Below are 57671 nucleotides of genomic sequence, written 5' to 3'. Positions count from 1 at the left end.
GCGATCGACTGGAGGAACTGCACCTCCCACTTGAATTCGCCGCCGTCCGCGCCCTTGGGGATGAGCCATGCCTGTGTGTCGCTCATGCCGCACCGCCCCGGGGTCGCCACGAGATGTGCAGCACCGGCTCCCTGGCGGTGGCGGCCGAGGCGAGGCGCACGGTGTGCTCGGCGGCCGGGTCCAGCCAGACGTCGAGTCCGGGTGGCAGGAGGTCCAGGAGGTCGGCGCCCGTCGTCGAGAACCAGGCGCCGCCGTCTGTGAAGAGCTGGAACTGTTCCAGTGAGGTGAACACCGGTACCAGTCGGGCCGGGGTGGGGGTGGCCGGGTCGGCGGTGGGGGTCGCCAGGTCGAGGATGCGGGAGCGTGGCGGTGCGTCCCCGGCCGGAGGTTCCGGCGCGGTGATCGTCAAAAAGCCTGGTTTTTGCGGACGTTCGCAGTAGACGCGGGCTCGGACGAAGGCGTCGAAGACGTTCTGCGGGGACGCCTCGTCGCACTTGGCTCGTCGTACGGTCTCGGCCAAGTCGGCTGTGTCGGCTTGCTGTTGTTCGGCTGTGCCGGCGTTGTTGGTCGTGGTGATGTCGGCGCCGCCCCCGTTCGTACGCATGTGCTCAAAGATCACACACGTTCTCCGCGGGGCGCAACGCGCCTTTGCCGGCCGGGACGTGGCGGAGCGCACATGCGAAGAGGAGGCGGGCCGGGTTTGGTCGGCCGCCTCCTCTTTGTTTGGCGCGGTGGCGTACGGAGTCAGCCCATCAGCATGCGGAACCGTGCCGCGTTGCCGTGGTCGGTGTCCTTGTAGCCGATGACGGACTCGTCCAGGAGCTGGGCGATGCGGGCCAGTTTCTGGCACATCTGGTCCATCTCCGAGCTGCTGCTGCGCTGGATCTCGGTGTAGGCGGTCTTCGCCTCGCCCTCCCAGGTCTCGGCGACGGCCTTGACCTTGCGCATGAGGATGTCGAGCTGTTCGCTCAGCTCCTTGGCCGTCTTGCGCACGTCCTGCGCGGCCTGGGTGACGGTGTCGAAGTTGACGGCGGTGCGGTCGTAGTTGACGCTCACTGTGTTCTCTCCCGGGTGGCGGCGGTGTCGGTCAGGCGAGGTCGGTGATGCGGCTGGTGACCTGGTAGGAGTTGTCCACCTTCCGGATCTCCGAGACGCGCTCCTGCTCGTGGGCGCTGAAGCCCTTGACGCTCATCCGCATGACGTCCTCCAGGTCCACGAGGTCGTCCTGGATCTTCTTCAGGTGCTGGTTGACCCCGCGCTGGACGGTGTCGAACTCCTTGCCCGCGGCGCCCTGCCAGCCTGCCTGGATCATGTCCACGACGGCGTTGAGGGACGTCACCCTGCTGCTGACGTCCTGGTGGAAGTCACGGATCTTGTTGGCGAGATCGGTCAGGTCGGAGTCGCTGTAGTCGACGCTCATGGCCTCTTGCCCTCCTCATGAAGTGCTGGACGGGTGTCCAGGGTGTCCTGGCGGGCAAGAACCGCTGCCTCCCTGCGCGACGCCTGGTCGCAGCGCCGCACCGCCCCCGTGCGGTACCACACTTGTGGCACCTGCAGCCACTTTAGTCACTTGGTGTGGGTGTTCCAACTGCAAAGCGGTCACAGGGCAGTTCGGGGCGGGTACTGTCCGCCGGAAAGCATCTGATCCGGTCACCGGACCGACACTCCCCGCAGGGGGCCCCAGTACTGTGACCGTGGATCGTTCGTACGTCACGAAAGGACACCGTTCCGCCATGGCTGATCTGCCGGACCGGGAGCGCGAGACGCCCGAGGAAATCAAGGCGCGCAAGGAGCGCGAGCGGGACGAGTTGTATGCGCTGGACATCTCCGGCGTCGAGTGGCACTGCGCTCCGGGCACGGAGGAGCACGAGGAGCGGGTGGAGATCGCCTATCTGCCCGCCGGTGCGGTGGCGATGCGGTCGTCGCTGGACCCGGAGACGGTGCTGCGCTATACGGAGGCGGAATGGCGTGCGTTCGTCCTGGGGGCGCGGGACGGGGAGTTCGACCTGGAGCCGGCGCCGGGGGACGCGGCCGCCGCCGAGTGAGCCGGCCGCTGCCTCAGGCGGCTCAGGCGGGTCTCACGCCCCGCGGTCCCGTCGGCGGCGGCTCAGGTCGCGCAGCGCCACGGCCGTACCGGCGATGACCGTGACCAGGACCGCGGTGATGCCCAGCACATAGACCGCATGGCGTTCGTCGCGTTCCGCCGCGGTCTCCGCCAGGGAGAACGGCGCCACGTCGGGGGCCTGGGCCCTGGTCACCCCCGGGTCGGGGGTGGGGGACGACGGGGGGTCGGCCACGTCGGACTCCTGGACGGCGCGGACCGGGTCCACCACGCCCCAGCCGACGAAGTCGTCGTGCCCGTTGACCGAGCGTTCCGCGGTCTGCTCGATCCGGGTGACGATCTGGGCCGTGGTCCAGTCCGGGTGCTTCTCCTTGAGCAGGGCGGCCACCCCCGCGACGAAGGGGGCCGAGAAGCTGGTGCCGCTGTCCGTGCACTGGCCGCCGCCGGGGACCGTGGAGACGATGTCGACTCCGGGGGCGGCCACTCCCACGAAGTCACCGGCCTGGGAGAAGGCGGCGCGTTCGTTGTTCCGGTCGGAGGAAGCCACGGCCAGTACGCCGTCGAAGGCCGCCGGGTAGGTGTTCTTCACCTTGCCGTCCAGGCCGTCGTTGCCCGCGGAGGCGACCACGACGACGTTCCGGGCGATGGCCTTGCGGACCGCTTCGGCGAGGGCGGAGGTGGCGGACAGGGGCTTGGTGGTGTCCTGGGAGATATTGATGACGTCGGCGCCCCGGGCCACGGCGTGGTCGATGGCCCGGGCCATGGTGTCGGAGTCGCCGCTGCTGTCGGCGTCGTTCTGGCGGATGGGGATGATGGTGGCGTTCGGGGCCAGGCCCACGAACCCGGTTCCTTCGCGGGACCGGGCCGCGATGATGCCGGCGACCTTGGTGCCGTGGCCCACCTCGTCGTTGGTGGGGTCGCCGCCCTTGCCCTTGGTGAGCAGATCCAGTCCGGCCGTCTTGTCGACGGCGGCGGTGAGCTGGGGGTTCTTGTCGTCGACGCCCGTGTCGATGACGGCCACGCGGACGCCCTTGCCCTTGTCCGTGCCCTGCCAGAGTTCGTCGAGCAGGACGCGCTGCAGCGACCAGGGGCGGGCCTTGAACTGCCGTGTGCTGGGGTAGGTGCACTCGCCGCTGCCGTCCAGGCGCAGGTTCTCCTGTGGGCGTTGCGGAGTGTCCTGCGCGGGTGCGGGCGGGTGGCCGCCGAGTGCGGTCAGGAGTACGGCGGTCGCCAGCAGGGCGGCCTTGGTCGGCGACACCGGTGCGGTCCCTTTCTTGTCCGTCGTCCGTGGTTGGGGGGTGCGGGGCCGCCGGGTCACGAACCCTGGGGCTGGCGTGCGCTGTTGGTGTCGAGACGCGGTCCCTTGGCCAGGAACTCGGACCAGGCCAGCGGGATCCTCGTCGGCCGGACGTTCTGGTAGCCGAGCTTGACCTGGGCCTCGCTGGGCTCGGGGGCGCTGTCCTCCTCCTCGCCGGTGTCGTCGGCACCGATGTCCGAGGTCTCGCTGTCGCTGTCCCCGTTGGCCTGGACGGCGTACCGCAGTCCGGTGTCCGTAACCAGGAAGAGGGAACCTGCGTCGGACGCGGTGCCCTGGATCTGGGTGTAGAGCTGGCCCGTTCCGGGGGTGACGTAGGTGCTCGTGCCGTCGGCCGTGATCTCGACGGGGTAGCCGCTGCCGGCCCAGGTACTGAGGACGGTCGAGTTGTCCTTGCCGACGTCGCGCAGGACGCTGCACACCGTGTCCAGTCCGCCGTCGGCGGAGTTGACCTGGCGGGCCCGCCGGTCCGGCCAGTCGGCGGGCTGGCCGGCGAACGGCTCGGGGGCGGCGGTGAAGTCCTGCAGGCCCACGGTGCGGGCCTTGCCGTTCATGTTGAGTACGGCCGTCTGCGGCGAGGAGATCAGAAGCCAGGCGGTGAACTCGGTGACCGGCCGCACCTCGCCCGGGAGGACGACGTAGTACTGGGTTCCCTCGCCGGTCTCCGTCCTGAGCACCGTGCCGACCCTGTTCTCGTCCGCCGACAGCTGTCCCGGGACGCCCGCCGGGTCGCCGACGCCCGACGGGAGCCGCGGGAAGCGGATCGGGGCGCCCTCGTGGAGGGTGGCAAGCCATTCCTTGGTGACCGGCTGGGGTCGGCGGGAGCCCACGAGCGCGACGGTCAGCGGGTCGTTCTCGGCCCCGGTGACCGGGTACGCGGTGCCGCGGGCGTCGACCAGGTGGCGCTCACCGGTGCGGGTCTTCACGTACAGCACGTCGCCGCCGGAGAGCCGGCCGGCGCCCTCGGTCTTCTTCCGGTCACCGCCGGCGAGCACGAAGGTGGCTTCCTGCACGGTGCCGTTGCCGTCCTTGCCGCCTGGCTGGGCGCAGACCGCCCAGCGTTTGGCCCGGCCGGCCTCGTCCGCGGACGGCAGCCGGTCGGGGGCGTAGGGGATGCCGAGGATCGGTCCACGCGACAGCTTGCCGGAGTCGAGGATCTTGTCGTCGACCTGGACGACCTTGTAGCCGGCGTCCTTCATCAGCAGCCGCGCGGAGGCGAGGTTGAGCACCGGATGCAGCCGGGTGGCGCCGTCCGTCTTCAGGACGACGTAGCGGGTCGTGGACTGTTTGCCGACGATCACCCGTGTTCCCGGTTCGTCCCAGCCGGGCGGGGCGGTGGGTTTGAACATGCCCCAGGCCCCGAAGACGCCCAGCACCAGCACGCCGACGATCAGGCTCGGCAGGACCGCCCGCAGGGGGCGGGGGGCTCCCTCCTCCGATCCCGACGGCGAGGGCTGGAGGAAAGCGGCCAGCATGCGCCGCTTCGCGAACGTGTAGGCGTTGAGTTCGTCGCGCCGTGATGCCATGAGTGACCGCAGCTCCCCCTTACCGCCCCGGGGTTGACCATCCCGGGCCGTCCGTTGTCGGACCGGCCCCCTACTATGCCTGGTGATCGTCGGCGCGCGTGGAGCAGGTAGGGTACGGGCTCTTTGCGAGCCACAGCAGTGCAGTTGCTCGGGCTGTTGTGACCAGAGCGGGGGATGGAGTGAGGGCTTCGGGGACGCGGGTGCGTGGCCCGGCGGGGGCGCGAGGGGCGTCGGCGGGCGAGCCTGAAGGCGCTGGACGGCCGCCGGCGGGCGGGCAGCCCGCTCAGCGACCGCTGCACCTCAGAGCACGTCCGGGGCAGGGTGGTTCGTTCCGGTTGCAACGACTTGTGCTGCTGGAGATCGCCGCGGCGGCCCTGCTCGTCGGGTGGGCGACAGGTCCGGTGGCGCTGGTGCCGGCCGCGGTCGTCGCCGTCGTGCTGCTGGCGCTCGCCCTCGTACGTCGCCGGGGGCGCTCCCTGCCCGAATGGCTGGCCACGGCACGGGCGTTGCGGGCGCGGCGGAAGCGGGCGGCGGCTCTCGAGGTGCCGCCGGGGACCGAGCCGGGGCTGGTTCCGGTGCTCGAGTGCGCCCCCGCCCTGCGGACCTACTCGCACGGTGTGCGGGACCGGCGTCCGGTGGGGATCGTCGGGGACGGCACCTTCGTCACCGCCGTCGTGCATGTGGAGGCCGACTTCACCGCACTGCGCGCGGAGCGGAGCCGGCAGCCGCTGCCGCTGGGTCTGGTGCGGGACGCCCTGGAGGTGGACGGGATCCGGCTGGAGTCGGCGCAGATCGTGCTGCACACCCAGCCCGCTCCCGCGCTGCATCTGCCCCGGCAGTCGGTGGCCGTCGCCAACTACGCGCCGCTGCAGGAGCAGATCGAGGCGCCGGCGGTGCGCATCACGTGGATCGCGCTGAAGCTCGACCCGGAGCTGCGCCCCGAGGCCGTGGCCGCACGGGGTGGCGGGCTGACCGGGGCGCAGAAGTGCGTCGCCCGCGCGGCCCGTCATCTCGCCAGCCGGCTGACGGGTGCGGGCTTCCGGGCGACCGTGCTGGACGAGGAGGAGCTGATCGCCGCCCTCGCCACGTCGGCGTGCGCCAATCCGCTGGTGACGGCGGAGGCGGGGCGGACCGAGGCGAGGGAGCGGCGGACCGAGGAGTCCGGCCGCAGCTGGCGCTGCGACAACCGCAGACACACGACGTACTGGATACGCCGGTGGCCTGGAGCCGGTGGCGGCAACGGCCCCTCGCTCCCCCAGTTCGTCGCGCGGGTCACCGCCGTCCCGGCGCTGGCCACCACCTTCAGTCTCACGCTGGCGCGCGGGGAGGGACAGGAGGTGTCCCTGTGCGGGCATCTGCGGGTGACCGGACGCAGTGACGATGAACTGGTGGCGGCGCGCCGTGCGCTGGAGGACTCCGCGCGGCAGGCCGGGGCGGAGCTGGCGCGCCTGGACCGGGAGCAACTCCCCGCCGTGCTGGCCACGCTGCCCCTGGGAGGTGCTCGGTGACGACGTCCATCACGGGAGCGGCCGACGGCGCGTCCGCGCACGGCTCCGCCGACGGGGACACGCCGTCCGGGAACCGGCGGACACCGGGCAGCCGGCTGCTCAGCGGCTTCGGCCTGATCGGGCCGCGGCACGGGCGGCATACGCTGCCGGTGGACCAGGTGGACGCGCTCGCGCTGCCGATCGGCGACGACGGCGTCATCGCCGGTGTGGACGCCGACGGCCGGCCCGCGGTGCTCGGCCTCAACCGGCCGACGCCGTACGACGTGGTCCTGATCGGCGGGCTCTGGACGGCGCAGGTGCTCGCGCTGCGGGCGGCCGCGACGGGAGCGCGGGTGGCGGTGGAGACGGGACGCCCGCAGGCCTGGCTGCAGATGGTCCACGCCATGGGGGGCGGGCAGAACGGACTGGCGGTGTACGACGTGGGACGCGTGCCCCCGCAGGGCGCGTCCTCGGGGACGCCCGTGCTGGTGGTGCGGGACTGCGGCATGCGGCCACCCCGGGGGCGGGTCGTCTCGGGGCCCTGGCAGTCGCTGCTGACGCTGCTGCCGTACTTGAGTCCCGTCGCTCCCGGGCTGCTCAGGCGGGCCCGGCTGGCGGGCATCCAGCGGGTCTCCCCGGACGAGGCGGCGGAACTGGGCCGCACCATGGGCCTGTCACGGGACGAGATGGACTCACTGCCCACCCTCGCCGACGGGGTGACGCTCTGGTGCGCCGACGGCGACCGGCAGTACGTGACGACCCTGCCCACCGACGCGGAGACCGGGCTGCTGGGCATGCCCCGAAGGATGGACTGAGCGGGAGGGAAGGCGACGCACGCTGTTTCCTCACGCCGGGTTCACTTCGCGGTCACATGACGGTCGTTCTTGCCCGGTTTGCGGGCGGATATCGCGCGACTGACGGTCCGTTGTCTTCCGTTGTACGGCCGGGAGGGCCGAGGGTGGTGGGCGGACGGGCCTGCCGATGTGGGGCGGGTGGTGATTAGGCTGGGTGTGGGCGTGACGTCGGAACCCATGAACCGGGCGGCGGCGTCCCGGGGGAGAGCGGGGGAAACCGGTGCAACCGGAGAGATCCCGCGCGACCTTGAGCGGCTTCGGACCACTGCGAAGCACTTAGGACGACAAACACGGTCGCCCCAGCGTGACATGAGGGTGCATGACCAACCAGGAGGAACTGTGAGCAGCGATCGGGACGGGACGCGCGGGGGCTGGGCGACACCCGGCGATGACCAGCCCGACGCGGAGTCCGCCATCGAGACGACGGGCGAGTTCACTATCGACTACGCGCCTCCGGCCTGGTACACGCAGAACGCCTCGGGGAGTTCGGACTCGGGCACGTCGTCCTCTTCCTCCGGTCCTTCCGCTTCGTCGTCTTCCGGAGTCACGCCTCCGTCGCCCTCCTCGCCTCCCGCGGCTCCTTCCGCCGGGGGGCCGGTCCCGCCGCTGCCCGGGCTGACGCCGCCGCCGCACGCGGTGGGGGCCTCGGGTGCGTCGCCTGCTCCGTTCATGCCGCCGACGCCGCCTTCCGGGCCACCGGTGGCCGTGCCCCGGCTTCCGGTGGGCAGCGGGTTCGAGCCGCAGCGCCCGGAGGTGGAGGCGGACGAGGAGCGCTCGGACGCCGGCGCGGCTTCGGCCGCGGACGTGCCGAACGGTCCGGTCGGGGGCTTTTCGTCGCCGTGGTCCGCGCCCGAGTCGTCGGAACCGGCCGACAACGGTGATCTGGAGAGCGGGGCCACGATGCGGTTCTCCGCCGTCGCGTTGAAGCGGGAGATCGCGGAGCGCGAGGCGGAGTCGGAGGCGGCCGGGGCCGACGTCACAGCTGATGGCGAAGCATCCGCTGACACCGAGGGTGCGGCCGACCTCGAGGCGCGGGCAGCGGCAGAGTCCGCCGAGGACGAGGCTGCTGCCGAGGCCGGCGAGACCGCTGCCGATCCCTCCGCAGATGGCACGGAACCGTCGGACGCGGCCGACGCCGAGGACGCGTCGGGCCTGTCCGGCGAGGGCGAACCGGACCGAGTTTCCGGCTCCGACGACACCGCCATCGGAGAGGACGACCCGGCCGCGGACGAGGACCCCGAGGAGGCCGGGCCCCCGGCGGCCGACGCGGAGGCCGACGCCGCGTCGGCGGAGCCCGAGGCCGAGCCCGAGGACGCGGTGCCCGCCGAGGACGTCACGGCGGTGGCCGAGCCCGAGGACGCCAAGCCGGTGAACGACGCCGTGCCCGCCGACGAACCTCCCGCCGAGCCGGAGGACGACACACCCCGCGACGCAGTCCCTGCCCCGCCCGCCTGGACTCCCCCGGCACCGCAGGCACCCCCGGCTCCGGCGGCGTACCCCGCAGCCCCGGCGCCCGCGAGCGAGTGGCCGGCACACCCGCCGCAGGCGCCCGCGCAGCAGCCGGCGGCGGCCCAGGACCATCAGGCGCCCGCCCCTGCCCAGCAGCCACAGTTCCAGCCGCAGGCGCCCCAGCCCGCGCCCGCCGCCTGGAACCCGCCGCCCGTGCCCGGCCCGCACGCCGGATACGGCTTCCCGCAGCCGGGCGCGCCGGCCCCTGCCGCCCAGCAGCAGCCTGCACCGTCCGCCCCGCCGGCGGGATACGGCTTCCCGCCGGCCGGTCCCGCCGACCAGCAGACCCCTGCACCACAGCAGCAGCCGCAGCAGCCCGGGACTCCGCCCGTGCCCGGCCCGCACGCCGGATACGGCTTCCCGCAGCCGGGCGCGCCGGCCCCTGCCGCCCAGCAGCAGCCTGCACCGTCCGCTCCGCCGGCGGGGTACGGCTTCCCGCCGGCCGGTCCGGCCGACCAGCAGACCCCTGCACCGCAGCAGCAGCCGCAGCAGCCCGGGACTCCGCCCGTGCCCGGCCCGCAGGCCGGCTACGGCTTCCCGCAGCAACCCCCTCGGCCCCACCAGCCGCCCGCGCCCGGCCCGCAGGGCGGTCACGGTCTCCCGCAGCCCGGCCCGGCCACCACGGCCCAGCCGCCCGCCGAGACACCGGCCGCCCCGCCCGCCGCATACGGCTTCCCGGCCTCCCCGACTCCCCCCGCCCAGCAACCACAGCACCCTGGTGTGCCGCCGCAGGCGCAGCCCCCGCACGCCGGGCCGGTGCCTCAGCAGCCCGTCGATCCGCGCGCCGGGGCCGCCTGGCCGCAGCCCGTTCAGCACGACCAGCGGCAGCCGACCAACCCCGGTGCCGCCCCCCTCGGTTACACCGCGGCCGTGGAACTGTCGTCCGACCGGCTACTCAACAGCAAGAAGCAGAAGGCGAAGAGCAGCCGCCCCGCGTCCGGCGGTTCGCGTTTCAAGCTGGGCGGCAAGAAGGAGGAGGCCGAGCGCCAGCGGAAGCTGGAGCTGATCCGTACGCCGGTGCTGTCCTGCTACCGCATCGCCGTCATCAGCCTCAAGGGCGGTGTCGGCAAGACGACCACCACCACCGCCCTCGGCTCCACCCTCGCCACCGAACGGCAGGACAAGATCCTCGCGATCGACGCCAACCCGGATGCCGGTACGCTCGGCCGCCGTGTGCGGCGCGAGACCGGGGCCACCATCCGTGACCTGGTCCAGGCGATCCCGTACCTCAACTCCTACATGGACATTCGGCGGTTCACCTCGCAGGCGTCGTCCGGTCTGGAGATCATCGCGAACGACGTGGACCCGGCCGTGTCCACCACGTTCAACGACGAGGACTACCGGCGCGCGATCGACGTACTCGGCAAGCAGTACCCGATCATCCTGACGGACTCGGGTACGGGCCTGCTCTACAGCGCCATGCGCGGTGTGCTGGACCTCGCCGACCAGCTGATCATCATCTCCACGCCGTCCGTGGACGGTGCGAGCAGTGCCAGTACGACGCTGGACTGGCTGTCCGCGCACGGGTACGCGGACCTGGTCTCGCGCTCCCTCACCGTCATCTCGGGAGTGCGCGAGACCGGCAAGATGATCAAGGTCGACGACATCGTGGCGCACTTCCGGACCCGGTGCCGGGGCGTGCTCGTCGTACCGTTCGACGAGCATCTGGCCGCCGGTGCGGAGGTCGACCTCGACATGATGCGGCCCAAGGTGCGGGAGGCGTACTTCAACCTCGCGGCGCTGGTCGCGGAGGACTTCGTCCGGCACCAGCAGTCGCACGGTCTGTGGACGTCCGACGGCAACCCGCCGCCGGTCGCCGCGCCGCCGCTGCCCGGGCAGCACGTCCCCGGTCAGCCGCCAATCCCCGGTCAGCCAGGGCCGTATCCCCAGCAGCCCCAGCCCCAGCCCGGACAGCCGTACGGCCAGCCGGGCCAGCCGCCCATGCAGCCCGGGCAGACGGCTTACCCGCAGCCCCCCAGCGGGCCCTACCCTCCCCAGCCCGGTCACCCCGGCCAGTAAGGTCCCCACCCCGTCCGCCGGAGCGGCCCCTTCCGAGGGGCCGCTTCCGCATGTGGGCGCACCCGCCGTCAGGCCCTGGCCAGGAGGGCGTCAGTGGTGTCGACCAATGGGCGGGAAACCCCGCATCAAACCCCACATCAATTCGATGTTTGCGCAGGCCACATGGGGTGCATGCGCCGTTGACGCTCGCTGTGGTCGCTGATAGACACACTCATCACTCATCTGATCAACCCCTCCTTCCCGTGCGAGCGATGACACGAGGTCAGCGACCATGGAAACGAACGATCAGCACGGCGGCCGCATCCGGGGCCGCGCCCGGCTCGTCCTGGCGGCCGGCGCGGCCGCGCTCACCCTCTGCGCGGGACTCGCCACGCCCCTCAACCCGGCGCCGCAGGAGGCCCGGGCGGCCGACGACGACAGCAAGGTGCTGACCGTCGCCGTGGCGCAGAGCGTCGACTCGCTCAGCCCGTTCCTGGCGGTGCGGCTACTCAGTACGAGCATCCACCGGCTCACCTACGAGTATCTGACGAACTACGACCCCAAGGACAACCATGTCGTCCCGGGCCTCGCCACCGCGTGGAAGTCGTCGCCGGACAAGCTGACCTGGCCGTACACCATCCGTTCCGACTCCCAGTGGTCGGACGGTGAGCAGGCCACCGCCGAAGACGCGGCCTGGACGTTCAACACGATGATGTCCGACCCGGGCGCCGCCACCGCGAACGGCAGCTTCGTCGCCAACTTCGAGAAGGTGACCGCGCCGAGCCCCACCGAGCTGGTCATCGAGCTGAAGAAGCCGCAGGCCACGATGACGGCACTGGACGTGCCGATCGTGCCGCGTCATGTGTGGGAGAAGGTCGACGACTACGCGAAGTTCAACAACGACAAGGACTTCCCGATCGTCGGCAACGGGCCGTTCGTCCTCACCGACTACAAGGCGGACAGCCATGTGCGACTGAAGGCGAACAAGGACTTCTGGCGCGGCGCGCCGAAGTTCGACGAGCTCGTCTTCCGCTACTACAAGGACCAGGACGCGGCGGTGTCGGCGCTGCGCAAGGGCGAGGTGTCGTTCGTGGCCGGGTCGCCGTCCCTGACGCCCGCTCAGGCGGAGTCGCTGAAGGGCGCCGAGAACATCCGCGTCAACGACGCCCCGGGCCGCCGCTTCTACGCTCTGGCCACCAACCCGGGGGCGAAGGCGAAGAACGGCGAGAAGATGGGTGACGGGCACCCCTCGCTGCTCGACCAGCGGGTGCGCAACGCGCTGTTCATGGCGGTGGACCGGAAGACCATCATCGACAAGGTGTTCCAGGGGCACGCCGTGGAGGGGGCGGGCTATATCCCGCCGCGTTACTCGCAGTACTTCTGGGAGCCGTCCGCCGACCAGGAGCTGGCGTACGACCCGGCGGAGGCGGCCCGGCTGCTCGACGAGGCCGGTTACCCGAAGAACGGGGACGGCAAGCGGGTCGGCAAGGACGGCAAGGCGATCGACTACCGCGTGCTGTGCCATGCCACCGACCCGAACGACAAGGCGATCGGCCAGTATCTGGAGGAGTGGTGGGGCGACCTCGGTATCGGGGTCACGCTCAACTGCCTGGACAACGTGACCGATCCCTGGCTCGCCGGCGAGTACGACCTCGCCTTCGACGGCTGGTCGGTCAACCCGGACCCCGACTTCGTCCTGTCCATCCACACCTGCGCCGCGCTCCCGGCGACACCGGAGGAGACCGGCGCGACCGACAACTTCATCTGCGACAAGAAGTACGACCAGCTCTACGCCCGGCAGCTCGCCGAGTACGACGCCGAGAAGCGGGCGGACCTCGTCAAGCAGATGGAGTCGCGGCTGTACGACCTCGGGTACATGAACGTCATGGCGTACCCGAACGCGGTCGAGGCGTACCGCACGGACCACATCGAGTCGATCACCACCATGCCCGCGAAGGCGGGCAACATCTACGGACAGGACGGCTACTGGAGCTGGTGGTCGGCGGTGCCGGCGGACTCCGGTGATACGGGCGGCGGTTCGTCGTCGACGGGTGTGGTCGTCGGGATCGTCGCCGGTGCCGTCGTCCTCGCGGGGCTGGGGGCGTTCGTCGCGATGCGGCGACGGGCCACGGCCGAGGACCGCGAGTAGGCGGCGGACGGGGACCCATGACCTCCGACGCGACACCGGCATCCGCCGGCGGGACCACGGGGGCCGCCGCCGGCCCGGTGAAGGACGGGCCGGCGGCCGGCCGCGCGCCCCGCGGTCGCCGTACGGCCACCGCCTATCCGCGGTATGTGGCGGGCAAGGTGGCGGGCGCGGCCGTGTCCCTGCTCGCCGTCCTCGTCACCAGCTTCTTCCTGTTCCGGCTGATCCCCGGCGACCCGGTGAAGTTCATGACGGGGGGCCGTCAGGTGTCGGCCGAGCAACTCGCGGTGTACCGGGAACAGTTCGGGCTGGATCTGCCGCTGTGGCAGCAGTTCACCGACTACTGCGGCAAGGCGCTCACCGGTGATCTGGGGACGTCGTACCAGTTCAACGCGCCCGTGGTCGACAAGATCATGGAGGCGTTGCCGAACACGCTGCTGCTCACCGGCACCGCCTTCGCGCTGTACACGGTGCTCGGCATCGTCCTCGGCACCCGGTCGGCATGGCGGAACGGGCGGTTCGGGGACCGGTTCCACACGGGGCTGGCGCTCACGCTGTACTCCCTGCCGTCCTTCTGGCTGGGGCTGCTGCTCATCGTCACCCTGTCGGTCGGTATCGGCCCGCTGCCGGGGCTGTTCCCGACCGGCGGCATGGAGTCGGGCGGCGGTGAGGAAGGCTTCGCGTACGCCGTGGACGTGGCGCATCACCTCGTGCTGCCGGTGGCGACGCTGGTGGCCGTGGAGTACGGGCAGACGCTGCTGGTGACGCGGTCGGCGCTGCTGGACGAGATGGGCAGCGACTATCTGACGACGGCGCGGGCCAAGGGGCTGCGCGACGACCTCGTACGACGCCGGCACGCCGTTCCCAACGCGCTGCTGCCGACCGTGACGCTGATCTTCATCAACCTCGGACGGACGGCGGCGGGAGTCATCCTGGTGGAGACGGTCTTCTCCTGGCCGGGGCTGGGCGGGCTGTTCTACCAGGGGCTGAGCGTGCCCGATCTGCCGCTGGTGCAGGGGCTGTTCCTGGTGTTCGCCGCCGCGGTGATCGTGATGAACACGCTCGCCGATCTGATCTATCCGCTGTTCGATCCCCGGGTGGGCCGATGACGACCGAGAAGATCACGACCGCGCGTCCTCGCGGCCTGGCGTGGCAGCGGCGCCGGGCCTCGGCCGCGCGTTTCTGGCGTCAGTACCGCGCGCACCGGGCCGGTGTCCTCGGTCTGGCGACGCTGGTGCTGTTCGTGCTGCTCGCCGTGGCCGCTCCGCTGCTCGTCGGCTCGGACGTGGACGACGTGACGGGCGCCCCGGGCAGTCCCCTGGAGCGGCCGAGCGCCGACCTTCCTTTCGGCGCCGACCGGTTCGGGCGCGATCTGCTCGGCCTGGTGATCTGGGGTGCCCGGGTGTCGCTGCTGGTGGGGCTGTTCGCGGCCGTGCTGTCGGTGGCGATCGGCATGCTGATCGGGGTGACGGCCGGTCACTTCCGCGGGTGGTACGCGACGGTGATGATGCGGATCACCGACTGGTTCCTGGTGATGCCGACGCTGGTGCTCGCTATCGCGCTGGCCACGGTGATGTCCCGCTCGCTGCTCACCATCGTCGTGGCGATCGGGGTGACGACGTGGCCGACGACGGCCCGGCTGGTGCGGGCGCAGACGCTGGCGGTGGAGACCCGCCCGTACATCGAGCGGGCGCGGGCGCTCGGCGGCGGGCACTGGCACATCATGTCCCGGCATGTGCTGCCCAATGTGATGCCGCTGGTGCTGGCGCAGACGACGCTGATCATCTCCTCGGCGATCCTGGCGGAGGCGACGCTGGCCTTCCTGGGGCTCGGTGACCCGACGGTGGTGTCGTGGGGCGGGCTGCTGCAGGACGCCCGGGAGGCGGGTGCGGTCAGTGCCGGGCACTGGTGGTACCTGGTGCCCCCGGGCATCGCCATCGCCCTGGTGGCGCTGGCGTTCACGCTGTGCGGGCGGGCCGTGGAGTCCGTTCTCAACCCCAGGCTGGGGGTGGCGCGTTGAGTCTGCTGGACGTCAGGGGGCTGACGGTCACGTACGCGGGCGGGGCGGACGCCGTGCGCGGGGTGGATCTACGGCTGGACGCGGGGCGGAAACTGGGCATCGCGGGCGAGTCGGGCTGTGGCAAGTCCACGCTGGCGCTGGCCCTGCTGCGGCTGTTGCCCGCGGGGACCCGGGTGGGCGGCGAGGTCCTGCTGGACGGCGAGGACGTGCTGTCCATGAAGTGGGGCCGGGTACGGGCGGTCCGCTGGGCCGGGGCCTCCATCGTGTTCCAGGGGGCGATGCACTCCCTCAACCCCGTGCGGCGCGTCGGTGACCAGATCGCCGAGCCGGTGCTGCTGCACCGGAAGGCCACCCCGGCGGGGGCGCGGAGGAAGACCGGGGAGCTGCTGGAGCACGTCGGTCTTCCGGCCGCGCGTGCGGCGGCGTACCCGCACGAGCTGTCCGGCGGTCAGCGGCAGCGCGTCATGATCGCCATGGCGCTGGCCTGCGATCCGCGGCTCATCATCGCCGACGAGCCGACGACCGCCCTGGATGTGATGATCCAGGCGCAGATCCTGCGGCTGATCGAACAGCTGGTGGCTGACCAGGACGTCGGCCTGATCATGATCAGCCACGATCTGGCGGTGCTCGCCGGCACCTGTGACCGGCTCGCGGTGATGTACGCGGGGCGGGTGGTCGAGGAGGGCCCGGCGGGACGGGTGTACGAGGCCGCCCGTCATCCGTACGCCCGGGCGCTGTCGGCGGCGTTCCCCCGCATCGGCGACCCGGCTTCCCGCTTCGCGCCGCGCGGTCTGCCGGGTGATCCGCCGGACCCGACGGCGCTGCCGGCGGGCTGCACGTTCCATCCACGGTGCCCGGTCGCGCTGAATTCCTGCGCGACGGAGGACCAGCCGCTACGCGACGCGAGCCCGGAACACCGGGCGGCGTGCGTACGGGTGGCCACGGAGCCCACGGCGGGCGGCCTTCCGGACTCCCGGCCCGGGCAGCCTGGGCCGCCGCCGGACGCGGTAGTCGGGCAACCGGAGGCCCCGCCGGACGCAGTGGGCCGACTACCGGAGGCCCCGCCGGACGCGGTGGGCGGGCAGCTTGGGCCGCCGGACCCGGTGGACGGGCAGCCAGAGGCCCGCCCGGACGCGGGAGGCGGGCAGCCTGGGCCGCCCGACCCGGTGGACGGGCAGCCAGACGCCCCGCCCGACGCAGTGGGCCGACAACCGGGGCCGCCGGACCCGGTGGTCAGGCAGCCAGAGGCCCCGCCGGACGCGGTGGGCGGGCAGCCAGGCGCCCTGCCGGACGCGGTGGACCGGCAGCCAGAGGCCCCGCCGGACGCGGTGGGCGGGCAGCCAGGCGCCCTGCCGGACGCAGTGGGCCGACTGCCGGGGCCGCCGCGCCCGGTGGACGGGCAGCCAGACGCCCCGCCGGACGCAGTGGGCCGACAGCCGGGGCCGCCGGACCCGGTGGACGGGCAGCCAGACGCCCCGCCGGACGCAGTGGACCGACTGCCTGCGGCCCCGCCGGACGCGGCAGGCGGGCAGCCTGGGCCGCCGGACGCAGTGGACGGGCAGCCAGACACCCAGCCGAACGCAGTGGGCCGACTGCCGGAGGCCCCGCCGGACCCGGTGGACGGGCAGCCAGACGTCCTGCTGGCCGCAGTTGGCCGACTGCCGGAGGCCCCGCCGGACGCGGTGGTCCGGCAACCGGGGCCGCCGCCGGGCCCGGTGGGCCGACAACCGGAGCCGCCGCCGGACGCCGTAGGCAGGCAGCCGGGGCTGCCGCCGGGCGCGGCGGTGGGTGGGTCGGGTGCGTTGGGGGAAGCGAGGGGGAGCGGCTCATGAGTACGTCTGCGCTTCTGACCGTGCAGGGGGTCCACGTCACCTTCCCGGGGCGGCACGGTGCGACGGAGGCCCGTGCCGTCGACGGTGTCGACCTGGACATCGGGGCGGGCGAGATCGTCGCCCTGGTCGGTGAGTCGGGCTGCGGCAAGACGACGCTGGCCCGCGCCCTGCTGGGCCTGGTCGAGCCGACCGCGGGCCGGGTGGAGTTCGACGGGCGGCCCCTGGCGTACTCGGGGCGCTCGCTGAAGGCGCACCGCAGACGTGTGCAACTGGTGCTGCAGGACCCGAGCGGCTCGCTCAACCCGCGGCACACGGTGTACGACGCGGTGGCCGAGGGGCTGCGGATCCACGGGTACGGCGGTGACGAGCGGGCCGCTGTCGCGGGAGCGCTGGCCCGTGCCGGGCTGCGGCCGCCGGAGCGCTTCTTCCTGCGGTATCCGCACGAGCTGTCCGGTGGCCAGCGGCAGCGGGTGGTGATCGCGGGCGCGCTGGTGCTGGAGCCCGAGCTCCTCGTCGCCGACGAACCGGTCGCCTCGCTGGACGCGTCCGTGCGCGGGGAGATCCTGGCCCTGCTCCTGCGGCTGCGCGCCGAACTGGGCCTGTCCGCGCTGGTGGTGACGCACGACCTCGGGCTGGCGTGGAACATCGCCGACCGGGTGGCGGTGATGTATCTCGGCAGGATCGTGGAGACCGGGGCGGTGGAGCAGGTCCTGACGGCGCCCCGGCACCCGTACACCCGGTCCCTGCTGTCGGTCCTGCCCGAGGCGCCGGGCGAACCGGTGATCCTCACCGGCGAGACGCCGGACCCGTCCCGCATCCCCTCCGGCTGCCGTTTCCACGCCCGCTGTCCGGTCCTTGCGAGCGGCGAGGCGGAGCGGGCGGGGGTGGCTCAGGCGTGTCGGGGCAGGGACCCCGGGATCCTCGGGGGGAGCGGCGCGGCCCAGGTGGCGTGCCACTGGGCGCATGCCGTGACGGCAGGGCGGGCGGGGACGCCGGGCTGATCAGGCCTTCTCGGCCGCCGCCACCAGCTCCCTGCACCGCTCGACGTCCGCTGCCATCTGCTCCAGCAGCGCGTCCAGGGTGTCGTACTTCGCCTGGCCGCGCACGAAGGCCAGGAAGTCGACGGCGACATGGAGGCCGTACAGCTCGAGCCCGACGCGGTCGATGGCGTACGCCTCGACCGTGCGCTCGGTGCCGTCGAACTGCGGGTTGGTGCCGACGGAGATCGCGGCCGGCATGGCCTCGCCCTGGGCGTGCAGCCAGCCGGCGTAGACGCCGTCGGCGGGGATCGCGGTGTGCGGGAGGGTCTCGACGTTGGCCGTGGGGAAGCCCAGGTCGCGGCCGCGCTGGGCGCCCCGGACGACGACGCCCTCCACCCGGTGCGGCCGGCCGAGGATCTCGGCGGCGCCCTCCACGTCGCCCTCGGCGACGAGGCGGCGGGTGAGCGTCGAGGAGAACGGCTCGCCGCCGCCCGCCTCACCGGTCACGTACAGGTCGACGACCTCGACGTCGAAGTCGTAGATCCGGCCCTGCTCGGCGAGGAACTCCACGGTGCCCGCGGCCTTGTGGCCGAAGCGGAAGTTGGGGCCCTCGACGACCGCCTTGGCGTGCAGCTTGTCGACCAAGACCTTCACCACGAAGTCCGCGGCGGACAGCTTCGAGAACTCGGTGGTGAAGGGCAGGATCAGGACGGCATCCACGCCCAGGTCGGCCATGAGTTCGGCGCGCCGGTGGTGCGGGGCGAGCAGCGGGGGGTGGCTGCCGGGGCGGACGACCTCGCTGGGGTGCGGGTCGAAGGTGACGACCACCGCCGGGACGCCCAGGGCGCGGGCGCGGTCCACGGCATGCCGGATGATCAGCTGGTGCCCGCGGTGCACTCCGTCGTAGGAGCCGATGGTGACGACGCTGCGCCCCCAGTCCTGGGGGATGTCCTCCAAGCCACGCCAGCGCTGCACTGTGCCTGCTCCTTGTCGAAACCTTGCCGGACGGACCCGGGTCCGCGGACTTCTCTGCGCAGCTCCAAGGGTGCCATGCCCCATGCCGGGTGCCCGCATCGGCCTGGTCGCTCTGCGACGGGGGCACGCCCCGGCCGGGGTCAGACGGGTACGCCGAGGCCCGCGTGGTCCTCGATCGTCCGGCGGGTGCCGGCTCCCACCAGCGCGGCCCATTCGCGCGGGGCCTCGGCCGGCCAGCCGGCGACGGCGGCGGCGGCGAAGCCCGGGACGTGGCGGCTCCCGCCGGGGTGCGGACCAGGTGCAGCCCGGTGCGGCGGACGAGCACCCGCAGCTCGGGGCCGCGGTTGCGGGCGGCGGAGCGCAGGACCGCATCCAGGACGGCGGGGTCGCACTCGCGGGCGAGCAGGCAGTCCAGCAGTTCGCGGCGCAGCGAGCGGGAGACGGACGTCCCGGGGGCGGCACGGCGGCCCCGCCCCGCTCGAACGCGGCGAACTCCGCGAGCACGGCGAGCCGTTCGACGGGTCGCGCCGACGTCGCCACCCCGGCCCGCCCCACCCACGCCGCCATGACCACGAACCCCTCCGGGGCACCCGCGCACCCCGCCGAGCGTCCCCCGCAGCCCGCAGCGCCGACGGCGACCCGGGGCAGGGAGGGCGCATGCGCCCACGAAGGGAACATGGGCCCCGCCGTGGCACCGCCGCCCGGGCGCAGCGCGTCCCGGCCGACGGTGCCGACCGCCAGTTCCAATCGCGTGGCCGATGCGGTGCGCGCGGTCGGTGGCCGTGTAGGTCACGGGAGCCGTCCCCAGCACCCGCGCCTCGCGCCCCCGGCGGGGATCCGCACATGGGTGCCTCGTTCGACGCCCTCCCGCGCGGAGACAGGCAGGGGCGCCACGCCCAGCCCCTCGCTGCGCACAAGGGCCAGGTGAGCTCCGGCAGCAGGGTCACGGCGGCGGCGGTCACCACACAGTGGCGGTGGCCGACCGCGTACACCAGCCGGGGCAGCCCGTCGACGGCCTCGTGACTCGTGACTCGTGATGACAGTGCCGTAGGTGGTCGGCGACGAAGCCCGCACCACGCGGGCGGCCCGCGAGATCGTGCAGGCGGACCAGGCCGTCATCCACGGGGAGATGGGGACGGGGGTGGGGTCCGGGCGCCCTGACGGCTCCGCGCGCCCCGGGGCCTCCCCGCAGCGGGCGCCGAGTGGCGCCCAGGGAAGCCCCGCTCGGGGCGTGGCCCGTTGTGTGGCGGCATTCTTGAGCCTCCCGCCGTACATCCGTGCCTTCGCAGGGGCGGGATGATCAGCGGGACAGCTCGGGCGGTGAACGCGCCCCCTTCCGCTCCCCCGGTTCACTCCGAGCGCCCGCACTTACGGGTGAACAGGCAGGCGTGGGTGGATACACCCTAGGGGTGGGGGAACCGAGGGGGACCGTGGAGCGGCGGCATGTCCATCCCCGTGACGCCGCTCCACGGGCGGACCGGTCCGTCCGTCAGCCGAAGACGGCGAGGCTCTTGGCCTTGCCCCGGTGTTCCTCGACGAGCGCCAGGAACCGGCTCCCGGGGCCGAACACGGCCACGGCGCCCGAGCCCGCGTACTCCTCGGGCATGTCCAGCCGTACGCCGTTGGTGATTAGCCTGGCCCGCCGTTCGTCGACGTCCCAGCGGGGGAACGCGGCGGCGGCCGCCTCGGCGATGGGCATCACGGTCAGCTCCTGCTGAAGCTGGTCCAGGGTCCTCGCGGAGTCCAGCTTGTACGGGCCGACGCGGGTGCGGCGCAGCGCGGTGAGGTGGCCGCCCACGCCCAGGGCGGCGCCCAGGTCGCGGGCGAGGGCGCGGATGTAGGTGCCGGAGGAGCAGACGACCGACACCACCAGGTCGAGCACGGGGGTGCCGTCCTCGGCGACGGCCTCGCGTACGTCGTACACGGAGAAGGACGAGACGGTGACCGGCCGGGCGGGGAGGTCGAACTCCTCGCCCTCCCGTACGCGCTTGTAGGAGCGCACCCCGTCGATCTTGATGGCGCTGACCCTGGACGGCACCTGCATGATGTCGCCGGTCAGCTCGGCGATCGCGGCGTCGACGGCCTCGCGGGAGATCCCGGAGGCGTCGGCGGAGGAGGTGATCTCCCCCTCGGCGTCGTCGGTGAGCGTGTTCTGCCCGAGCCGGACGGTGCCGAGATATTCCTTCTCGGTCAGCGCGAGGTGGCCGAGGAGCTTGGTCGCCTTCTCGACGCCGAGGACGAGGACGCCCGTCGCCATCGGGTCGAGGGTGCCGGCGTGGCCGACGCGCCGGGTGCGCGCGATGCCGCGCATCTTGGCGACCACGTCGTGCGAAGTGAAGCCCGACGGCTTGTCGACGATGACAAGGCCGTCGGGCGTGGTGGGCTTGTGCGTCATTCGGCGGTGTCGTCCGTCTCGTCGTCTTCCGGCTTGCGGTACGGGTCGGCGTCACCGGCGTACGTGGCGCCCGCGGACGCCTCGCGCACCTTCGCGTCGGACTGGCGCGCCTTGTCGAGGAGGTCCTCGATGGTGCGCGCGGTGTCCGGCAGGGCGTCCATGACGAAGGTCAGGGTCGGGGTGAACTTCACCCCCGCCGCCCGGCCGACCTCGGAGCGCAGGATGCCCTTGGCGCTCTCCAGTCCCGCCGCGGCGGCCTTCCGTTCCTCGTCGTCCCCGTACACGGTGTAGAAGACGGTCGCCTCCCTGAGGTCACCCGTGACCCGGGTGTCCGTGATGGTGACGTGCGAGCCGAGCCGCGGGTCCTTGATCCCGCGCTGCAGCTTCTGGGCCACCACCTCTCGGATGAGGTCCGCCAGCCTTTTCGCCCGCGCGTTGTCGGCCACTGGTCCGTCTCCCGTTCTTCCTTGCTGTCTGCGTTCTACTGCGGCTGTGGTCGTCAGTCGTCTTCACCGTGGAAGCGCCGCCTGACGGACAGCAGTTCCACTTCGGGGCGCCCGGCGACCAGCCGCTCGCACCGGTCCAGTACGTCACTGAGGTGCCCCGCGTCGCCGGACACCATGGCCAGGCCGATGACGGACCTGCGATGGAGGTCCATGTGTTCCACCTCGGCCGCGCTCACGGCGTACTTGCGCTGGAGATCGGCGACGATCGGGCGGACGATGGAGCGCTTCTCCTTCAGCGACCGTACGTCGCCGAGGAGCAGGTCGAAGGACAGCGTCCCCACATACATGTATGTAACCGGTTCACCCGCCGGTCCGGGATCGATGGCCCCGCCATCGGAACGGGCAGGGACATCAGAACCGTACAACGAAGGGGGCGCGGCGATCGACGGATATTCGCTCGCCGGGAGCCCGCCGAGGACCCGCCGGGCTCCCGGGAGCGGGCCGCCGGCCCCGCACACACGAGCCGGCCGGCGGGACCACGGTCCCGCCGGCCGGTACGCACCGTGGGGTGTTACGCCCGCGGCTTCTCGCGCATCTCGTACGTCGCGATGACGTCGTCGACCTTGATGTCGTTGAAGTTTCCGAGGTTGATACCGCCCTCGAAGCCTTCGCGGATCTCGGTGACGTCGTCCTTGAAGCGACGCAGACCCTCGATGTTGAGGTTCTCCGCGACCACCTTGCCGTCGCGGATGAGGCGGGCCTTGGTGTTCCGCCTGACCTCGCCGGAGCGGATGAGCACACCCGCGATGTTGCCCAGCTTGGACGACTTGAAGACCTCGCGGATCTCCGCCGTGCCGAGCTCGACCTCTTCGTACTCCGGCTTGAGCATGCCCTTGAGGGCCGCCTCGATCTCCTCGATCGCCTGGTAGATGACCGAGTAGTACCGGACGTCCACACCCTCGCGCTCGGCCATCTGCTGCGCACGCCCGGCGGCGCGCACATTGAAGCCGATCACGATGGCGTCCGAGCCCATCGCCAGGTCGATGTCGGACTCCGTGACCGCACCGACGCCGCGGTGCAGGACGCGGATGTCGACCTCTTCGCCGACGTCCAGCTGGAGCAGGGAGGACTCGAGGGCCTCCACCGATCCGGACGCGTCACCCTTGATGATCAGGTTCAGCTGCTGGACCTCGCCGGCCTTGAGCACCTTGTCCAGGTCCTCCAGCGACACGCGGCGCGTGCGCTTGGCGAACGCGGCGTTGCGCTCACGGGCGGCGCGCTTCTCGGCGATCTGACGGGCCGTACGGTCCTCGTCCACGACGATGAAGTTGTCGCCCGCACCCGGGACGTTGGTCAGGCCCAGGACCTGCACCGGCGTCGACGGGCCGGCCTCGGCGACGTTGTTGCCGGTGTCGTCGAGCATGGCGCGCACGCGGCCGTAGGCGTCGCCCACCACCATCGTGTCGCCGACCCGCAGCGTGCCTCGCTGGACGAGGACGGTCGCCACGGCACCGCGGCCGCGGTCGAGCCGGGACTCGATCGAGATGCCCTGCGCGTCCTGCGTGGGGTTGGCCCGCAGGTCGAGCGAGGCGTCCGCGGTGAGGACGACGGCCTCGAGGAGGCTGTCGATGTGCAGACCCTGCTTGGCGGAGATGTCGACGAACATGGTGTCGCCGCCGTACTCCTCGGCCACCAGACCGTACTCGGTCAGCTGACCGCGCACCTTGGTCGGGTCGGCACCCTCGACGTCGATCTTGTTGACCGCGACGACGATCGGGACCTCGGCCGCCTTGGCGTGGTTGAGCGCCTCGACCGTCTGCGGCATGACGCCGTCGTTGGCCGCGACGACCAGGATCGCGATGTCGGTCGACTTGGCACCGCGGGCACGCATGGCGGTGAACGCCTCGTGACCCGGGGTGTCGATGAAGGTAATCTTGCGATCCTCGTCGTTGACCTCGGTCGTGACCTGGTAGGCACCGATGTGCTGGGTGATGCCGCCGGCCTCGCCCGCGATGACGTTCGTCTTGCGGATGGCGTCGAGGAGGCGGGTCTTGCCGTGGTCGACATGACCCATGACGGTGACGACCGGCGGGCGGACCACCAGGTCCTCCTCGTCGCCCTCGTCCTCGCCGAACTCCAGGTCGAAGGACTCGAGCAGCTCGCGGTCCTCCTCCTCCGGGCTGACGATCTGAACCGTGTAGTTCATCTCGTCCGCGAGGAGCTGGAGCGTCTCGTCGGAGACGGACTGGGTCGCGGTGACCATCTCGCCGAGGTTCATCATGACCGCGACGAGCGACGCCGGGTTGGCGTTGATCTTCTCCGCGAAGTCGGTGAGCGACGCACCGCGCGACAGGCGAATGGTCTCGCCGTTGCCGCGAGGCAGCATCACGCCGCCGACCGACGGGGCCTGCATGGCCTCGTACTCCTGGCGCCTCTGCCGCTTCGACTTGCGGCCACGACGCGCGGGACCGCCGGGACGGCCGAAGGCGCCCTGCGTGCCACCGCGGCCACCGGGACCGCCGGGACGGCCACCGAAGCCGGGACGGCCACCGCCGCCGCCGAAGCCGCCACCACCGGGACGACCTGCGAAACCGCCGCCGCCACCGGGACGACCGGCACCGCCACCGCCACCGGGACGACCGGCGAAGCCGCCGCCGGGACGACCGCCGCCGCCGGGACGACCCGCACCGCCCGGACCGCGGCCGCCGGGGCCGGGACGCGGGCCGGCAGCGGGACGCTGCGGCATCATGCCGGGGTTCGGACGCGGGCCGCCGGGGCCGCCGCCGGGACGGGGACCGCCCTGCGGACGCGGCATCGAGCCCGGGGTCGGGCGCTGCCCGCCCGGAGCCTGCGGACGCGGACCGCCACCCTGGCCGGGGGCCTGGGGACGCGGACCGGCACCGGGGGCACCGGGACCGCCGGGACGCTGGCCCTGCGGGCGCGGGGCCTGCGGACGGGCCATGCCGGTGGAGCCACCGGATGTGAACGGGTTGTTACCGGGACGGGGACCGGCCGGGCGTGCACCCGGACGTGCGCCGCCACCGGGGCGCTGACCCTGACCCGCCGGACGGCCCTGGCCGCCCTGTCCCTGCCCGGGACCGGCGGGACGACCGCCGGGCTTGGGGGCACCGGGACGCGCGCCGCCGGGCTTCGGACCGGACGGAGCCGGGGCCGCCGCGGGCGGGGCCTGGAACTCCGGGGCGGCCGGAGCCGGACGCGGCGCGGGGCGCGGGCCGGGCGTCGGACGCGGGCCGGGCGTCGCCGGCGAGGGCGTCGACGGGGCTGCGGGCTGCTGGGCCGCGGACGGCTTGGGTGCGGCCGGCGGCTTCGGGGCAGCCGGACGGGCCGACTGCGCCGGGGACGGCGCGGCCGGCCTGGGGGCCGCCTTCCGGGGCGCACCGGGCTTCGCGGCGGGCTTGCCGTTGCCCCCGCCCTGCTGGAAGGCATCTGTCAGTTTGCGTACTACGGGCGCTTCGATGGTCGAAGACGCCGAACGGACGAATTCACCGAGTTCCTGGAGCTTGGCCATGACGACCTTGCTCTCCACACCGAACTCCTTGGCGAGTTCGTAGACCCGGACCTTAGCCACTTCGCTCCTCTGAGGTCCGGGTTGCGTCCGGACCGTCGCTAGTTCATGGGCGTACTCATCGCGTACTCATCGAGTGCTCATCGCAATCTCGACCTGCTTTCGACTCGCGAGGTACCAGACCGCACGGGGGTTTCCGTACGGCATGTTTCTTACCGTGTCGCCTCTCCGGCGGGCTTGTCAGCCGCCGCTCGGCAACCTTGCGCCTGCTCGACGTAGTGGCGCAACGCCTTTACGTCGAGCGGTCCCGGGACGCGCAGCGCCCTCGGAAACGCCCTTCGGCGCACCGCCTGGTCGAGACAGACCGGGACGGGATGCACATAAGCACCCCGGCCGGGCAGCGTACCGCGAGGATCAGGGACGCACGCGTCCTCGGTCATCACGACCCGCAGCAGCTCGCTCTTGACCGCTCGCTCCCGGCACCCCACGCAAGTGCGCTCAGGGCATACGCCAGTACGTGTCCGGCCAGACACTTCTCAGTCTACCTCCCCGGACCGACCTCACCCCTACGGGGCAAGAATCGAACACCGCCGCGGGCAAAGCTGTCGTGATCTCAGCGAACCGCGGCTTGGATCTATTCCCCGGCCCGTTCCCCGGCCCGTTCCGCGGGCTGCTCCGTGTCCGGCCGGATGTCGATCCGCCAGCCGGTCAGACGCGCGGCGAGACGGGCGTTCTGCCCCTCCTTGCCGATCGCCAGGGACAGCTGGTAGTCCGGCACGGTGACCCGGGCGGACCGGGCCGCCATGTCGACGACCTCCACCTTGGAGACCCGGGCGGGCGACAGCGCGTTCGCCACCATCTCGGCCGGGTCGTCGGACCAGTCGACGATGTCGATCTTCTCACCGTTCAGCTCGCCCATGACATTGCGCACCCGGCCGCCCATCGGGCCGATGCAGGCGCCCTTGGCGTTCAGACCGGAACGGGTGGACCGGACGGCGATCTTCGTACGGTGACCTGCCTCACGGGCGATCGCGGCGATCTCCACGGAGCCGTCGGCGATCTCGGGCACCTCCAGGGCGAACAGCTTCTTCACCAGGTTGGGGTGCGTGCGCGAGAGGGTCACGGAGGGGCCCCGGACGCCCTTGGCCACCCGGACGACGTACGAGCGCAGCCGCGTGCCGTGCGGGTAGGTCTCGCCGGGGACCTGCTCCTGCACCGGCAGGATGGCCTCCAGCTTGCCGATGTCGACCAGCACGTTCTTGGGGTCGCGGCCCTGCTGGACCACGCCCGTGACGATGTCGCCCTCGCGGCCGGCGTACTCGCCGAGCGTCGCGTCGTCCTCGGCGTCGCGCAGGCGCTGCAGGATGACCTGTTTGGCCGTGGTGGCGGCGATACGGCCGAAGCCGGACGGGGTGTCGTCGAACTCGCGGGGCTCCTGGCCCTCCTCGAGGTCCTCGGGGTCCTCCTTCGCCCACACGGTCACATGTCCGGTCTCCCGGTTGAGCTCCACTCGCGCGTGCCGGCGGCTTCCCTCGGTGCGGTGGTAGGCGATGAGGAGGGCCGACTCGATCGCCTCGACCAGCAGGTCGAAGGAGATCTCCTTCTCCCGTACCAAGCCCCGCAGGGCGCTCATGTCGATGTCCACGGCTACGCCTCCTCTTCCTTCGTGTCGTCGTTGTCGTCCTTCTTGTCGGACGCGTCGTCCTTGCGGTTGAACTCGACCTGGACGCGCGCCCTGGCGATGTCGTCGAAGGCGAGTCTGCGCGCGGTGGCCTTGCGGCCCTTCACTCCGGGCACTTCGAGATCGAGTCCCTCGTCGTCGGCCCTGAGGATCCTGGCGACCAGTTCGCCGCCCTCGGCGAGCTGGAACCGCACCAGGCGGCCGGTGGCGCGCACGTAATGGCGGTGCTCGGTGAGGAGGCGCTCCGCGCCCGGGGTGCCGACCTCGAGGGTGTACTCGGCGCTCCCCATCGCGTCCGTCTCGTCGAGCTTCGCCGAGAGCGCGCGGCTCACATCGGCGATCCGGTCGAGGTCCGCACCGGTGTCGGAGTCGACGACGACGCGCAGCACACGCCTGCGGCCGACCGAGTCCACAGCGATCTCTTCGAGATCCAGGCCCTGAGAGCTGACGAGCGGTTCCAGAAGTTCTCGAAGCCTCTCGCTCTGGGTGGTGCTCATCCGGGTGACTCCTCGGCCGCGTGTGCTGTTGTGGGACGGTGCGCGTGTCTGCACAAAGGGTATCCGGTCGCGGGGGGTGGTGCCGTACACCCCGGCTCACACGGAGGGTGCCGCTGATCGCCGCGGGGGCGGCTCCCGGGTACCGTGATCGCGGGCCAGCGGCCCGCTTCGCTTCGTCGCCCCGTTCGTACGAGCCCCCGAGGACGTCTGCCGTGCCGTTCCCCTCGTCTCCGCGCGCCCGTTCGGGGCCGCACAGAAGGAGCCTACTCGCCGTCGCCCCGGCGGCCCTGCTGGTGGCGGGCTGTTCCGCCGGCTCGGACCAGTCCGGCACGGCCGACGGCGGCCGTCCCTCCGCCGCCGACCGGGCACGCGCGCGTGCGGCCCGGGACAGTGCGGCGCTGGCCGCGCGGTACGAGGCGGTCGCCGCCGCGCATCCGAAGCTGGCGGAGCGGCTGCGTCCGCTGCGTGCGGAGGTGCTGCGGCACGCGGAGGCGTTCGGAAATACGGCGTCTTCGTCTTCACCTTCGCCGTCCGGTTCCGGCGCGGCGGCCGCGGCTCCCCCTCCCCCGGTACCCGCGAAGCAGAAGGACGCCCTGGCGGAACTGGCCGCCGCCGAGCGGGAGCTCGCCGGCCGGCGGGCGGAGGCGCTGCTGGACGCGCCGGGTGAGCTGGCCCGGCTGCTGGCCTCGGTGGCGGCGGCGGGAGCGGCCCATGTGTATCTGCTGACGGAGGCGAAACGGTGAACCAGGCGCGCGAGGCGGAGGACAAGGAGCTTCTGCGGGCTCTCCAGGCGGCGCTGGCCGCGGAGCACGCGGCGGTGTACGGCTATGGGGTGGTCGGCGGGCGGATCGGCAAGAAGCGGCGCACCGAGGCACGCACGGCGTACGACGCGCACCGGTCGCGCAGGGACGCACTGGTGCGCGCGGTGAAGGACGCGGGCGGCGCGCCCGTCGCCGCCGCGGCGGGATACGCGCTGCCGTTCCCGGTGCCGGACGCGGCCGCGGCGGTCCGGCTGGCGGCCGAGCTGGAGGACCGGGTGGCCGGGGTGTACGCCGACCTGGTGCGCGCGAGCACCGGTGAGCGGCGCCGGGGGGCCGCCGAGGCGATGCGGGAGGCGGCGGTGCGGTCGGTGCGCTGGAGTGGGGAGAGCGTAGCCTTCCCTGGGCTCGCCGAGCGGGGCGCCACGGCTTCACGGACCCCGGCGCCGACCGCGTGACGTGACACGGGCACGGCGTGGGGGCGGCAGGCACCGCGTACAGCAGGAAGGGAACAACTCGCGCATGGTTTTCGAACCGCCGCAGCGTCTGGTGAGGGCGCTCGGTGAGACGGCGCCCGAGGGTGACGACTGGCTGGAGAAGCTGCCGGAGACGGCGCACGAGGCCGTCGCACAGCGCGAGTTGACGGTGGAGCGGGTGCAGGTGCCGGGCGGGCGCAGCAGCCTGGTCGTGCTGGTGCGGACGGCCGACGGCACACCCGCCGTGCTGAAGCTGGCGCCGCGCCGGGCCCGCCCGGAGCGCGAACGAGCCGCGCTGGCGCACTGGGGTGGGCGGGGGGCGGTCCGGCTGCTGGAGCCGACGTCGGCCGCGGCCGAGGGGGTGCTGCTGCTGGAGCGGCTCCATCCGGACGTGTCGGTGCGGTCGCTGCCGGAGGCGAAGGCGCTGCTGGAGGCGGCGGGGACGCTGCGCCGGCTGTGGGTGGACCCGCCGGAGGGGCACGGCTTCGAGACGGTGGCCGAGCGCACGGAGCGGCAGGCGCGGGCGATGCGGGCGAGCGCGGCGGCCGACCCGGAGGTGGCTCCGCTGGTGGAGGCGGCACTGGCGGTGCGTGAGGAACTGCTGGCGGCTCCGCCGGAGCACCGGCTGCTGCACGGGACGTTCCGGCAGAGCAAGGTACTGTCCGGGGAGCGCAGTCCGTGGCTGGCGGTGGGACCGGACCCGGTGGTCGGCGAGCACGCGTTCGACCTGGCCCGGCTGGTCCGCGACCGGGTGGAGGACCTCATCGCCCAGGCGTCCGGCGCCGCGACGACGCGCCGCCGGGTGAAGCGCCTGGCGGAGTCCCTGGAGGTTGACCGCGAACGCCTGCGCGGCTGGACCCTGTTCCGCGCGGTGGAATCGGGAGTACGGGCCCGCCGCGTGGGCCGCGAACAGGACGCGGAACTCCTGCTGGAGTTCGCAAGCTGGCTATAAGGCTCCGCCTCAGCCGGGGGGTGGCGGCAGCCTTGCCTCTGGGTGTACCCCACGCCCCCTTCCGCTGCAGCCGCACCGTGGGACACCCCGCAAGCCCCCGCGCTGCAACCGCGAGCAGTCGTGCCAAGGCACGGCACGGCACTTGCAAACCGACTGCGGGCAGTCGTGCCGCAGGGCGGCACGGGTGGGCGCGGCGGCAACCGGCGAATGCCGGGCTGTGCAACCCGTCCCGGCCCAGACCCACGCGTCGGTGTCAGATCTGCGCCTGGGTCCCTGCGGGGCCTGGTTCTGCCGACGTCGGCTCGTGAGCAGCAGGGCGTTTGGCGCGGGCCGGGGGGTGGCACAGCCCGGCGCTTGCGGGGTGCCGCCTGCGCCCACCCGTGCCGCCCCAGCGGCACGACTGCCCGCAGCTACGGCGGTGCGGCTGCGGCTGCGGCTGCGGCTGCGGCTGCGGCTGCGGCTGCGGCTGCGGCTGCGGCTGCGGGCAGGTTGGCTGAGGAGGGCCTCAGGCCGTGAGGCGGGTGACGGCCTCGTCGATGGTGAGTTCCTCGCGTTCGCCGGTGCGGCGGTCCTTGAGTTCGACGATGCCCTCGCCGGCGCGGCGGCCCGCGACCAGGATCCGGGGGACCCCGATCAGCTCCGAGTCGGTGAACTTCACGCCCGGCGAGACGCCCGCGCGGTCGTCGACCAGGACGCGGACGCCGGCGGCGGACAGCTTCTCGGAGACGTCGAGGGCGACCTCCGTCTGCAGGGCCTTGCCCGCGGCGACCACGTGGACGTCGGCCGGGGCGACCTCCGCGGGCCAGCACAGGCCCTTGTCGTCGGCGGTCTGCTCGGCAAGGGCGGCCACCGCACGGGAGACGCCGATGCCGTACGAGCCCATGGTCACGCGGACCGGCTTGCCGTTCTGGCCGAGGACGTCGAGCTTGAGGGCGTCGGCGTACTTGCGGCCCAGCTGAAAGATGTGGCCGATCTCGATGGCGCGGTCCAGGCGCAGGCCGGTGCCGCACTTGGGGCAGGGGTCGCCCTCCTGCACCACCACGACGTCCACGTACGCGTCGACCTCGAAGTCGCGCCCGGCGACGACGTTCTTCGCGTGCGTGTCGGTCTTGTTGGCGCCCGTGATCCAGGCGGTGCCGGGCGCGACACGCGGGTCGGCCAGGTACGTCACCTTGCCGAGGCCCTGCGGTCCGACGTAGCCGCGCACCAGGTCGGGGCGGGCGATGAAGTCGGCCTCGGTGACCAGCTCCACCGCAGCCGGGGCGAAGTGCGCCTCGACCTTGTCCATGTCGACCTCGCGGTCACCGGGCACGCCCACGGCGACGATCTCGCCGTCGACCTTGATCAGCAGGTTCTTCAGCGTCGCCGAGGCGGGAACGCCCAGCGAGGCGGCGAGCGTCTCGATGGTCGGGGTGTCGGGGGTGGGGATGTCCTCCGCGGCCGGGACACCGGTGGCGTCGACCGGCTTCGGCTCGTAGGTGATCGCCTCGGTGTTGGCGGCGAAGTCGCAGTTCGGGCAGTCCGCGAAGGTGTCCTCGCCGGCCTCGGCCGGGGCGAGGAACTCCTCCGACTTGGAGCCGCCCATGGCGCCCGCGGTGGCCGCGCAGATCCGGTAGTCGAGGCCGAGGCGCTCGAAGATCCTCTGGTACGCCTGGCGGTGCAGGGCGTAGGACTGCGCGAGGCCCTCGTCGTCCAGGTCGAAGGAGTAGGAGTCCTTCATCAGGAACTCGCGGCCGCGCAGGATGCCGGCCCGCGGGCGGGCCTCGTCCCGGAACTTGGACTGGATCTGGTAGAGGATCACCGGCAGGTCCTTGTAGGAGGACGCCTGGTCCTTCACCATCAGGGTGAAGATCTCCTCGTGGGTGGGGCCGAGGAGGTAGTCGCCGCCCTTGCGGTCCTGGAGGCGGAACAGCTCGGGGCCGTACTCGTCCCAGCGGCCGGTGGCGTCGTAGGGCTCACGGGGCAGCAGTGCGGGGAGCAGCACCTCCTGGGCGCCGATGGCGTCCATCTCCTCGCGGACGATCCGCTCGACGTTGGCGAGGACCTTCTTGCCGAGGGGCAGCCACGTCCAGATGCCGGCGGCGGTACGGCGCACATAGGCGGCGCGGACCAGCAGCTTGTGGCTGAGGACCTCGGCGTCCGCCGGGTCGTCGCGCAGCGTCTTCGCCATCAACTGGGACATGCGCTGGACCGGTGCGTTCGCCATGGTTCTCGTACTCCTGCTGCGTCTGGGTGATGCAAGGAGGTTAGCCGGGCGGGCGGGGGCGGCGGAAATCGATTGTCCCTATCGGCGCAGGAGGGGCAACGGGGCGCCCATCACGGCGTACGGCATGGGAGCGCTGGGGAAGTGGACCTGGCGGGCGAGATCCCGGTAGCCGAGCGAGCGGTACAGATGGCGGGCGGGGCTGTCGGTGTCGATCGCGGAGAGGATCGAGCGGGGCTGTTCGGCGCCGTCGGTGATCGTGGTGATCAGGGCGCGGCCGATGCCGTGCTTCTGGTGCCGGGGGTGGACGTGCAGTTCGGTGATGACGAAGGAGTCGTCGAGCCAGTCGTCGTGGCGCTGGGCGCGCAGATAGGGCTCGACGACGGTGGACCACCAGTGGGTGCGGTCGTTGGGCATGCCGTAGACGAAGCCGACCAGGCGGCCCCGGATGGTGGCGCCGAAGGCCCGGGCGCCGGGGAAGGTCATGTGGCGGAGCACGATCTGCCGGCGCACCGCCACCTCGTCGGGTCCGAGGCCGAACGCCACCGCCTGTACCGCCAGCGCCTCGTCGACGTGGCGGGGGAGGTCGAGGGGGCCGATCACGATGTCGTCGGGCTGGGAACGGCCGTGACCGGGAAAGCGCAGCATGCCGGGGAGACTACAGGGCGGTGCCGGTCAGAACAGCACGCTCATGAAGGCCCCGACTTCGTGGAAGCCGACCCTCTCGTACGTCCTGCGGGCGGGGAGGTTGAAGTCGTTGACGTAGAGGCTGACCACGGGGGCGATGTCCGCCAGGGCGTAGCGCAGGACGGCCGCCATGCCGGGGGCGGCGATGCCCTTGCCCCGGTGTTCGGGGGCGACCCAGACGCCCTGGATCTGGCAGGCACGGTCGGTCGCGGCGCCGATCTCGGCCTTGAAGACGACCTTGCCGTCGTCGTCGAAGCGGGCGAACGAGCGTCCGGCGCCCACGAGTTCGGCGACCCGGGCCTGGTAGAGCAGTCCTCCGTCGCCGGCCAGCGGGGAGACGCCGACCTCCTCGGTGAACATCGCCACACAGGCCGGCATGATCGTCTCGAGTTCGTCCTTGCGGACGCGGCGCACATACGGGTCCGGGGCGACGGTGTCGGGCAGGCGGTCGGTGACCATGAGCGGCTGGTGGGCGCGGACCTCGCGGGCCGGGCCCCACTGGGGTTCGAGCAGCCGCCACAGGCCGGAGGTGGGGCCGGCCGGGCCGACTATGGAGGAGCAGCGGCGGCCGGCCCGCCGGGCGCGGTCGGCGAAGGCACGCACGGCCCGGGGGGTGGCGCAGACGGGCACCAGGTTGGCTCCCGCGTAGCACAGGGACGTCAGGACGCCGCCCTCGTACCAGCCCCACATCTCGCCGCCCAGCCGCCAGGGGTCGAGGCCGGCGATCCGGACCCGTGCCGTCACAAAGGCGTTCGCGACCGGCTCGCGGTCGAGTACGGCGAGCGCGGCATCCAGGTCGCTCGGTTCGAGGACCCGGGAAGTCGTCTGCGTCAACAAATGCGGGGGCCTCACACAAAGGGGTCTGCCTGATTTCCGCACTGTACCTGCGGAGCCCCGGTGGTGGCGCCCCCGGTCCGGCCCGTCCGGACGCCGGACGGGCCGGGTCGTCCCGTCCGGTTCCCGGGGCGTTCCGTCAGCCGGCGACCGCGACCTGGGGCTCGCCGGAGGTCACGCCGTCCTTCTCCATCTGCTCGGCGATCTTCATCGCCTCCTCGATCAGCGTCTCCACGATCTTCGACTCGGGGACGGTCTTGATGACCTCGCCCTTCACGAAGATCTGGCCCTTGCCGTTGCCGGAGGCGACGCCGAGGTCGGCCTCGCGGGCCTCGCCGGGGCCGTTGACGACGCAGCCCATGACGGCGACGCGCAGCGGGACGTCCATGCCGGTGAGGCCGGCGGTGACCTCCTCGGCGAGCTTGTACACATCGACCTGGGCGCGGCCACAGGAGGGGCAGGAGACGATCTCCAGGCCGCGCTGGCGCAGGTTGAGCGACTCCAGGATCTGGATGCCGACCTTGATCTCCTCGACCGGCGGGGCGGACAGGGAGACGCGGATGGTGTCGCCGATGCCCTGGGAGAGCAGCGCGCCGAAGGCGACGGCCGACTTGATGGTGCCCTGGAAGGCGGGGCCGGCCTCGGTGACGCCGAGGTGCAGCGGGTAGTCGCAGCGCTCGGCGAGCTGGCGGTAGGCCTCGACCATGACGACCGGGTCGTTGTGCTTGACGGAGATCTTGATGTCCCGGAAGTCGTGCTCCTCGAAGAGGGACGCCTCCCACAGGGCGGACTCCGCCAGCGCCTCGGGGGTGGCCTTGCCGTACTTCTGGAGCAGGCGCCGGTCCAGCGAGCCGGCGTTCACGCCGATGCGGATCGGGGTGCCGTGGTCCCTGGCCGCCTTGGCGATCTCCTTGACCTGGTCGTCGAACTTCTTGATGTTGCCCGGGTTCACGCGGACCGCCGCACAGCCCGCCTCGATCGCGGCGAAGACGTACTTGGGCTGGAAGTGGATGTCGGCGATGACCGGGATCTGCGACTTCTTCGCGATCACGGGGAGGGCGTCGGCGTCGTCCTGGGTGGGGCAGGCCACACGGACGATCTGGCAGCCGGACGCGGTCAGCTCGGCGATCTGCTGGAGGGTCGCCCCGATGTCGGAGGTGCGCGTGGTCGTCATCGACTGCACGGAGACGGGGGCGTCGCCGCCGACGGCCACCGGCCCGACCTGGATCTGCCGGCTCTTCCGGCGCTCGGCGAGCCTGGTCGGAACGGACGGCATGCCGAGAGAAATCGCAGTCATCTGCTGTGCAACCCCAAGTCGTGGATCAAGGTCCGGCTCCCCGTGAGCAGCGGGCTCCGGGCTTCGAGATTACGGCAAGGGCCAACGCCCGAGCACATCGCGTCGGTAAACCCACCCAAAGGACGACGGCCCGGAACGAAACGGTTCCGGGCCGTCGTGAAACGGCGGGTTCGGAAGCGGGGAGCGCTACGAGATCCGTACCGGGTTCACCACGTCCGCGATGAGGACGAGGAGGGTGAAGCAGACGAAGATCCCGGCCACCACGTAGGCCACCGGCATCAGTTTCGCCACGTCGAACGGCCCGGGGTCGGGCCTGCGCAGCACTCTGGCGAGGTTGCGGCGCAGCGACTCCCACAGGGCTCCCGCGATGTGTCCGCCGTCGAGCGGCAGCAGCGGCAGCATGTTGAACAGGAACAGGGAGAGGTTGAAGCCCGCGAGCAGCATCACGAACATGGCGAGCTGCTGCGAGGCCGGGATGTCGAGGGTGGCGATCTCACCGCCGACCCGGGCCGCGCCGACGACGCCCATCGGGGAGTCGGGTTCGCGCGGGCCGTCCCCGAAGGCGGCGTCCCACAGGGCGGGGACCTTGGAGGGCAGGGCGGCGAGGGAGTCGACGGCGTCGCCGACCCGGTCGGTCATCCAGGTCACGGAGTCGCCGAAGTCCTGTTTGACGACGCCGGTGGCGGCGCTGAAGCCGAGGAAGCCGGCCTTGACGTACTCGCCCTCGACGTAGGCGCCGTTGCCGTCCTTCTTGGCGACCATATTGGTGGCGATCTTCGCCTGGAGGGTGACCTCCTGGCCGTCGCGCTCGACGACGATCGGCACGCTCTTGCCCGCACTGTCGCGGATGAGGTCGGAGAGGGTGGCCCAGTCGTCGGTGCGGACTCCGGCGAAGGCGACGATCTTGTCCTCGGCCTTCATTCCGGCGGCCGCGGCCGGGGACCGGGGGTCCGACGCCTTGCACTCGTCGCGGTTCTCGGTCTGTGAGATCACACACTGCGAGACCGAGCCCACGGTGGTGGTCTGCTGCTGGATGCCGAAGCCCATCAGCACGATGAGGAACAGCACGACCGCGAGGATCAGGTTCATGAACGGGCCCGCGAACATCACGACGACCCGTTTCCACGGCTTGCGCGTGTAGAACAGGCGCTTCTCGTCGCCGGGTTTCAGCTCCTCGAAGGCGGCGGAGCGGGCGTCCTCGATCATGCCGCGCCACGGTGAGGTGGAGCGGGCCTCGAGCCGGCCGTCCGGGCCGGGCGGGAACATGCCGATCATGCGGATGTAACCGCCGAACGGGATCGCCTTGACGCCGTACTCGGTCTCCCCCCGGTTCCGCGACCAGAGGGTCGGGCCGAAGCCGACCATGTACTGCGGCACACGGATGCCGAACATCTTGGCGGTGGAGAGGTGTCCCAGCTCGTGCCAGGCGATCGAGAACAGCAGGCCGGCCGCGAAGACGACTATGCCGAGGATGAACATCAGGGTCGTCATGCACGCGCCTCCGCGCTCGCCGTCCGGACTGTCAGTTCCCGGGCTCTCTCGCGGGCCCAGGTCTCCGCTTCGAGGACGTCCGGCACGGTCAGTGAGGTTCCCGTCGCCGGGGTGCCGTGTTCCTCGACCACCCGGGTGACCGTCTCCATGATCCCGTTGAACGGCAGTGCGCCGGCGCGAAAGGCCTCGACGCACTCCTCGTTCGCGGCATTGAACACCGCCGGCGCGGTTCCCGCGAGCTCGCCGACGTGCCGGGCGAGGTCGACCGAGGGGAAGGCCTCGGTGTCGAGGGGGAAGAACTCCCAGGTGGACGCCTTGCTCCAGTCGAAGACCGGGGCGGCGTCGGGGACCCTTTCGGGCCAGCCGAGGCCGATGGCGATGGGCCCGCGCATATCGGGGGGCGTCGCCTGGGCCAGTGTCGATCCGTCCGTGAACTCAACCATCGAGTGGACATACGACTGCGGGTGCACGACGACCTCAATGCGGTCGAAGGGAATGTCGTACAGCAGGTGTGCCTCGATGACCTCCAGGCCCTTGTTGACGAGGGTCGCGGAGTTGATCGTGATGACCGGGCCCATGGCCCAGGTGGGGTGGGCGAGGGCGTCCTCGACGGTGACGTCCGCCAGCTGCTCCTTGGTGCGCCCGCGGAAGGGGCCGCCCGAGGCGGTGATGACGAGCTTGCGCACATCGGCGCGGGTGCCGGCGGCCAGCGCCTGGAAGAGGGCGGCGTGCTCGGAGTCGACCGGGATGATCTGCCCCGGCCCGGCGAGCGCCTTGACCAGCGGGCCGCCGACGATGAGCGACTCCTTGTTGGCGAGTGCGAGGGTGCGGCCCGCCTCCAGGGCGGCGAGGGTCGGGGCGAGCCCGATGGAGCCGGTGATGCCGTTGAGGACGGTGTGGCAGTCGGAGGCGGCGACCTGGGTGGCCGCGTCGGGCCCGGCCAGGATCTCGGGCAGCAGCTCCCCCGCGTCGTACTGCGCGGACAGCGCCTCGCGCAGCGCCGGTACGACGTCCTCGCGGGCGACGGCGACCGTGCGCACCCGCAGCAGGCGGGCCTGCTCGGCGAGGAGGGCGACCCGGCCGCCGTTGGCGGACAGGGCGGTGACCCGGAAGCGGTCGGGGTTGCGCAGTACGAGGTCGATGGCCTGGGTGCCGATCGACCCGGTGGAGCCGAGGATCACCACGTCCTTCGGGCCGTCTCCCACCAGGGGGTCGTACACCAGGTGCGGATCGGCGAGCGGGGCTGGAGCGTCGGTCATGGACCCATTGTGTCGGGTCGCACCGGCCGCCGGGGCCCCGCCCCGGCGCCGGGACGTGTGTTCTTGGGTGCACGGGGGCGTGACCGGGACCGGCCGCGCCCCCGCGTCCCGGCGGGTCAGCGGATCGGACGGTGCACGTTCTCCCGCTGCGACGGTCCCGGGGTGGCGTCGGCGATCCACGGGCCGTCGTCCGAGGGGTCGATGACGCCCTGCTCGAGCCACGCGTAGGTGCCGGAGAGCACGCCCTTGACGACCTTGCGGTCGAGGTCGTCGGTGTTGCTCCACAGCCGGCCGAAGAGCTCCTCGACGCGGATGCGGGCCTGGCGGCAGAAGGCGTCGGCGAGCTGGTAGGCCTCGCGGCCGTGGTCGCCGCGGCCACGCAGCAGTTCGGCGCGGACGCAGGCGGCGCTCATGGCGAACAGTTCGGCGGCGATGTCGACGATCCGGCCGAGGAAGCCCTGCTTGGTCTCCATCTTCCCCTGCCAGCGGGACATGGCGTAGAAGGTGGAGCGGGCCAGCTTGCGCGAGGTGCGTTCGACGTAGCGCAGATGCGGGGACAGGTCGACGCCGTGCGTGAACTCGCGGTAGGAGCCGGGAAGCTGTCCAGGTCCGGCGACGAGCTTCGGCAGCCACTTGGCGTAGAACACGCCCGCGTTGGCGCCCGCCCTCGCCTTGTCGCCGAGGGACTTCTCCGGGTCGATCAGGTCGCCGGCGACCGAGAGGTGGGCGTCGACGGCCTCGCGCGCGATCAGCAGGTGCATGATCTCGGTGGAGCCCTCGAAGATCCGGTTGATGCGCAGGTCGCGCAGGATCTGTTCGGCGGGGACCGCGCGTTCGCCGCGCGCGCGGAGGGAGTCGGCGGTCTCGAAGCCGCGTCCGCCGCGGATCTGCACCAGTTCGTCGGCCATCTGCCAGGCCATCTCGGAGCCGTACAGCTTGGCGAGGGCGGCCTCGATGCGGATGTCGTTGCGGTCCTCGTCGGCCATCTGGGAGGACAGGTCGAGTAGGGCCTCCAGGGCGAAGGTGGTCGCCGCGATGAACGCGATCTTGGAGCCGACGGCCTCGTGCAGCGCCACCGGCTTGCCCCACTGCTCACGCGCCGCCGACCACTCGCGCGCGATCTTCAGGCACCACTTGCCGGAGCCGACGCACATGGCGGGCAGCGACAGCCGTCCGGTGTTGAGCGTGGTGAGGGCGATCTTGAGCCCCTGGCCCTCCTCGCCGATGCGGTGGGCGGCCGGGACGCGGACCCGGTGGAAGCGGGTGACGCCGTTCTCGAGGCCGCGCAGGCCCATGAAGGCGTTGCGGTTCTCGACGGTGACGCCCTCGGAGGAGGACTCCACGACGAACGCGGTGATGCCGCCCCGGTGGCCCTCGGACTTCGGGACCCGCGCCATGACCACGAGCAGGTCGGCGACCACGCCGTTGGTGGTCCACAGCTTCACGCCGTCGAGGACGTAGTCGTCGCCGTCGGGGACGGCGGTGGTGGCCAGCCGGGCGGGGTCGGAGCCCACGTCCGGCTCGGTGAGCAGGAAGGCGGAGATGTCGGTGCGGGCGCAGCGCGGGAGGAACGTCTCCTTCTGCTCCCGGGTGCCGAAGATCTTCAGTGGCTGCGGAACGCCGATGGACTGGTGGGCGGAGAGCAGCGCGCCGATCGCGGGGTTGGCGGAGCCGACCAGGGCGAGGGCCTTGTTGTAGTAGACCTGGGTGAGGCCGAGGCCGCCGTACTTGGTGTCGATCTTCATGCCGAAGGCGCCGAGCTCCTTGAGCCCGGTGATCACCTCGTCGGGGATGCGCGCCTCGCGTTCGATCGTGGCTCCGTCGATCTTCGTCTCGCAGAAGTCGCGGAGCTTGGCGAGGAACTCCTCACCGCGCTGGACGTCCTCGTCCGCGGGGAGGGGATGGGGGTGGATCAGGTCGAGCCGGAAGCGGCCGAGGAACAGTTCCTTGGCGAAGCTGGGCTTGCGCCAGTCCTGCTCCCGGGCGGCCTCCGCGACCTGACGGGCCTCCCGTTCGGTGACCGTGGGCCGAGACGGGGACGGGGGTGACTCGGATACTGCGGACATGAGGCTCACCTCGCCGCGAATAGGTGGGAGTCCTTCGTTACTGACGGGTGCTACTCGTTCGTATCTACCCGATTCGTAGCGGCCCCACCACCCTTTGTGCGTCCGTTCGGGCGATACGCCGCTTCCGGCGCGGTCCCTTCCTGAGCCCGGCGTAGGCGCAAGTCGTGCACGCCGGCGACGGCGGCGAAGGGCGCGCGGAGCGCGGTGTAGTCGTAGGGACCCGATGTGGGCACCTCCGGTGACAGCGCGGCCGGCGGCACGACGAGGGGCCCGGCACCGAGAACATCGGTGCCGGGCCCCTTCGCGTCGGACTGGACGGTCCCGTCCGCCTAGAGTGCGAGACCGGTGAGGACCAGCACGCGCTCGTAGGTGTAGTCGTCCATCGCGTACCGCACGCCCTCGCGGCCCACGCCGGACTGCTTGGCGCCGCCGTAGGGCATCTGGTCGGCACGGTAGGAGGGCACGTCGCCGATCACCACGCCGCCGACCTCCAGGGCGCGGTGGGCCCGGAAGGCGGTCTGCAGGTCGTGGGTGAACACACCCGCCTGGAGGCCGTACTTGGAGTCGTTGACGGCGGCGAAGGCCTCGGCCTCGCCGTCCACCTTCTGCACGGTCAGGACGGGCCCGAAGATCTCCTCGCAGGCAATCGTCGCATCGGCCGGTACGTCGGTGAGCACGGTCGGCGCGTAGGAGGCGCCGTCGCGCTTGCCGCCGGTGAGGAGGGTGGCGCCCGCGTCCACGGCCTCCTGCACCCACGCCTCGACGCGCTGCGCGGCCTCCTCGCTGACCAGCGGGCCGACGTCGGTGGCGTCGTCGTTCGGGTCGCCGGTGACCTGCGCCTCGACGGCGGCGACGATGCGCGGCAGCAGCCGGTCGTACACGGACGCGTCGGCGATCACCCGCTGCACCGAGATGCAGGACTGGCCGCCCTGGTAGTTGGAGAAGGTGGCGATGCGCTGCGCGGCCCGGTCGAGGTCCTCGTCGCTCGCGAAGTCGGCGAGGACGACGGCCGCGCCGTTGCCGCCCAGTTCCAGGGTGCAGTGCTTGCGCGGCACCGAGTCCATGATGGCGTAGCCGACCTTCTCCGAGCCGGTGAAGGAGATCACCGGCAGCCGCTCGTCCTGGACGAGGGCGGGCATGCGGTCGTTGGGGACCGGGAGGATGCTCCAGGAACCGGCGGGCAGCTCGGTCTCGGCGAGCAGCTCGCCGAGGATCAGCCCGGACAGGGGTGTGGCGGGCGCCGGCTTCAGGACGATCGGGGCACCGGCGGCGATCGCCGGGGCGATCTTGTGGGCGCACAGGTTGAGCGGGAAGTTGAACGGCGCGATGCCGAGGACGACACCCTTGGGGAAGCGGCGCGTGATCGCCAGCCGGCCCTGGCCGCCGGCGTCGGTGTCCAGACGCTGCGCCTCGCCGCCGTTGAAGCGCCGGGCCTCCTCGGACGCGAAGCGGAACACGGAGACGGCACGGCCGACCTCACCGCGGGCCCACTTGATCGGCTTGCCGTTCTCGGCGGAGATCAGCCGGGCGATCTCCTCGGTGCGCTCGACGAGGCGCCGACTCACGTGGTCCAGTGCGGCGGCGCGGACGTGGGCGGGGGTGGCGGCGAACTCGTCCCGTACGGCGTACGCGGCGGCCACGGCCTCCTCGATCTGGGCGTCGGTCGGCACGCTCACCGTGCCGACCACCCGGCCGTCCCAGGGGGAGGTGACGTCGAAGGCGGCCTCGCCGGTGGCCTGGCGGCCGGCGAGCCAGAAGGCGTGGGTGGAAGTCATATGGAGTCCCGGCCCTTCCGCGTAGGGGTGTCCATGGGTTTCTGGGTCCCACGGTAGGGGCGCGCCGCCCGGCGGGGGTTTGTCCGGCACGTACGGGTGCCGGACGGCAGTGTGCCGCATCGGCGCAAACAACCGGCCCGCGCCGGTCAGCCGCCTTCCTCCGCGGTCGGATCGGACGCGTGAACTGGGCGGGAGCGCCGCCCGCGGCCTCGGACGGGGGACAGGCTCGGCGCCGGTGCTGTTCAGCCGCCGCTCAGCCGTTCTCGGATGCCGTGGCCTTCAGGGCGAGCCACAGTTCCATGCGGACGTCCGGGTCGTCGAGGGAGCGGCCGAGGATCTCCTCGACGCGGCGCATCCGGTACCGCAGGGTGTGGCGGTGGACGCCGAGCTCGGCCGCTGCCGCGTCCCACTGGCCGTGCCGGGAGAGCCAGGCGCGCAGGGAGGCGACGAGGTCGCCGCGGCCGGTGGCGTCGTGTTCGTGCAGCGCGCGCAGCAGCCCGTCGGCGAACGCCCGCACCGCGTCGTCGGCGAGCAGCGGCAGCACGGATCCGGCGGCCATGTGCTCGTGCTCGACCAGGATCCGGCCCCGCCGCCGGGCCACCGAGAGCGCCTGTTCGGCCTGCTTGTAGGCGGCGGACGCGGCGATCGGCCCGGCGGGCGCGGACATGCCGATCACCAGGCCGTCGTCATCGGCCTTGCGGGCCGCCTCCCGCGCGGCGGCGTGGTCGCAGCAGGCGGCCACGGCGGCACCGCCGTCGGCGGCCAGCACGACCAGCCGGTCCCCCTCCGGCACGATCAGAACGGCCTCGCCGGAGCGGGCGGCGGCGGCCTCGGCGGTCTCGGCGAGGGTCCCGAGTGCCTCGCCGCCCGCCTCCCCGCCGCCGACGGCGACGATGATCCGGAAGGGCGCGTCGAGGAGGCCGCCGTACAGGTCTCCGGCCACCGCGCGGGCGTGGTCCGGCTCCCCGGCGAGCAGCATCCGCAGGACGGCGGCGCCGATCCGCTGCTCGGCGGCGTGCAGGGAGCGGGAGCGTTCGGTGGTGAGGGTGAGCAGGGCGATGGCGGAGTGGACGGCGTATCGCTCGGCGGTGCCGAGGGGCGCCGCCGTGCCGACGGCGAGCGCCGCGCGGGGGCGCCGGCCGGTGCCGAGGGAGTGCAGTTCGACCCGGTCCTCGTTCTCCGGGCCGGCCACGACCGAGGAGGCGGGCGCGGGACGCTCCCGCAGCCGGGTCACGTCCGGCGTGAGCCGCGCGGCACGCCGGACGGCCCAGTCCGGTGCCGTGGCGACGACGGCGCCCGACGCGTCGTAGAGCGCGGCCCAACCGTCGACCTGCCCGGCGAGCGCGGCCAGCAGCCCCTCCGGGCCTGCGGTCAGCGTCTGCTTGGTCAGTTCCCGCTGGGCGGCGAACCCCGCGGTCACCGCGCGGTACTGGTCGGCGGCGATGGCGGCGGAGACCGCCTTGCTGATCGCGAGGAAGGGGGTGCGGCGCGGCACCTCCAGCAGCGGCAGGCCCTCCTCCCGCGCGGCGTCGACGAGGGCGTCGGGAATGTCCTCGTAGTGGACGCCGACGGCGAATCCGAGCCCGACGACGCCCGCCCCCACCAGCCGCTTCACATAGCGGCGCATGGCTTCCCGGTCCTCCGCGTCGAGTTTGAGCGCGGTGATGAGCAGCAGCTCCCCGCCTTCCATGTACGGCACGGGGTCGGCGAGTTCGCTGGCGTGCGCCCAGCGGACGGGCGCGTCGAGGTGGTCCTCGCCCGCGCGCACGGTCAGCTTGAGCGCGGAGTGATGGACGAGCGAGGCGAGCGTCGGGGGCATCGGGGCCTTGAGCCTTCGGGTCTGCGGCGGGTGTGTGAGAACGTGGTGATCTTTTGGCCGCGGCGTATGAACGGCCTGTGTCGATTCTGCCTCACCGTACGGTCGCCGGCTGCCCCGACGGGTGGCTCACCCCCGCAGGTCCACGAGCATCGGGGGCGCGTGCTCTCCCTCGACGGTCGTCAGCGACAGCACCGCGTGCCCGGGCGGCACCGCGTGGGCCAGCTCGGAGGCGGACCAGCGCTCCCGCTCGACCCGGCGGGAGGTGACCGCTTCCGTCGTCACGTCCTTGCCCGTCAGCCGCTTGCGCACCGCGTGAATGAACCGCGTCATCGGCTGGTCGGCGAAGACGGTGTGCCTGGCGACCTCCGTCGTCTCCACCCACTCGGTGCCCCAGGCCTGCGCGAACCGGCTGCCGTCCCAGGTGGTGACACCGCAGAACGCCATACGGCAGCCCACCGCCCCATAGAGCGGGCCGTGCAGCGCCTCGGGAACGTCGCCGATGGTGCGCAGGGCGAGCAGCACGCCCGCGTTCTGCGCACGCAGCCGCTGGATGCGGCGCACCGACTCCGCGGTGACCGTGCCGGTCGCGTCGTCCAGGACCAGGCCGGCGAAGTGCGCGCGTCCACCCGCTCGGACGACAGCGTGGAACTGTGCGAGCACCAGCCGCGTGATCAGCCGGCCGGCCTCCTCGTGACCGTGCGCGGGCAGGTCGATCCGTACCCGCAGGGGGTGGTGGGCGATGGCACGCAGGGAGAAAGGGCGGCCCGGGCCGCCCCTGCCGAAGAAGCCCGCGAACACCGGCCGGTCCAGCAGGGCCAGCCGGTCGGCGAGGGCCCGGCCCACGTCACCCGGCGTACCCGTCTGCCGGGCGCGTGCGTCCAATTCACGGCGCATGACGTCGTCCCCGCTCGCGGCGAGCGCCTCCCGCAGCGGCGTCAGCGCCCGCTCCTCGCCCTCCAGCAGGTCGCGGAGCTCCGACAGGCCCGGGAAGCGTCCGTGCACCGCCCGAAAGGGGCCGAGCAGCTGCGCGAGCGCGGTGGCGGCGCCCTGCGCGCCGCCGGTGTCCAGGTCGCCCGCCAGCGCCTCGGCGAGGATCTCGGCCGCTTCGTCCGGGTCCTCGGACTCGGCGTAGGGGTCGAGGTCGTGCACCGAGGAGGCGTCCCCGATCCGCACGATCACGTCGAAGGCGTCGTCCGTGCCGAGCGGGCTCCCGGCGGCGGAGACGGCCACGACGGCACAGCCTCCGGTGAGCGCCTGGAGCGCGAGCGCCTCGGTCACCGGCTCGACGAGGGTGCGGGTCTTGCCGGACCCGGAGGGGCCGACGGCCAGCAGCGAGGTGCCGAGTACGTCAGGGCCGACAGCCGCACCGGCGCCGTGGTACGGCTGCGGCGCGTGTTCCTGCTCCACCCAGCGGCCGATGCGCACCTGCCTGGCGAGCAGGTCGTGCCGGGACCTGCGGTGCGGCACGTCCCGGGCACCGGAGGGGTGCGTCCACGCCGCGCCGCCCTGGCTCAGGACGGTGTCGCGGAAGGAGCCCAGTGCGGCGGTGCGCCGAGCGGTGACGAACGCGTGCTCGACGCGGGCACAGTCGACGTCGTTCATACGTCCGCCGGCGACCTCGGCGGTGAGCAGGTCCGCGGGTTCGTGCTGGCCGGCGTCGCGGAGAGCGGGCCACTGGGAACGCGGCCGGTGGGGTGCGTCCGGGGCGACGGCGGCCGGCCCGCGAGGGGCCAACAGCGTCCTCACGTACGGCCACCAGTCGCCGAGGCGGGCGAACGGCCAGAGCACGAGCAGCGTGACGACCGTGTAGAGCGTGTTCGTGAAGAGGGGCGAGGCCATCGGTTCGTAGCTGTCCGTGATCAGCACGGTCAGGGAGAGCAGCGGATGGACGACCGGCGCCGGGGCCCATCCGACGACCGGGAAGGCGTCGGGGAAGACGAAACTCAGGGTGACGAGGGCGAGGCCGGCCGATGCCAGGACCCGTACGGGCGCAGGCATGCGGTTCATGTAGTGGCGGACGATGGCGCGCCAGCTGCCGAGCACGCCGACCGCGAGCACGAGGGTGCCGAAGAAGATGCCGTCGGCGAGCAGGAGGGCGTGCTCCGCGGGGCGTCCCACCTCCCAGCCCTCGACCGGCCGGGGCACCAGCGTGAGCTCGTACCACCATTCGTTCGGTGTGAACATCCGCAGGAGAGCACCCTTGTACGGGAAGGCGCCGCTGCTCCAGAGCGACCACACCCCGACCGCCAGGAGGAGCGGGATCACCATCCCGGCGACCGTCACCGGAGCAAGGCGCTCCGGTTCCTGCTTCGGCGGTTGGTGGCCGTACCGCCAGATCCCCGGCCGTGCGGCGGGGCGCGCCGCGTCGAGCCAGCCGGCGACGGTGGACGGGGAGCGGGGCGCCTGCGCGGGGACGGGCGGTACACCCGGCGCCCGGTCCGGCCGGGGCGGCGTCCTCGGTACGTCCGGTGGCCCCGCCGGGCGCGGCACGGGACCGGCCTGCGTGCTCCGTGCGTCCTGGGTACCGTCGCTGTCCATCGCCCTTGCCCCCTGAGCAGCCGCGCCATCCGCCATCAGCGAGTCAATCTAACGCCCCGACAGGTAGAGTCCATCGATTGCCCGGCCGAGCCGCGGGCCGTCAGCCCCGCTATGTCCACCACGGACAACCCGGCCCCCCGGACAACGCCCACATGGAGCATGCCCAGCCCCCGCCGGCAGCCCTAGCCTGCGAGAAAAGAACGCAAAAGCGTCCGATACATCCCCCCCAGGAGCCCCGCATGACCGCACTTCCGCAGGAGCGCCGCGTCGTCACCGCCATCCCCGGCCCGAAGTCGCAGGAGCTGCAGGCCCGCCGCACCGCCGCGGTCGCGCAGGGCGTGGGCTCCGTACTGCCCGTGTTCACCACGCGCGCGGGCGGCGGGATCATCGAGGACGTCGACGGCAACCGTCTGATCGACTTCGGCTCCGGCATCGCCGTGACCTCCGTCGGCGCCTCCGCCGAGGCCGTCGTCCGCCGTGCCTCCGCCCAGCTCGCCGACTTCACGCACACCTGCTTCATGGTCACGCCGTACGAGGGCTATGTGGCCGTCGCCGAGGCGCTCGCCGAGCTGACCCCGGGCGACCACGCCAAGAAGTCCGCGCTGTTCAACAGCGGCGCCGAGGCCGTCGAGAACGCCGTCAAGATCGCGCGTGCGTACACCAAGCGGCAGGCGGTCGTCGTGTTCGACCACGGCTACCACGGCCGCACCAACCTCACCATGGCGCTGACCGCGAAGAACATGCCGTACAAGCACGGCTTCGGTCCCTTCGCGCCCGAGGTGTACCGCGTGCCGGTCGCCTACGGCTACCGCTGGCCGACCGGCCCGGAGAACGCGGGCCCGGAGGCCGCCGCGCAGGCCATCGACCAGATCACCAAGCAGGTCGGCGCCGACAACGTGGCCGCGATCGTCATCGAGCCGGTGCTCGGCGAGGGCGGCTTCATCGAGCCGGCCAAGGGCTTCCTGCCCGCGATCAGCCAGTTCGCCCGGGACAACGGCATCGTCTTCGTCGCCGACGAGATCCAGTCCGGCTTCTGCCGCACCGGCCAGTGGTTCGCCTGCGAGGACGAGGGCATCGTCCCGGACCTGATCACGACGGCGAAGGGCATCGCCGGCGGTCTGCCGCTGGCCGCCGTCACCGGCCGCGCGGAGATCATGGACGCCGCGCACGCGGGCGGCCTGGGCGGCACCTACGGCGGCAACCCGGTCGCCTGCGCCGGCGCGCTCGGCGCCATCGAGACGATGAAGGAGCTCGACCTCAACGCCAAGGCGAAGAACATCGAGGCGATCATGAAGGCCCGCCTCTCCGCCATGGCGGAGAAGTTCGACATCATCGGCGACGTGCGCGGCCGGGGCGCGATGATCGCCATCGAGCTGGTGAAGGACCGCGGCACCAAGGAGCCGAACCCGCAGGCGGCGGCCGCGCTGGCCAAGGCCTGCCACCAGGAGGGCCTGCTGGTCCTGACCTGTGGCACCTACGGCAACGTGCTCCGTTTCCTGCCCCCGCTGGTCATCGGCGAGGACCTGCTGAACGAGGGCCTGGACATCATCGAGCAGGGGTTCGCCCGCATCTGAGCCGGCATCGGGGCAGGTGAACCGCCTGCCCCGGGCCTCCGGGCCCGGCGAGAGGCAGAGCGTGTGAAGAACGTGTGCGGGGTGGATGACAGGAGCCCGTTGGCCCTGTCGCCGGGCCACCCCCTGCCGTAGCTTTGCACCCGGATGAGAGATACACACCGCCCACAGGGGACTGTGGGCGGCTCAGGCCGGGGCCACCCCAGCTTCGACCTGGTCGTGCCCTCGCGCACACAACCGGGGCCTGAAGGCTCCGGGTCTCCTCACGATCGGACGGTCGCCCGCCCCACACCCCCCGGGGCGCGCGACGTTCCGGTCCGGACGGCCTCCCGGCACCTCATACGGCAAGCCGTTCCCCGAAGGGCCGACGCATCCCCCCCTTGCGCCGGCCCTTCGGCGTTCACGGGCCGGGCCGCTCCCCGGTGATACGGGCCAGCAGCGCCCGGGCCTCCCCGAAGCGGGGATGGGCGGGATGCAGACGCCGCTCGCAGTCGGACAGCGCCCGGCGAACCCCGGCCTCCGCCTCCTCGCGGCGCCCCAGACCGAGCAGGGCCTCGGCCGTCACCAGATCCGTGCGTCCGCTGTCCTTGCGGGCCAGTGGCGGCGCGAAGCCCCGCGACTCGGCCAGGGCCTCCTCGTACTTGCCCTGGCCGTTCAGGCTGCGCACCAGCGTGGCGCGCAGGGCGGTGGCGGCGGCGTCGGCCGCGCGCGGGAGATTGCCGCGGGCGGTGGCCTCCGCCTCCTCGAAACGGCCCTGCCCGCACAGCGCGCCGACCAGCACCTCCAGAGCGCTCACCTCGAGCCCGGTCAGGGGGAGGAGGTGGGCGAGGCGGGCGATGTCACCCAGGACGGCCAGCGCCTCGCTCTCGGCGTCCGCGTTCCGGCCCTGGCCGGCGAGGACCACCGCGCGGTTCCTGCGCGCCACCAGCCGCAGTACGTGCATCTCGGCGTCCACCGGCGCCAGTTCGGCGATCAGCGTCTCCAACTCGCCCAGCACCTCGGCCTGGCGTCCGTGCGCGACGGCCGCCATCGTGGCCAGCGTCCGCGCCTGCCACTCGGCCAGTGGCTGCTTCCGCCATCCGGTCCGGGCGCCCTCGGCGAGCGCGCGTGCCGTGGCCTCGACCTCCTCGTACTCCCCCTGCTTGAAGAGGTCTTCGAGCCGGGAGAAGATCTTGCGGCGTGTGCTGTCCCGTGTCGTTCGTATCGGCTTCACGGGCGGTGAGACTACGGGACCCGCCGGCCTGCGAAGCTGGTCGGCATGCTCCTGCTCGCACCGCCCCTGCTCCTCTTCGTGCTGATCACCTGGCAAGTCGTCGTCGACGGACCGCTGGTGGATCTCGACGAGCGGCTGAGCGAGGCCCTGATCCGTCCGGACCGGGCCTCCGAACTCCTCGCCGACCTCGGCAATGTGCCGGTGGCCGTGCCGGTCCTGGTGGTCGCGCTGGCGTACGTCGCCTGGCAGGGACGCGCCGAGGAGGGTGACCGGTGGTGGCTGCCGCCCCTTGCCGGGGCCTCGGCGATGGCGCTGGTGCCGGCGCTGGTGGCGCCGCTGAAGGAGTGGACCGACCGCCCGGGCACCCCGGCCGTGCCGCCGGCGGTCGGCTACTACCCCTCCGGGCACACCGCCACCGCGGTCGTGGCGTACGGCGCGGCGACGCTGCTGCTCCTGCGGCTGCTGCGGTCGCCGGCCGTACGCCGCGGGCTGGTCGTGCTCTGCCTCGCCCTGGTGCTGGGCGCCTCGTACGGGCTGGTGCGCCGGGGCTACCACTGGCCGCTGGACGTGGCGGCGAGCTGGTGCCTCGGCGCGGTGCTGCTGAGCGGTCTGTGGCTGCTGGTCAGCCGAAGTAGCCGTCGAAGGTCCGCTGGAACTCCCAGCCGCCGAACCGGTCCCAGTTGATCGACCAGGTCATCAGCCCGCGCAGGGCGGGCCAGGTCCCGTGGGTCGCGTAGGAGCCGCAGTTCGTCCGCTTCGTCAGACAGTCCAGTGCCTTGGTGACCTCGGCCGGCGACACATACCCGTTGCCGGCGTTGGTCGTGGCCGGCATGCCGATGGCGACCTGGTCGGCGCGCAGCGGCGGGAAGACGTTGTTCGCGTCGCCCGCGACCGGGAAGCCGGTGAGCAGCATGTCCGTCATGGCGATGTGGAAGTCGGCGCCGCCCATGGAGTGGTACTGGTGGTCCAGGCCCAGGATCGGCCCGGAGTTGTAGTCCTGGACGTGCAGCAGGGTCAGGTCGTCGCGCATCGCGTGGATGACCGGGAGGTAGGCGCCCGCCCTCGGGTCCTGGCCGCCCCACTTGCCGGTGCCGTAGTACTGGTGGCCGAGCTGGACGAAGAAGGTCTCCGGGGCCATGGTTCCAATTCGGTTTGTCAAGCCCCGGCGCGACTCAGCTGTCGAAGCCCAGCCCCAGCCGGTCCATCGTCCGCAGCCACAGGTTGCGCCGGCCGCCCTGGGCGTCCGCCCTGGCCAGCGACCACTTGGTGAGCGCGATACCGGTCCAGGCGAAGGGCTCGGGCGGGAACGGCAGCGGCTTCTTGCGCACCATCTCCAGCTCCGTACGCTCGGTCCGCTCCCCCGCCAACAGATCCAGCATCACCTCGGCCCCGAACCGGGTGGCGCCCACGCCCAGCCCCGTGCAGCCGGCCGCGTACGCCACCCTGCCCGCATGGGCCGTGCCGAAGAACGCCGAGAAGCGGGAACAGGTGTCGATCGCGCCGCCCCACGCATGGGTGAAGCGGACGCCCTCCAGCTGCGGGAAGCAGGTGAAGAAGTGCCCGGCGAGCTTGGCGTACGTCTCCGGCCGGTCGTCGTACTCGGCGCGCACCCGGCCGCCGTACGGATAGACCGCGTCGTAGCCGCCCCACAGGATCCGGTTGTCGGCGGACAGCCGGAAGTAGTGGAACTGGTTGGCGCTGTCCCCGAGCCCCTGGCGGTTCTTCCAGCCGATCGAGGCCAGCTGTCCGGCGGTCAGCGGCTCCGTCATCAGGGCGTAGTCGTACACCGGCACGGTGTAGGCGCGGACCCGGCGGACCAGGCTGGGGAAGACGTTGGTGCCGAGCGCCACCGTACGGGCGCGGATCGCCCCGTACGGGGTGCGGACGGCCATACCTGCGCCGTACGGCTTGAGGCTGAGGGCGGGGGTGTGCTCGTAAACGCGCACGCCCAGGTCGAGGCAGGCACGCTTCAGTCCCCAGGCGAGCTTGGCCGGGTGGAGCATCGCCACGCCCCGGCGGTCGTACAGGCCCGCCTGGAAGGTCGGGGAGTTCACCTGCTCCCGTACGGCGTCCGTGTCCAGGTACTCGATGCCCTCGTCGAGGCCCTTGGCCCGGAGATCCTCGTACCAGTCCCTGATCTCGCGGGCCTGGTACGGCTCGGTGGCGACGTCGATCTCGCCGGTGCGTTCGAAGTCGCAGTCGATGGAGTGGCGGGCGACCGTCTCCTCGATGGCGTCGAGGTTGCGGGCGCCCAGCCGCTCCAGGGTGTGGATCTCGTCGGGCCAGCGGGTCAGTCCGTTGGCCAGGCCGTGAGTGAGGGAGGCGGCGCAGAATCCGCCGTTGCGGCCGGAGGCGGCCCAGCCCACCTCGCGGCCCTCCACCAGCACGACATCCCGGGAGGGGTCGCGCTCCTTGGCGATCAGCGCGGTCCACAGTCCGCTGTAGCCGCCCCCGACGACCAGCAGGTCGCAGGTCTGGGTGCCGGTGAGGGCGGGTTCGGGTCCGGGCCTGCCGGGGTCGTCCAGCCAGTAGGAGACCGGCCGGGCCTCGGAAAGGGATTTCGTCCAACGGCTCATGGCGCTCGGGGCCATGATTTTCAACTCCCTACAGGGGACTGCGGTGCGCTTTCTATGCCTTCTGCCGGCCCCGGCGATTCCCGATGAGCAAGGAGGCCACGACCAGCAGCACGGCGACGACGAACATGGCCGTACCGATGACGTTGACCTGCACGGGTGTTCCGCGCTGGGCGGAGCCCCAGACGAACATCGGGAAGGTGACGGTCGAGCCGGCGTTGAAATTGGTGATGATGAAATCGTCGAAGGAGAGCGCGAAGGCGAGCAGCGCGCCCGCCGCGATTCCGGGGGCGGCGATCGGCAGGGTGACCCGCAGGAACGTCTGGACCGGGCCGGCGTACAGGTCCTGTGCGGCCTGTTCCAGCCGGGGGTCCATCGACATCACGCGCGCCTTCACGGCGACCACGACGAAGCTGAGGCAGAACATGATGTGGGCGATCAGGATCGTCCAGAAGCCCAGCTGGGCGCCCATGTTGAGGAACAGGGTGAGCAGCGAGGCCGCCATGACCACCTCGGGCATCGCCATCGGCAGGAAGATCAGCGAGTTCACGGCGCCGCGGGCGCGGAAGCGGTAGCGGACCAGCGCGAAGGCGATCATCGTGCCGAGCAGGGTGGCGCCGAGCGTCGCCCACAGGGCGATCTGGAGGCTGAGCCCCAGGGAGGTGCACAGCCCGGAGACGCCGCAGGGGTCCTTCCACGCCTCGGTGGAGAATTCCTGCCACGTGTAATTGAACCGCCCCTTCGGATTGTTGAAGGAGAACACGGTGACGACGATGTTCGGCAGGAGGAGATACGCGAGGGTCAGCAGTCCCGCGAGGACGACGAGATGGCGCTTGAGCCAGTTGACGAAGGCCATTTAAACCAGATCCTCCGTGCCGGATTTGCGGATGTAGAGCGTGACGATGACCAGGATCGCGGCCATCAGGATGAACGAGAGTGCCGCGGCCGTCGGATAGTCGAGAATCCGCAGGAATTGGGACTGGATGACGTTGCCGACCATGCGGGTGTCGGTGGAGCCGAGCAGATCCGAGTTGATGTAGTCGCCGGATGCCGGGATGAAGGTCAGCAGCGTGCCGGAGACCACGCCCGGCATCGACAGCGGGAAGGTGACCCGCCGGAAGGTGGTCGACGGTTTGGCGTAGAGGTCGTTCGCCGCCTCGTGCAGCCGCGGATCGATGCGCTCCAGCGAGGTGTAGAGCGGAAGGATCATGAACGGCAGGAAGTTGTACGTCAGACCGCACACCACCGCGAGCGGGGTGGCGAGCACCCGGTCGCCGGCGGTCCAGCCGAGCCACGCCGTGACGTCCAGGACGTGCAGCGTGTTCAGCGCGTCGACCACCGGGCTGCCGTCCGCCAGGATCGTCTTCCAGGCGAGGGTGCGGATCAGGAAGCTGGTGAAGAACGGCGCGATCACCAGGATCATGATCAGGTTCCGCCAGCGTCCCGCGCGGAAGGCGATCAGATACGCCAGCGGATAGCCGAGCAGCAGGCACAGCACCGTCGCGGAGGCCGCGTAGAGCACCGAGCGGACGAACTGCGGCCAGTACTCGGACAGCGCGTCCCAGTAGGTGGCGAAGTGCCAGGTGACCTGGTAGCCCTCCTCCAGGGAGCCCGTCTGCACGGACGTGGAGGCCTGGTAGATGACCGGCAGCGCGAAGAACACCACCAGCCACAGCAGGCCGGGCAGCAGCAGCCAGTACGGCGTCCAGTGGCCCCGCTTGCGGGCTTGCCGCGGGGGTTTCGTCTCCGGGGCGGGCGCCACGGGTGGCGCCTCGGTGACCGTGGTCATCAGGCGACCTCTTCCTCGAGGCTCTCCACACCTGCGTCGATGTCCTGCGCCGCGTCCAGGCCGAAGGTGTGCGCCGGGTTCCAGTGCAGGACGACCTCGGCGCCGGGCGCCAGCCGGGGGTCGCGGTCGACGTTCTGGACGTAGACCTCGAACTCGGAGCAGACCGGGCTGTCGACGACGAACTGCGTGGACACGCCGATGAAGCTGGAGTCGGCGATCCGGCCGGTGATCCGGTTGCGGCCCGCCGGTATCTCGCCGGCGTCGTCGGCGTGGGTGAGGGCGATCTTCTCCGGGCGCACCCCGACGAGGACCTTGCCGCCCGTCGTCGTGGGCGCGCTGTTGCGGGCCCCGGGGAGCACCAGCTTGCCGCCGCCCGCCTTCAGCACGACCTCGTCGCCGGACGCGGAGTCGACCTCGGCCTCGATGAAGTTGGAGGTGCCGAGGAAGTTGGCGACGAAGGTGGTGCGCGGGTTCTCGTAGAGGTCGGAGGGTGAGCCGAGCTGCTCGACCCGGCCGGCGTTCATCACCGCGACCGTGTCGGCCATGGTCATGGCCTCCTCCTGGTCGTGCGTGACATGCACGAAGGTGATGCCCACCTCGGTCTGGATGCGCTTGAGCTCCAGCTGCATCTGGCGGCGCAGTTTCAGGTCGAGCGCGCCGAGCGGCTCGTCCAGCAGCAGCACCTTGGGGTGGTTGATCAGCGCGCGGGCGACCGCGACGCGCTGCTGCTGGCCGCCGGAGAGCTGGTGCGGCTTCTTGCGGGCCTGCTCGCCGAGCTGGACGAGCTCCAGCATCTCCTCGACCTGCTTCTTCACGCTCTTGATGCCGCGCCGGCGCAGACCGAAGGCGACGTTTTCGAAGATGTCGAGGTGCGGGAAGAGGGCGTAGGACTGGAAGACCGTGTTCACCGGCCGCTTGTACGGCGGGAGCGCGGTGACGTCCTGGTCGCCGAGGTGGACGGTGCCCTCGGTGGGCTCCTCCAGGCCGGCGATCATGCGCAGGGTGGTGGTCTTCCCGCAGCCGGACGCGCCGAGCAGGGCGAAGAAGGAGCCCTGCGGGACGGTCAGGTCGAGCGGGTGCACGGCGGTGAAGGAGCCGTAGGTCTTGCTGATGCCGGTGAGGCGGACGTCCCCGCCGTTGCCGGCCGCGGTGGTGTCTGTGGTGGTCTTCATCTCGTCACGCCCCAGTGAGCTTCGAAAACTTCACTTCGAATTCCGTCTCTTCCTTGGAGCTCAGGGAGCGGAAGGCACGGGACTTGGCCTGCATGGCCTTGTCGGGGAGGATCAGCGGGTTGTTCGCCGCGTCCTCGTCGAGCTTCGCGAGCTCGTCCTTCACCCCGTCGACCGGACAGACGAAGTTGATGTAGGCGGCGAGCTGAGCGGCGGGCTGCGGCTCGAAGTAGTAGTCGATCAGCCGCTCGGCGTTCGCCTTGTGCCGCGCCTTGTTGGGGATCAGCATGGCGTCGCTGGAGGTCATGTAGCCGCTGTCCGGGATCAGGAAGTCGATGTCCGGGTTGTCCGCCTTGAGCTGGACAACGTCACCGGCCCACGCGAGGCAGGCGGCGAAGTCGCCCTTGGCGAGGTCGGCGGTGTAGTCGTTGCCGGTGAAGCGGCGGATCTGCCCCTTGTCGACGGCCTTCTGCAGCCGGGCCATCGCCGCGTCGTAGTCGTCGGCGGAGAAATCCGCCGGGTCCTTGCCCAGGTCGAGCAGGGTCATGCCGACGGTGTCGCGCATCTCGGTGAGCAGACCGACGCGCCCCTTGAGCTTGGGGTTGTCCAGCAGGTCGGAGAGGGTGCTCACCTCGACGCCGTCGAGCGCCTTCTTGTTGTAGGCGATGACCGTGGAGATGCCCTGCCAGGGGTAGGAGTAGGCGCGGCCGGGGTCCCAGTCGGGGCTGCGGAACTGCGCCGACAGGTTGGCGAAGGCGTTCGGGAGGTTGGCCTGGTCCAGCTTCTGCACCCAGCCGAACCGGATCAGCCGGGCGGCGAGCCAGTCGGTGAGGACGATGATGTCGCGGCCGGTGTCCTGGCCGGCGGCGAGCTGCGGCTTGATCTTGCCGAAGAACTCGGTGTTGTCGTTGATGTCCTCGGTGTACTTGACCCTGATACCGGTGCGTTTCGTGAACGCCTCCAGCGTGGGGTGCTTCCGCCCGCTCTCGTCGACGTCCATGTACTCGGTCCAGTTGGAGAAGTTGACGGTCTTCTCCTCCTTCGAGTGGTCCTCCGCCGAGACGCCGCCCTGGGTGTTCCCGGCGGCGGGGATGCCGCAGCCGCTCAGCGCGCCGAGTCCGCCCACCGCGAGCGCGCCGCCCGCGGAGGCGCGCAGCAGGGAACGGCGGGTCAGGGCCGCCCTGCCGCTGCGGAAACTGCGCCGTATCGCGGCTTCCTGGGCCGGCGAAAGGCGGTCGGGCTCGTACTGCTCCATGCGCGTGGTGCCCTTTCGGGAGGTGGCCGCGGTCGGGCGGCCTGGTTGCTATCGGTCCCCGAAGATGGTGCGGTGCCAGTCCTTGCGGACCACCGCCGTGTTATCGAACATGACGTGCTTGATCTGGGTGTACTCCTCGAACGAGTACGCGGACATGTCCTTGCCGAAGCCGGACGCCTTGTAGCCGCCGTGGGGCATCTCGCTGATGATCGGGATGTGGTCGTTGATCCACACACACCCCGCCTTGATCTCGCGAGTGGCCCGGCCCGTGCGGTACACGTCCCGGCTCCAGGCGGACGCGGCGAGTCCGTACGGCGTGTCGTTGGCCAGCGCGATGCCCTCGTCGTCGGTGTCGAAGGGCAGGACGACCAGCACCGGACCGAAGATCTCGGACTGCACGACCTCGCTGTCCTGCGCCGCGTCGGCGATGAGCGTGGGGCGATAGTACGCGCCGTTCGCGAGTTCGCCCAGGGGTGTTTCACCGCCGGTCACCACACGCGCGTGGGTGCGCGCCCGGTCGACGAATCCGGCCACCCGGTCGCGCTGGGCGTGCGAGATCAGCGGGCCGAGGTCGGTGCCGGGGGCGAAGGGGTCGCCGAGCCGGACGGTGTCCATCAGGGCGGCCGTGCGCTCGACGAAGGCTTCGTAGAGCGGTCGCTGCACGTACGCGCGCGTGGCGGCCGTGCAGTCCTGGCCGGTGTTGATGAGCGCGCCCGCGACCGCGCCGTTGACGGCGGCGTCGAGGTCGGCGTCGTCGAAGACGACGAAGGGGGCCTTGCCGCCGAGCTCGAGGTGGATGCGCTTGACGGTGGCGGTGGCGATCTCGGCGACCCGCCTGCCGACGGCGGTGGAGCCCGTGAAGGAGGTCATGGCCACGTCGGGGTGGCCGACCAGGTGCTCACCGGCCTCCTTACCGGTCCCGGTGACGATGTTGATCACACCGTCCGGGATTCCCGCGTCGGTGGCGGCCTGCGCGAAGAGAAGGGAGGTCAGCGGGGTGAGCTCGGCGGGCTTGAGCACGATGGTGTTGCCCGCGGCGATCGCCGGGAGGATCTTCCAGGCGGCCATCTGGAGCGGGTAGTTCCAGGGAGCGATGGAGCCGACGACCCCGATGGGCTCCCGGCGGACGTACGAGGTGTGGTCGCCCGAGTACTCGCCGGCCGACTGGCCCTGTAGATGGCGGGCGGCACCGGCGAAGAAGGCGATGTTGTCGATCGTGCCCGGGACGTCGAACTCGCGGCTCAGCTTCAGCGGCTTGCCGCACTGCAGCGACTCCGCGCGGGCGAAGTCCTCCGCGCGGTCGGCGACCACGGCGGCGAACCGGTGCAGGGCGTCGGAACGCTCGCCCGGGGTGGCACCGGCCCAGGCTGGAAAAGCCTCCCGGGCGGCGGCGACGGCCGCGTCGACGTCATCGGTACCGGCGAGCTCGTAGGTGTACACCTCCGTACCGGTGGCCGGGTCGACGACCGCGTGCGTACGGCCGGAGGTGCCCTTCGCCGGACGGCCCGCGATGAACTGCGCACCGTCCGCGAACCGTTCCTGGGCGGGAAATCGTTCCGGGGTGGTGTTGCCCGGGTTGTGCATGTCGCTCTCCTCCGTGTCCCCGAGGGGGGCGGCGTGGCTCCAGCTCGATTTGAGTTGCGATCCTGACAGAGCAACGAGACTGCAACAAGGGATTCCGTTGTTTAATTTTGGTTACGCAACGGAATCTGTCGACCAGGTGTCGAGCGGCCACGGAAAAGGCAGGACGCACTGTCAGTGGTCCCTGCCAGACTCGCGTGCATCAAGGGGGTGGCCATGAGCGGCACGACGGAGACGATCGGTTCCCGGGAGGCGCTGATCGAGGCGCTGGCGACCGGGACGCGGGTGAAGTACCTGCATTTCTGGGGGCACCGGCCGCTGACCGACGGCCGGATCGGGGCGAGCTGTCTGAGCCAGTGGTGGCCGTCGCCGTTCACGGTGGACGGCGTGGAGTACGCGACCGCCGAGCACTGGATGATGGCGGCCAAGGCCCGGCTGTTCGAGGATTCCGAGGGGGAGCGGCGGGTGCTGGCCGCGGAGCACCCCGCGCAGGCGAAGAAGGCGAGGCGGCTGGTGCGCGGCTTCGACGAGGCCGTGTGGCGCCGGGAGCGGTTCGGCATCGTGGTCGAGGGCGGCGTGCACAAGTTCGCGGCCCAGGACGATCTGCGGGAGTTCCTGCTGAACACCGGCGACCGGGTGCTGGTCGAGGCGAGCCCGATGGACCGGGTGTGGGGCATAGGCCTCACGGCGGACGATGAGCGGGCGGAAGCTCCTGAGCGGTGGCGGGGCTCGAACCTGCTGGGCTTCGCGCTGATGGAGACGCGCCGTCGGCTCCGGGCGTCCGCGGCTAGCTGAGCAGCACGAGGGCGCCGAAGGCGATGCCCAGGGCGATCCCGACCGCGCCGCAGATGATCCCGGCCATGGCCTGCCCCGCGTTCGTGGCCTTGCCCCGGTGGGCCTTGCTCCGGCCGATTCCGCCGAAGATCAGGGCCAGCACCCCCAGCAGGATGGCCACCGGCCAGAGGCAGAAGACGGCGGCAGACGAGCGGGCGGAGGCGCCCGGGCGGTGGCGGGGCTCCAACCTGCTGGGCTTCGCGCTGATGGAGACGCGCCGTCGGCTCCGGGCGTCCGCGGCTAGCTGAGCAGCACGAGGGCGCCGAAGGCGATGCCCAGGGC

Annotated in this window: 45 protein-coding genes and 5 pseudogenes; 16 read left to right on the top strand and 34 right to left on the bottom strand. The window is 71.9% G+C overall.

Features of this window, described 5'->3' with window-relative positions:
• Positions 1-82: 82 nt before the first annotated feature.
• From AB0L56_RS13625 to AB0L56_RS13615, 3 genes are all read right to left on the bottom strand, one after another.
• Complete coding sequence (locus AB0L56_RS13625) at positions 83-604, bottom strand: SseB family protein (protein WP_365422568.1); 522 nt, start codon at positions 602-604, stop codon at positions 83-85.
• Positions 605-744: 140 nt separating this feature from the next.
• A complete protein-coding gene (locus AB0L56_RS13620) occupies positions 745-1056 on the bottom strand; it encodes a WXG100 family type VII secretion target (RefSeq protein ID WP_365422565.1) in 312 nt (103 codons plus the stop codon).
• 31 nt (positions 1057-1087) lie between these two features.
• Positions 1088-1420 carry a WXG100 family type VII secretion target gene (locus tag AB0L56_RS13615; protein WP_190165458.1) on the bottom strand — a complete coding sequence of 111 codons (333 nt, stop codon included), beginning with the start codon at positions 1418-1420 and terminating at the stop codon, positions 1088-1090.
• A gap of 313 nt (positions 1421-1733) precedes the next feature.
• Between AB0L56_RS13615 and AB0L56_RS13610 the strand changes: the two genes are divergently transcribed.
• Entirely contained in the window at positions 1734-2045 is a 312-nt protein-coding gene (locus AB0L56_RS13610) for a DUF397 domain-containing protein (protein ID WP_365422562.1), read from the top strand.
• A 33-nt stretch (positions 2046-2078) separates the two neighbouring features.
• Here the strand turns inward: AB0L56_RS13610 and mycP are convergent, their stop codons facing one another.
• Positions 2079-3320, bottom strand: a complete 1242-nt coding sequence (gene mycP / locus AB0L56_RS13605; protein WP_365422558.1) for a type VII secretion-associated serine protease mycosin — start codon at positions 3318-3320, stop codon at positions 2079-2081.
• Positions 3321-3376: 56 nt separating this feature from the next.
• The gene (gene eccB, locus AB0L56_RS13600; RefSeq protein WP_365422555.1) at positions 3377-4903 is read right to left on the bottom strand and encodes a type VII secretion protein EccB; all 1527 of its coding nucleotides are present in this window, start codon (positions 4901-4903) and stop codon (positions 3377-3379) included.
• A gap of 293 nt (positions 4904-5196) precedes the next feature.
• Here eccB and eccE point away from each other — a divergent pair, with 293 nt between their 5' ends.
• From eccE to AB0L56_RS13560, 8 genes and pseudogenes are all read left to right on the top strand, one after another.
• Positions 5197-6411, top strand: a complete 1215-nt coding sequence (gene eccE, locus AB0L56_RS13595; protein ID WP_365422638.1) for a type VII secretion protein EccE — start codon at positions 5197-5199, stop codon at positions 6409-6411.
• Between the two features lie 95 nt (positions 6412-6506).
• Positions 6507-7205 carry a hypothetical protein gene (locus AB0L56_RS13590; protein WP_365422635.1) on the top strand — a complete coding sequence of 233 codons (699 nt, stop codon included), beginning with the start codon at positions 6507-6509 and terminating at the stop codon, positions 7203-7205.
• 348 nt (positions 7206-7553) lie between these two features.
• On the top strand, positions 7554-10772 hold the full coding sequence (locus AB0L56_RS13585) for an SCO5717 family growth-regulating ATPase (protein WP_365422552.1): 3219 nt from the start codon (positions 7554-7556) through the stop codon (positions 10770-10772).
• Between the two features lie 271 nt (positions 10773-11043).
• The gene (locus AB0L56_RS13580) at positions 11044-12900 is read left to right on the top strand and encodes an ABC transporter substrate-binding protein (RefSeq protein WP_365422549.1); all 1857 of its coding nucleotides are present in this window, start codon (positions 11044-11046) and stop codon (positions 12898-12900) included.
• Positions 12901-12917: 17 nt separating this feature from the next.
• Positions 12918-14006: an ABC transporter permease gene (locus AB0L56_RS13575; protein WP_365422546.1), complete on the top strand. Its 1089-nt coding sequence runs from the start codon at positions 12918-12920 to the stop codon at positions 14004-14006.
• On the top strand, positions 14003-14917 hold the full coding sequence (locus tag AB0L56_RS13570; RefSeq protein WP_365422543.1) for an ABC transporter permease: 915 nt from the start codon (positions 14003-14005) through the stop codon (positions 14915-14917). Before AB0L56_RS13575 ends, AB0L56_RS13570 begins: the two co-directional genes overlap by 4 nt.
• Positions 14914-15855: pseudogene (locus AB0L56_RS13565) on the top strand (ABC transporter ATP-binding protein); the annotation flags it as partial. The gene AB0L56_RS13570 and the pseudogene AB0L56_RS13565, both read left to right, overlap by 4 nt.
• Positions 15856-16745: 890 nt before the next feature.
• Positions 16746-17750, top strand: coding sequence for an ABC transporter ATP-binding protein (locus AB0L56_RS13560; protein ID WP_365422541.1), 1005 nt, complete (start codon positions 16746-16748; stop codon positions 17748-17750).
• On the opposite strand, the gene AB0L56_RS13555 is transcribed toward AB0L56_RS13560, so the two are convergent.
• From AB0L56_RS13555 to rimP, 10 genes and pseudogenes are all read right to left on the bottom strand, one after another.
• Positions 17751-18704: a bifunctional riboflavin kinase/FAD synthetase gene (locus tag AB0L56_RS13555; RefSeq protein ID WP_365422538.1), complete on the bottom strand. Its 954-nt coding sequence runs from the start codon at positions 18702-18704 to the stop codon at positions 17751-17753.
• 140 nt (positions 18705-18844) lie between these two features.
• Positions 18845-19164 (bottom strand): annotated as a pseudogene (locus AB0L56_RS13550) (hypothetical protein); the annotation flags it as partial.
• A gap of 215 nt (positions 19165-19379) precedes the next feature.
• Positions 19380-19827: pseudogene (locus tag AB0L56_RS13545) on the bottom strand (serine protease); the annotation flags it as partial.
• Between the two features lie 366 nt (positions 19828-20193).
• Positions 20194-21099 (bottom strand): tRNA pseudouridine(55) synthase TruB, encoded by a 906-nt coding sequence (truB, locus tag AB0L56_RS13540; RefSeq protein WP_365422535.1) that lies wholly within the window; start codon positions 21097-21099, stop codon positions 20194-20196.
• Positions 21096-21545, bottom strand: a complete 450-nt coding sequence (gene rbfA, locus AB0L56_RS13535) for a 30S ribosome-binding factor RbfA (protein ID WP_361024396.1) — start codon at positions 21543-21545, stop codon at positions 21096-21098. Before rbfA ends, truB begins: the two co-directional genes overlap by 4 nt.
• A gap of 53 nt (positions 21546-21598) precedes the next feature.
• On the bottom strand, positions 21599-21892 hold the full coding sequence (locus AB0L56_RS13530; protein WP_361024399.1) for a DUF503 domain-containing protein: 294 nt from the start codon (positions 21890-21892) through the stop codon (positions 21599-21601).
• Between the two features lie 224 nt (positions 21893-22116).
• Complete coding sequence (gene infB, locus AB0L56_RS13525; RefSeq protein WP_365422531.1) at positions 22117-25134, bottom strand: translation initiation factor IF-2; 3018 nt, start codon at positions 25132-25134, stop codon at positions 22117-22119.
• 149 nt (positions 25135-25283) lie between these two features.
• Positions 25284-25604, bottom strand: a complete 321-nt coding sequence (locus AB0L56_RS13520; RefSeq protein WP_361024405.1) for a YlxR family protein — start codon at positions 25602-25604, stop codon at positions 25284-25286.
• A gap of 101 nt (positions 25605-25705) precedes the next feature.
• Positions 25706-26716: a transcription termination factor NusA gene (gene nusA, locus AB0L56_RS13515; RefSeq protein WP_365422527.1), complete on the bottom strand. Its 1011-nt coding sequence runs from the start codon at positions 26714-26716 to the stop codon at positions 25706-25708.
• A 2-nt stretch (positions 26717-26718) separates the two neighbouring features.
• A complete protein-coding gene (gene rimP, locus AB0L56_RS13510; RefSeq protein WP_361024411.1) occupies positions 26719-27249 on the bottom strand; it encodes a ribosome maturation factor RimP in 531 nt (176 codons plus the stop codon).
• A gap of 212 nt (positions 27250-27461) precedes the next feature.
• On the opposite strand from rimP, the gene AB0L56_RS13505 reads away from it, so the two are divergent.
• The 3 genes from AB0L56_RS13505 (at position 27462) to AB0L56_RS13495 (ending at position 29435) form a co-directional block, all read left to right on the top strand.
• Positions 27462-27992: a hypothetical protein gene (locus AB0L56_RS13505; protein WP_365422524.1), complete on the top strand. Its 531-nt coding sequence runs from the start codon at positions 27462-27464 to the stop codon at positions 27990-27992.
• Complete coding sequence (locus AB0L56_RS13500; protein WP_361024417.1) at positions 27989-28465, top strand: ferritin-like domain-containing protein; 477 nt, start codon at positions 27989-27991, stop codon at positions 28463-28465. Before AB0L56_RS13505 ends, AB0L56_RS13500 begins: the two co-directional genes overlap by 4 nt.
• Positions 28466-28529: 64 nt before the next feature.
• A complete protein-coding gene (locus tag AB0L56_RS13495; RefSeq protein ID WP_365422522.1) occupies positions 28530-29435 on the top strand; it encodes an aminoglycoside phosphotransferase family protein in 906 nt (301 codons plus the stop codon).
• 505 nt (positions 29436-29940) lie between these two features.
• Here AB0L56_RS13495 and AB0L56_RS13490 read toward each other — a convergent pair.
• The 10 genes from AB0L56_RS13490 to AB0L56_RS13445 all read right to left on the bottom strand — a co-directional run bounded on the left by AB0L56_RS13490 (position 29941) and on the right by AB0L56_RS13445 (position 45404).
• Complete coding sequence (locus tag AB0L56_RS13490) at positions 29941-31641, bottom strand: proline--tRNA ligase (protein ID WP_365422519.1); 1701 nt, start codon at positions 31639-31641, stop codon at positions 29941-29943.
• A gap of 78 nt (positions 31642-31719) precedes the next feature.
• Positions 31720-32286 (bottom strand): GNAT family N-acetyltransferase, encoded by a 567-nt coding sequence (locus AB0L56_RS13485; protein WP_365422516.1) that lies wholly within the window; start codon positions 32284-32286, stop codon positions 31720-31722.
• A 27-nt stretch (positions 32287-32313) separates the two neighbouring features.
• Entirely contained in the window at positions 32314-33162 is an 849-nt protein-coding gene (locus tag AB0L56_RS13480) for a GNAT family N-acetyltransferase (RefSeq protein WP_365422513.1), read from the bottom strand.
• 136 nt (positions 33163-33298) lie between these two features.
• Positions 33299-34456 carry a flavodoxin-dependent (E)-4-hydroxy-3-methylbut-2-enyl-diphosphate synthase gene (ispG, locus tag AB0L56_RS13475; RefSeq protein WP_365422510.1) on the bottom strand — a complete coding sequence of 386 codons (1158 nt, stop codon included), beginning with the start codon at positions 34454-34456 and terminating at the stop codon, positions 33299-33301.
• Between the two features lie 186 nt (positions 34457-34642).
• Positions 34643-35935, bottom strand: coding sequence for a site-2 protease family protein (locus AB0L56_RS13470; RefSeq protein WP_361025004.1), 1293 nt, complete (start codon positions 35933-35935; stop codon positions 34643-34645).
• An 8-nt stretch (positions 35936-35943) separates the two neighbouring features.
• Positions 35944-37206: a 1-deoxy-D-xylulose-5-phosphate reductoisomerase gene (gene dxr, locus AB0L56_RS13465; protein WP_365422507.1), complete on the bottom strand. Its 1263-nt coding sequence runs from the start codon at positions 37204-37206 to the stop codon at positions 35944-35946.
• A gap of 116 nt (positions 37207-37322) precedes the next feature.
• Positions 37323-39272, bottom strand: a complete 1950-nt coding sequence (locus tag AB0L56_RS13460) for an acyl-CoA dehydrogenase family protein (protein WP_365422504.1) — start codon at positions 39270-39272, stop codon at positions 37323-37325.
• A gap of 329 nt (positions 39273-39601) precedes the next feature.
• The gene (locus AB0L56_RS13455; RefSeq protein WP_361024440.1) at positions 39602-41047 is read right to left on the bottom strand and encodes an aldehyde dehydrogenase family protein; all 1446 of its coding nucleotides are present in this window, start codon (positions 41045-41047) and stop codon (positions 39602-39604) included.
• 253 nt (positions 41048-41300) lie between these two features.
• Complete coding sequence (locus AB0L56_RS13450; protein WP_365422501.1) at positions 41301-42866, bottom strand: PucR family transcriptional regulator; 1566 nt, start codon at positions 42864-42866, stop codon at positions 41301-41303.
• Positions 42867-42992: 126 nt separating this feature from the next.
• On the bottom strand, positions 42993-45404 hold the full coding sequence (locus AB0L56_RS13445; RefSeq protein ID WP_365422499.1) for an ATP/GTP-binding protein: 2412 nt from the start codon (positions 45402-45404) through the stop codon (positions 42993-42995).
• 239 nt (positions 45405-45643) lie between these two features.
• On the opposite strand from AB0L56_RS13445, the gene gabT reads away from it, so the two are divergent.
• A complete protein-coding gene (gabT, locus tag AB0L56_RS13440) occupies positions 45644-46978 on the top strand; it encodes a 4-aminobutyrate--2-oxoglutarate transaminase (protein ID WP_365422496.1) in 1335 nt (444 codons plus the stop codon).
• A 397-nt stretch (positions 46979-47375) separates the two neighbouring features.
• Here the strand turns inward: gabT and AB0L56_RS13435 are convergent, their stop codons facing one another.
• Positions 47376-48188: a hypothetical protein gene (locus tag AB0L56_RS13435; RefSeq protein ID WP_365422493.1), complete on the bottom strand. Its 813-nt coding sequence runs from the start codon at positions 48186-48188 to the stop codon at positions 47376-47378.
• Between the two features lie 45 nt (positions 48189-48233).
• Between AB0L56_RS13435 and AB0L56_RS13430 the strand changes: the two genes are divergently transcribed.
• Positions 48234-48872 (top strand): phosphatase PAP2 family protein, encoded by a 639-nt coding sequence (locus AB0L56_RS13430; RefSeq protein ID WP_365422490.1) that lies wholly within the window; start codon positions 48234-48236, stop codon positions 48870-48872.
• Here AB0L56_RS13430 and AB0L56_RS13425 read toward each other — a convergent pair.
• The 7 genes and pseudogenes from AB0L56_RS13425 to AB0L56_RS13395 all read right to left on the bottom strand — a co-directional run.
• Positions 48811-49329 (bottom strand): annotated as a pseudogene (locus tag AB0L56_RS13425) (chitinase); the annotation flags it as partial. The gene AB0L56_RS13430 and the pseudogene AB0L56_RS13425 overlap by 62 nt on opposite strands.
• 31 nt (positions 49330-49360) lie before the next feature.
• The gene (locus AB0L56_RS13420; RefSeq protein WP_365422488.1) at positions 49361-50779 is read right to left on the bottom strand and encodes an FAD-dependent oxidoreductase; all 1419 of its coding nucleotides are present in this window, start codon (positions 50777-50779) and stop codon (positions 49361-49363) included.
• Between the two features lie 37 nt (positions 50780-50816).
• Positions 50817-51617: an ABC transporter permease gene (locus AB0L56_RS13415; protein ID WP_365422485.1), complete on the bottom strand. Its 801-nt coding sequence runs from the start codon at positions 51615-51617 to the stop codon at positions 50817-50819.
• Positions 51618-52550: an ABC transporter permease gene (locus AB0L56_RS13410; RefSeq protein WP_365422482.1), complete on the bottom strand. Its 933-nt coding sequence runs from the start codon at positions 52548-52550 to the stop codon at positions 51618-51620.
• Positions 52550-53722: an ABC transporter ATP-binding protein gene (locus AB0L56_RS13405; RefSeq protein WP_365422479.1), complete on the bottom strand. Its 1173-nt coding sequence runs from the start codon at positions 53720-53722 to the stop codon at positions 52550-52552. The genes AB0L56_RS13410 and AB0L56_RS13405 overlap by 1 nt, the downstream gene beginning before the upstream one ends.
• A gap of 4 nt (positions 53723-53726) precedes the next feature.
• Positions 53727-54974 (bottom strand): spermidine/putrescine ABC transporter substrate-binding protein, encoded by a 1248-nt coding sequence (locus AB0L56_RS13400; protein WP_361024468.1) that lies wholly within the window; start codon positions 54972-54974, stop codon positions 53727-53729.
• Between the two features lie 48 nt (positions 54975-55022).
• On the bottom strand, positions 55023-56558 hold the full coding sequence (locus tag AB0L56_RS13395) for a gamma-aminobutyraldehyde dehydrogenase (RefSeq protein WP_365422477.1): 1536 nt from the start codon (positions 56556-56558) through the stop codon (positions 55023-55025).
• A 213-nt stretch (positions 56559-56771) separates the two neighbouring features.
• Between AB0L56_RS13395 and AB0L56_RS13390 the strand changes: the two genes are divergently transcribed.
• The gene (locus AB0L56_RS13390; protein WP_365422475.1) at positions 56772-57350 is read left to right on the top strand and encodes an NADAR family protein; all 579 of its coding nucleotides are present in this window, start codon (positions 56772-56774) and stop codon (positions 57348-57350) included.
• On the opposite strand, the gene AB0L56_RS13385 is transcribed toward AB0L56_RS13390, so the two are convergent.
• Positions 57343-57510, bottom strand: a complete 168-nt coding sequence (locus AB0L56_RS13385; RefSeq protein ID WP_365422472.1) for a hypothetical protein — start codon at positions 57508-57510, stop codon at positions 57343-57345. The genes AB0L56_RS13390 and AB0L56_RS13385 overlap by 8 nt on opposite strands.
• A gap of 19 nt (positions 57511-57529) precedes the next feature.
• Between AB0L56_RS13385 and AB0L56_RS13380 the strand changes: the two are divergent.
• A pseudogene (locus AB0L56_RS13380) lies at positions 57530-57637 on the top strand (DUF1768 domain-containing protein); the annotation flags it as partial.
• Between the last annotated feature and the right edge of the window lie 34 nt (positions 57638-57671).

This window comes from Streptomyces sp. NPDC052079 (genome assembly GCF_040680275.1).
Classification (GTDB): domain Bacteria; phylum Actinomycetota; class Actinomycetes; order Streptomycetales; family Streptomycetaceae; genus Streptomyces.
Note: the sequence above shows the minus strand (reverse complement) of the source record. Positions and strands in the feature narration are given on the sequence as shown.

Bases quoted from the DNA above. Each gene is read 5' to 3' on its own strand.
- AB0L56_RS13625 (WP_365422568.1), bottom strand. From the start codon at position 604: ATGCGTACGAACGGGGGCGGCGCCGACATCACCACGACCAACAACGCC.
- AB0L56_RS13615 (WP_190165458.1), bottom strand. From the start codon at position 1,420: ATGAGCGTCGACTACAGCGACTCCGACCTGACCGATCTCGCCAACAAG.
- AB0L56_RS13610 (WP_365422562.1), top strand. From the start codon at position 1,734: ATGGCTGATCTGCCGGACCGGGAGCGCGAGACGCCCGAGGAAATCAAG.
- eccB (WP_365422555.1), bottom strand. From the start codon at position 4,903: ATGGCATCACGGCGCGACGAACTCAACGCCTACACGTTCGCGAAGCGG.
- AB0L56_RS13585 (WP_365422552.1), top strand. From the start codon at position 7,554: ATGAGGGTGCATGACCAACCAGGAGGAACTGTGAGCAGCGATCGGGAC.
- AB0L56_RS13580 (WP_365422549.1), top strand. From the start codon at position 11,044: ATGGAAACGAACGATCAGCACGGCGGCCGCATCCGGGGCCGCGCCCGG.
- AB0L56_RS13575 (WP_365422546.1), top strand. From the start codon at position 12,918: ATGACCTCCGACGCGACACCGGCATCCGCCGGCGGGACCACGGGGGCC.
- AB0L56_RS13570 (WP_365422543.1), top strand. From the start codon at position 14,003: ATGACGACCGAGAAGATCACGACCGCGCGTCCTCGCGGCCTGGCGTGG.
- AB0L56_RS13560 (WP_365422541.1), top strand. From the start codon at position 16,746: ATGAGTACGTCTGCGCTTCTGACCGTGCAGGGGGTCCACGTCACCTTC.
- truB (WP_365422535.1), bottom strand. From the start codon at position 21,099: ATGACGCACAAGCCCACCACGCCCGACGGCCTTGTCATCGTCGACAAG.
- AB0L56_RS13530 (WP_361024399.1), bottom strand. From the start codon at position 21,892: ATGTATGTGGGGACGCTGTCCTTCGACCTGCTCCTCGGCGACGTACGG.
- rimP (WP_361024411.1), bottom strand. From the start codon at position 27,249: ATGAGCACCACCCAGAGCGAGAGGCTTCGAGAACTTCTGGAACCGCTC.
- AB0L56_RS13495 (WP_365422522.1), top strand. From the start codon at position 28,530: ATGGTTTTCGAACCGCCGCAGCGTCTGGTGAGGGCGCTCGGTGAGACG.
- AB0L56_RS13490 (WP_365422519.1), bottom strand. From the start codon at position 31,641: ATGGCGAACGCACCGGTCCAGCGCATGTCCCAGTTGATGGCGAAGACG.
- AB0L56_RS13485 (WP_365422516.1), bottom strand. From the start codon at position 32,286: ATGCTGCGCTTTCCCGGTCACGGCCGTTCCCAGCCCGACGACATCGTG.
- ispG (WP_365422510.1), bottom strand. From the start codon at position 34,456: ATGACTGCGATTTCTCTCGGCATGCCGTCCGTTCCGACCAGGCTCGCC.
- AB0L56_RS13470 (WP_361025004.1), bottom strand. From the start codon at position 35,935: ATGTTCATCCTCGGCATAGTCGTCTTCGCGGCCGGCCTGCTGTTCTCG.
- dxr (WP_365422507.1), bottom strand. From the start codon at position 37,206: ATGACCGACGCTCCAGCCCCGCTCGCCGATCCGCACCTGGTGTACGAC.
- AB0L56_RS13460 (WP_365422504.1), bottom strand. From the start codon at position 39,272: ATGTCCGCAGTATCCGAGTCACCCCCGTCCCCGTCTCGGCCCACGGTC.
- AB0L56_RS13455 (WP_361024440.1), bottom strand. From the start codon at position 41,047: ATGACTTCCACCCACGCCTTCTGGCTCGCCGGCCGCCAGGCCACCGGC.
- AB0L56_RS13450 (WP_365422501.1), bottom strand. From the start codon at position 42,866: ATGCCCCCGACGCTCGCCTCGCTCGTCCATCACTCCGCGCTCAAGCTG.
- AB0L56_RS13445 (WP_365422499.1), bottom strand. From the start codon at position 45,404: ATGGACAGCGACGGTACCCAGGACGCACGGAGCACGCAGGCCGGTCCC.
- gabT (WP_365422496.1), top strand. From the start codon at position 45,644: ATGACCGCACTTCCGCAGGAGCGCCGCGTCGTCACCGCCATCCCCGGC.
- AB0L56_RS13430 (WP_365422490.1), top strand. From the start codon at position 48,234: ATGCTCCTGCTCGCACCGCCCCTGCTCCTCTTCGTGCTGATCACCTGG.
- AB0L56_RS13420 (WP_365422488.1), bottom strand. From the start codon at position 50,779: ATGGCCCCGAGCGCCATGAGCCGTTGGACGAAATCCCTTTCCGAGGCC.
- AB0L56_RS13415 (WP_365422485.1), bottom strand. From the start codon at position 51,617: ATGGCCTTCGTCAACTGGCTCAAGCGCCATCTCGTCGTCCTCGCGGGA.
- AB0L56_RS13410 (WP_365422482.1), bottom strand. From the start codon at position 52,550: ATGACCACGGTCACCGAGGCGCCACCCGTGGCGCCCGCCCCGGAGACG.
- AB0L56_RS13405 (WP_365422479.1), bottom strand. From the start codon at position 53,722: ATGAAGACCACCACAGACACCACCGCGGCCGGCAACGGCGGGGACGTC.
- AB0L56_RS13400 (WP_361024468.1), bottom strand. From the start codon at position 54,974: ATGGAGCAGTACGAGCCCGACCGCCTTTCGCCGGCCCAGGAAGCCGCG.
- AB0L56_RS13395 (WP_365422477.1), bottom strand. From the start codon at position 56,558: ATGCACAACCCGGGCAACACCACCCCGGAACGATTTCCCGCCCAGGAA.
- AB0L56_RS13390 (WP_365422475.1), top strand. From the start codon at position 56,772: ATGAGCGGCACGACGGAGACGATCGGTTCCCGGGAGGCGCTGATCGAG.